This window comes from Mangrovivirga halotolerans (genome assembly GCF_026241165.1).
GTDB classification, from domain to species: Bacteria; Bacteroidota; Bacteroidia; order Cytophagales; family Cyclobacteriaceae; genus Mangrovivirga; species Mangrovivirga halotolerans.
Genome location: NZ_JAPFQN010000001.1, coordinates 230,686 through 288,356 on the forward strand (window position 1 = coordinate 230,686; position 57,671 = coordinate 288,356).

The window sequence follows — 57,671 nt, forward strand, 5'->3', positions numbered from 1 at the left end:
CACTATAAGATATGGTGATGGATCGTCTCCAGAAGCAGTTAATTCTCCACAAACACAAGTAAGACATACATATAGCATAATCCCTAATCCTATAAACATAGTTGTTGAAGGAAACAATAATACTGCAGGGGACGCAGGCAATTGCCCAACCGTTACTGAAGGAGTTAACCTGATTTCAGGAGGTTTAACACAGGCAGATTTTACCGAAGTAATCACTGAAAATTATTCCAGCTCAGATGGCAGGATAACCTTAAACTTCAACCTTCAAGACAATAACATCTACAGGTTATACCAATCAACAAGTACAAATGGTTTTTCTGAATTAGATACAATTACCGGAACTGAAACTTCAAGAACAGTAACGAGTCTTAATACAGCTGCAAATACTTATTGCTTTCGTGTTGATGCATATGATGCCTGTGACAACACCTTTGTGCAATCTGTAAATGCATGTAACCTAAGAATAACCGGACAGGCTACTAATGCACAAAATCAGATTTCATGGGTAACTAGCACCACCCCATTAAGTAATCTGGCTATTTACAGAGATGGCAATCTTTTTGATGATGTTTCCCCTGCCACAAACACTGGTTCCTGGAATGATACTGATCTTACTTGTAACCAGGATTATGTTTATTTTGCTGAAACATTCTATGCAGGAACCAATGATTTGAATGGTTTTTCGATGACATCTAACACTGTAACACTCACAGCTTTATTTAATGAGCCTCTGCCAGCTACTAGTAATCTAATAGCTGATATTAATATAGATGAAAGCATTTCTTTAACCTGGACTTCTCCAGATCCCAAATATGATTACCAGATATTAAAATCAACAAACAATAGTAAACTGGTACCTATAGACAGAGTTAATGTTGAACAATATACTGATGAAGCCACAGATCTTGATTTTATTAATTGCTACTCTGTAAGAACAGCTGATAATTGCGGGAATTTTTCTAAAAATGACCCGGTAATTTGCCCAACCATTTTGGATGGTGAATTCATTGTTTCAAGTGGCACAGCTGACCTTCAATGGACTGAATATATAAGTGAAGAATACTCTGTAGTAGATTATGAAGTACAATATCTTGATCAAGATTATAATTTACTGGAAACATTATATGCCGGGCAAGATCTAAGCATAATAGAAAAACCTGTAAATATTGTTCAAAGAGCCTATTTAAGAATCAAAATCCTTCTTTCTGACGGGTCAATAGTGTATAGCAACTTAGTTCCGGCTGATTTATCACCTGCTGTCATACATCCTACTGCTTTTACACCTAATGGAGATATGTTGAATGACGAAATCACATTTTTCGGACGTTTTATATCCAACTATAATATTTATCTTTACAATCGCTGGGGAGAATTCATCAAGGAATTAGACAATAACAACCCCACATGGAATGGAATCGTTAAAGGAGAGGAAGTGGAATCCGGAACTTATGTGTATGTAATCGAAGGAGTAACAGAAACCGGAGCCCCTTTTAATCAAAAAGGAAGTATAACTTTAATAAGGTAAGAAAATGTTTGATCTAGGGAATATGATGGGCAAAATCAAAGAAGCCCAAAAGAAAATGGAAGAGGCAAAAGCAGAACTTGCCAACATTCAGGTAAAAGGCGAGGCCGGAGCCGGAATGGTTACTGCTATTGTAAATTGTCAAAAGCAGGTAATATCAATTGAAATCAATGAATCCCTTATCAATCCTGATGATCGAGAAATGATCCAGGACCTTACAGTAGCTGCTATTAATAAAGCAATGGAACAAGCTGAGGAAGAGGCAAGAGCACATATGAAATCCAAAACAGAAGGAATGATTCCGAATATCCCCGGTCTTGACCTGGATAGCTTAATGAAGTAAGCTGAATGAAAAAAACTGCAATTGCTATTCTAAACTACAATGGCCTCCCCCATTTACAAAATTATTTACCGGGAGTAATTAAGGAAAGTTCTGATTTAGCTGATATTTATGTAATTGAAAACGCAGGTACTGATAATTCTGTAGAATGGATTAAGGAAAATCATCCAACTATAAAGATTATAGAGCTCGATAAGAATTACGGTTTTGCAGGCGGCTACAACCGAGGACTTCAAAACATTAATAATGAATACCTTTTATTATTAAATTCAGATATTAAAGTTTCAAAAAACTGGCTTAGCCCTTTAGTTGATTTTCTTGACAAAAACCCTGATGTAGCTGCAGTACAGCCAAAGATCCTTTCTCTGCGGGAACCCGAGTATTTTGAATATGCAGGAGCTGCAGGAGGATTTATTGACAAACTAGGCTACCCGTTTTGCAGGGGTAGAATTTTTAATCATCTGGAGAAAGATACAGGGAAATATGATTACCCAACTAAAGTTTTCTGGACATCAGGAGCCTGCATGCTGATCAGAAGAAGCATTTTTGAAAAATCAGGAGGATTTGCTGAAGATTTTTTTGCTCATATGGAGGAAATAGATCTATGTTGGAGAATCCAGAAATTAGACAAACAACTTTATTGTATTCCTGAAAGCACAGTATACCATCTTGGAGGTGGTACATTACAAAAGCAATCGCCATTTAAAACCTATCTTAATTTCAGAAATAATCTACGGATGATTATACGGAATTATCCTGGAAGAAAGTGGATATGGATATTCTTTCTACGTTTGCTATTAGATGCACCTGCTGCAATTAAAATCTCCTTTGACAGTGGAATTAAACACTTTTGGGCAGTAATTAGGGCTCATTTTAAAGTCTACTCAGAATTTCGTAACTTGATAAGTCAAAGGCATGATATTAAATCAGCCTCAGAAAGCACAAAAATGTCGGGTGTCCTGAATGCCTCATTGATTCTGGAACATTATCTAAAAGGTAAAAGTGCTTTTGAGGAATTGGAAACAAAAATTAATACCAAATAGTATTATTCCGTCTTCGCAAATGTTTACGAATATTTACTATCCATGCCAACACAAGATATAAGATCAAAGGAGACCCGAAAGTTAAAAAGGAGGCATAGATAAAATATAGACGTACACTTGAAGAAGCAATTCCAAGTTTATCGCCCAGTGCACTACAAACACCAAAGGCGCGCTTCTCAAAATATTCCTGTATTTTATCCACAAGCTTCAATTTCATAGTATCAAATATAATTGTTTTCATTGAATAGGAGGATATGAAGTCCATTTATTTTGTAGAAATCAAATAATTTAACATATTTGAGCTTTAAATTAAGAAAACACGATCAATCAAAATTTCTTTAAATTATGACTCAAGCGAGAAAACTAGTCTTTGCCGCTGCCATCACAGGAATGTTGGCATTGTCAGGTTGTAGTCTTAGCCAGATGACGAAGTCGGCTAAGGAGCAACAATTGACTGTAACTCCGAACCCATTAGAGGTTCATGCAGATACAGTTGAGTATGAAATGTCTGCAGTACTTCCTGTTAAGATGCTGAAAAAAGGCAAAGTGTACACCATCAAAAACTATTATGTTTATGGTGATCAAGAAGTAAGTGTAGGAGAAGTTTCATTCAAAGCTGAAGATTATCCTAATGCAAGCGAAGAGCAACCAAGAGAAAGCAAAACATTTTCTTTCCCTTACGAGCCAGCGATGAGCAAAGGTGAACTTCAGGTAATGGGCGTTGCTTCAAATCCTGAAAATGGAAAATTCAAGGAAACTGAGAGAATGACAGTTGCTCCTGGAATAATTACAACTTCTAAATTGGTTGAAGAGCCATTTTTCGCTGCTTATGCGGATCATGGATATAACAATCAGGAAGAATTAATCCCAACTGAAATTAATTTTTACTTCTTACAAGGAAGCTCAGTATTGAGAAGTTCTGAGAGAAGAAGTGACAGAGGTGAACAATTCAGAGGCTTCATCGCTGAGAAGAACGTAACAAGAACTGTGACTATCACTGGTTCTCACTCTCCAGAAGGTCCTGAAACAGTTAACACTGATCTTGCAGGAAACCGTGCTGAGGTAATCGAAAAGTATTATAAAGATCAAATGGATCGATATGATTACAAAGGAGCTGCTGACAGCATCAACTTTATTCTTAAAGAAGTTGTTCGCGACTGGACTCCATTAAAAGATTCATTAGCAAACTATGATGGAATCACTGAAGAAGAGAAACAGCAGGTTTACGATATCGTAAATGGTCCTGGTGTATTCGAAGAAAAAGAAGATCAGTTACATGACCTTCCTTTCTACAGAAAAATGTTCAGAGATGTTTATCCTCAGTTACGTTTCTCAGAGACTGAAATCTTAACAGTAAAAGAGAAGAAAACAGATGCTGAAATTTCTGTACTTGCTAAAGGTATAGCTGAAGGAAATGCTAGTTCTGATACTCTTTCTATGGAAGAGCTTCTTTACGGTGCTACTTTAACTCCTTCTCTTGATGAGAAAGAAGCTATTTACAAAGCAGCAATCGAAAAAGAAGATAATTGGGTAGCACACAACAACCTTGCAGCTGTTTATCTTGAGAAAGCAAATGAATCAGGTGATGATGCAATGGTTTCTTCAGCTATAAACGAAGCTGAAATTGCTAACAGAATGGAAGAAAATGCACCAGCTCACATTAACCTTGCAACTGCTTACGCTATGCAGGGCAACACTCAAAAGGCTTATGCTACAGCAATGGCTGCTGACGGAATGGGTGCAAGTGCAGATAACCAGGCTGGTCTAAATGGTGTGAAGGGTGCTCTTCAAATCATGATGGCTGAGTACGGACCTGCTACAACTTCTCTTTCTAACGCAAATGAAACTGCTACTAACCTATTCAACAAAGGTTTAGCACAGTTGTTAAACGGAGAAACTCAAAAAGCAATGTCTTCTTTCGAGGATGCAATTGCAGCTGATAGCGATTTTGCAAAAGCACATTATGCTGCTGCAGTAGCTGCGGCTAGAAGCAACAATGTTGATCAAGTTGTTTCTCACCTTAAAGAAGCTGTAACAGCTGATCCATCACTGAAGCAAAAAGCTCTTTCAGATCTTGAATTTGCTGCAGTAGCTGGAAACGCTGCTTTCACTGAGGCATTGAAATAAGAAATTTATAATTCTAATAAGAAGGTTGTCCATAAGGGCAACCTTTTTTTATTTACTCACAAAACGCTAAATAGATAATAGCTTTTATTATTAGCTTGTAATTGCTATTTTTGTCCAGTTTTGAAACGAAGTTAAAAATGAGAGAAATACAGTTCAGAGAAGCACTTAACGAAGCTATGTCAGAAGAAATGAGAAGAGATGAAAATGTCTTTCTCATGGGTGAAGAAGTAGCTGAGTACAATGGTGCTTATAAGGTTAGCCAGGGTATGCTGGATGAATTTGGTGCAAAAAGAGTTATTGATACACCAATTACGGAACTTGGATTTGCTGGTATTGGAGTTGGTGCAGCGATGAATGGCCTGAGACCTATCATTGAATTCATGACCTTCAACTTTTCACTTGTAGCAATCGACCAGGTAATTAACTCTGCAGCTAAAATGCTTTACATGTCTGGTGGACAGGTACCTGTTCCGATGGTATTTAGAGGACCTACGGGTAATGCAGGACAGCTTTCTGCTCAGCATTCACAAAACTTCGAAAACTGGTATGCAAATACTCCTGGTTTAAAAGTTGTAGTTCCATCAAATCCGTATGATGCTAAAGGATTATTAAAATCTTCTATCAGAGATGATGATCCGGTTATTTTCATGGAATCTGAATTGATGTACGGAGACAAAGGAGAAGTACCTGAAGATGAGTATTTACTTCCTCTTGGTGTTGCAGATATCAAACGTGAAGGCGATGATGTGACAATCGTTTCATTTGGCAAAATGATGAAAATAGCTCTTGAGGCAGCTGATGAACTAAGTAAAGATAATATCTCAGCCGAAGTAATCGACCTTAGAACTGTGAGACCTATTGATTATAAAACAGTCGTAGAGTCTGTAAAGAAAACAAATAGATTGGTAGTAGTAGAAGAAGCATGGCCTTTGGCTTCTATTTCTTCAGAAATTGCTTTCCATATCCAGCATTATGCATTTGATTATCTGGATGCTCCTGTTAAAAGAGTTACCAATGAAGATATTCCTTTGGCATATGCTCCTACTTTGATTGAAGCAACTTTACCAAATGTTAAAAGAACTATTGATGCTGTAAATGCTGTTTTATACAGATAATCTTTAAGCACTCAAATAAATATTTCAAAGGCCTTTTAAAAAGGCCTTTTTTTATGGCATAAAAAAACCCGAAGTGTTCCTTCGGGTTTTGTTTCTTTAACTTCTCCAGAATTATTTTTTAAACATGTTCATTGCAGACATTGCCCGCTTATTTCCGGACATTTTATTCATTGTTTTCATCATTTTCTTCATCTCATTAAATTGCTTTAGCAGCTTGTTCACTTCCTGAACAGTAGTCCCACTACCATTTGCAATTCTTTGTCGTCGGCTACCATTGATAACATCAGGATTTGACCTTTCTTCCGGAGTCATAGAAAAGATTATTGCTTCTATCGGTTTAAATGAGTCGTCGTCAATATCAAGATTTTTAATTGCTTTCCCCATTCCAGGTATCATAGCCATCAGGTCTTTAAGATTACCCATCTTTTTAATCTGCTGTAGCTGAGATAAGAAATCTTCAAAATCAAACTGATTTTTCCTGATCTTTTTATTAAGCCTTTGAGCTTCGTCCTGATCAAAAGTTTGCTGCGCTTTCTCTACTAAAGACACAACATCACCCATTCCAAGAATCCTTCCTGCCATACGCTCAGGGAAGAATTTATCGATGGCGTCCATTTTCTCTCCTGTTGAGATAAACTTAATTGGTTTATCTACAACAGTCCGGATTGAAAGAGCAGCACCACCTCGGGTATCACCATCTAATTTGGTAAGTACAACACCATCAAAATCCAATCGCTCGTTAAATACTTTTGCAGTATTAACAGCATCCTGACCTGTCATTGAGTCAACAACAAAGAGAGTTTCTGATGGGTCGAGTGATTTTTTCAATCCTTCGATCTCATTCATCATTTGCTCGTCAACCGCCAAACGACCGGCCGTATCGACAATTACCGTGCTCTTCCCATTGTCCTTCGCATATTTAATTGCGTTTTCTGCAATCTGTTCAGCATTTTTATTTTCAGGTTCCGAATAAACTTCAACTCCTATTTGCTCACCTAATACCTTCAGCTGATCGATCGCTGCAGGACGGTAAATATCACAGGCTACAAGTAAAACTGTACGTCCCTGCTTTTTCAGATAATTAGCAAGTTTACCACTAAAAGTAGTTTTACCTGAACCCTGAAGACCTGAGATAAGAATAGTTGCAGGTGATCCCTCAAGAGATATATCTTCCTGCTTCCCTCCCATTAGTTTAGTCAGTTCATCATTAGTGATCTTAATTAATAACTGACCTGGAGAAACTGTAGTGAGTACATCTTTGCCAAGAGCTTCTTCTTTTATCGTATCAGTAACTTCCTTCGCTACTTTATAGTTAACATCGGCATCAATTAATGCCCGACGTATTTCTTTAGCTGTGGCAGCTACGTTGATCTCGGTGATCTGACCTTTACCTTTTAACGTCTGAAAGGCCTTATCTAATTTATATGAAAGATTTTCGAACATATCCAGTTTTATTTTGTCGCAAAAATAAGCAAAATTACCTCATTTAACAGCCCATGAATTGTATAATCCAAAATCCTTGCTGATATTGCCTCAAATTTACAATTAGATTTTAAGTACACCTGCGTCAGAAAGGTATTTTTTATAAAGGATAGGCAAAGAAATAAATCATCTCAATAATGAAATTGAAAAAAATAAATTTCGCTTCGGAAGTTCTTCCTCATATTATAGCAATTATTGTTTTCTTACTTATAACTGTAGGATTCTTTTCTCCGGTTTTCTTTGATAATATGGCTATTAACCAGCACGATATTACTCAATGGAAAGGCGGAGCACAATCTGTTATTGAATATAGAGAAAACTCTGACAAAGAAACATTGTGGGCCGATGGTATGTTTAGCGGAATGCCGGCCTACCTTGTGAATGTAAACTGGAGCAATGGTCCTGTAAAAGCGTTACATCAAATATTCAGTATTGCATTACCTCACCCGGTAAAAATGATCTTTATTGCATTTCTGTCATTTTATATTTTGTTGCTCTCTTATAAAGTCAGACCATACATTGCAATAGCCGGAGCAATCTCATTTGGACTTTCAAGTTTTATAATCATTGGCCTAAGTGCTGGTCATAATGCCCGAATAGGAGCTATTGCTTATATGCCTCTCGTACTTGCAGGAATTAAACTGGTTTTCAGGGATAAACTTCTTTTGGGAGCCGCTTTAACTGCTGCTGCTTTAGCTCTACACCTCAGGTTGAATCACCTCCAAATAACTTATTACTTATTATTTATTGTTTTTGCCTTTGGTATTAATGAATTAGTATTTGCTATTAAGGAAAATCAATTCTCTTCACTATTGAAAAAAGTAGGAATTTTGGTTGTCGCTGCAATTATAGGTGTTGGAACATTCGCTGGTGAAATGGCTGCTACATACAAATACAGTAAATATTCTATTCGAGGAAAATCACCTATAGAATCGGTAGATCAAACAGGGCTTTCAAAGGATTATGCTTTCGAGTATAGTAATGGAACATTTGAATGGATGACTATATTCATCCCGAACATTTATGGAGGTTCACAAGGTGAAGAACTAAGTGAAGATAGTAATGTAGCCAATGCAATGGCTGCACAGGGCTTTCCTCAAAATCAGATTCGTTCTCAAATAAAAAGCTTACCTACTTACTGGGGTGATCAAAGACTTACAGCTCCATATTATGCTGGTGCAATTTCCTGTTTCCTGTTTATAATAGGGATCATATTTGCCGACTCAAGAAATAAATGGTGGATTGTTACAATATCAGTTATCGGTATATTTTTATCCATGGGAGATAACTTCCCAACCCTTAATTACTTCCTTTTTGATCACTTTCCTCTTTACAATAAATTCAGATCGGTTACTTTCACAATTATCATTACCATTTTTGCAATAAACCTTTTAGGTTTTATAGGCTTAAATGAATTATTAAAAAATGAATTCAACAAAGCGATACAAAAGAAGTTTTTAATTGGTGTAGGAGTAGCATCTGGCATTTGCTTATTGGTAATTTTAGTTTCCGGTGGGATTAATACTTCAGGAGCTATAGATCAACAATTAAATGCTCCTGCATGGTTCACGAAAGCTCTCAAGGAGGACAGAGTTGCTCTTATGAGGGCTGACAGCTTCAGATCGTTGATTTATGTATTGCTTGCTGCAGCAGCAATTTTCTTTACCATGAAAAAGAAAATCAGCCTGAACATTGGAATGATAGCTATCATCGTTTTAGTGCTCATTGATCATTGGAGTGTAGACAATAGATATTTTGGTGACAAAAATTTTGTTAAAGCGAGAAATGCATTAAACATAACAAAAACCCCGGCGGATCAAGCAATTTTATCCGACCCGGCAGAGCATTACCGCGTATTAAACCTGGCCAACCCATTTAACGAAGCGAGAACTTCTTATTTCCATGAATCAATTGGTGGTTATCACGGTGCAAAATTAGGTAGGTACCAGGATCTGATAGAATATAATATTAGTCCTGAAATGCAAAGTCTGGTTCAAAACCTACAGTCTGGAAATGCTTCCTTCAACTCAATTCCTGTTATCAATATGCTTAACACCAAATATATAAAGTATGGTAATAATGCAGAACAGGTAATAAAAAACCCGGAGGCAAATGGTCCGGCATGGGCAGTATCTCAAGTGAAAGAATTAAATTCGGCTAAGGCTGTTCTTGAAAATCTTTCATCGGTCAATACTGAATCTACAGCACTTGTGTATTCTGATGATGAGTACAAAGTGACTCCAGGCAGCTATAATGCAAATGCTCAGATTTCTCTGACGAAATATGAACCAAGCAACCTTGTTTATAATGCAAAAACCAGCGGAAAAGCAGTATTTGTATTTAGTGATATATTTTATCCGGAAGGTTGGACGGCTACAGTAAACGGAAAAGAAACCCCTATTAAAAGAGTAAACTATTTATTAAGAGCAATTGAAATTGATAGCAGCGGAGATTTTGAAATTATTTTAAATTTCCGTCCTGAAGTATATTATAGTCTGAATCCAATAACTGCAACAAGTTCATGGCTATTAATTATTGTTCTTATTATTGGAATAGGTTCCTCCTTCGTTAGTAAAAAAGATTAAAGAAAAAACAAATATGAAAAGAGGCAACTGGATTAAATTCAGTTGCCTCTTTTTTTGTTCATCTATCTAAAAATTCAATTCTTTCCGATCTCCTCTGTAATAACTGAGGCAAGTTTCTTTGAAAGGTTTTTTCTTGAATAGGGTGACTCCTTACGAATCTTATATCCATCTTTACTATTATCTTTATACTGATTATAGGCCAAATCAATATTCGCTTTAATTTTATTAATATCATCAGGATCGGCAACCCATCCATACTCACCATCTCTGATTAATTCCGCAGCATCACCTTCCTCGTCTATCACGCCAATGATTGGTCTTCCTGATGCGACATATTCAAATAATTTGCCTGTCAAAAACCCTTTACTGTTCGCAAACTTTGATAGCAAAAGAAGAAGAGCTGCTGATTGTCCAACCAGATCAAATACCTCATCATGTGACAGATATTCTCCAATTTTAACAACTCTATCTAATGTCGGATCAGTAAGCATATTACCAAAAAATGACTCGCTTATTATGCCGTGAATCCTAACTTCTGTTTCTTCAATACGTGCCGGATATTCATCCAGCCATTGCTTTAATGCCTTTAGAAATGGCTTGGGATCTCTCAGATCATCAATTGTACCGACGTATGAAATTAAAAATTTATTTGGTGACAGTTCATTTAATTTCTCCGGGATATCTTCGTGATCAAATCCATTACTAATTACTTTGACATTTCTTGCACCTAATCTTTGGAGATCATCACCCATTCCAGGACTTACAGTGATAACCGCTTTTGCATTTTTAAACACCTTTTTTTCATACATTCTGTGAATTTTCAATACCGGAGAAGAAACCTTCAGATGTTTTAACTGATGCCATTCAGACCACGGATCTCTAAAATCAGCAATCCATGGTATGCCAGTTTTTTTACTCAATTTCTGACCAATTAAATGCATGCTATGAGGTGGGCCAGTAGAAATAATCATGTCGATATTTCTATCTTTAAGCCATTGAGACAAAAATTTAACTGATGGTTTTACCCAAAATACTCGTGGATCAGGAACAATAAGATTACCTCTGGCCCAGACAATCATTTCCTGGAAAAGTGTTCGGTTTTTATTATCAAAAGCCTGCCCGGCTTTTTTCTCACTATCTGATTTCCCCGGCAACAATTTATAAGGCTCCCAAATAGGGAATTTTATAACTTCCAGTTCTTCATCTATATCTTTCAGAAGTGACTCATCTTTGAATGCAAACGTTGGATTTTCCGGAGTAAAGACAATAGGTTTTACACCAAACTCTGGTAAATATTTGGTAAATTTTAACCATCGTTGTACTCCTCCCCCTCCGCTGGGAGGCCAATAATAAGAAATTATTAAAATATTGTGCATTTAATTTAAGTTTTGTCAAATCTTTGCAAATATAAATTTTGAAGTTACCGCATGAATTGAAAATAAATTAATATTATGCGAATTAATTTAAAAAGGGTAAAATAGGCATGAAAAAAATTGGTGTATTTACTTCAGGTGGTGACGCGCCGGGTATGAACGCTGCATTGAGAGCGGTAGTCAGAGGGTGCATTTACTATGGTATTGAAGTATACGGCATAAGATATGGATATAAGGGAATGATTGAAGGTGATATAATACCTCTTAACTCTCATTCTGTAAGTAACATTATTCAACGAGCAGGAACAGTACTCAAATCTGCCAGATGTCAGGAGTTCAGGGAGCCTGAAGGAAGAAAAAAGGCTTATGACAATTTGAAAAAATTTGGCATTGATGCATTAATAGCAATTGGAGGTGATGGTACGTTTACCGGAGCTAAAATATTCTATGAAGAGTATAGTATTCCTGTTATTGGAATCCCTGGTACTATTGACAATGACATCTATGGCACTGACAAAACCATTGGTTTTGACACAGCAGTTAATACAGCTCTAAGCGCAGTAGATAATATCAGAGATACAGCAGATTCACATGACCGGGTATTTTTTATTGAAGTTATGGGTCGCGACTCTGGTTATATAGCAATTCAGTCCGGAATTGGTGGTGGTGCAGAAATGGTCATGGTTCCTGAAACAAAAACTACAATTAATGAAGTAATTGAAGCGCTTCAAAAAGGCTGGAGCCGTAGCAAAACTTCAAGTATCGTTGTAATTGCTGAAGGAGATGAAGAAGGTAACGCCTTTGAAATATCTGAAAAAGTTAAAGCAAAAGTTAAAGATCTTAAGGATATCCGAGTAACCATTTTAGGACACGTACAAAGAGGTGGAACTCCTACAGCTCAGGACAGGATCCTGGCTAGTAGATTAGGACTTTCAGCTGTAGAGGGATTAAGGGACGGCAAAACCGGTGTTATGGTTGGTGTGATCAATGATGAAGTTACGTTCACATCATTTGGAGATAGCATTACCAAACAAAAACCATTAAATAAAGACCTTATCCGAATGGTAGAAATATTAAGTATATAAAAAAAGGGCTGTTTTTCAGCCCTTTTTTATTTTCTCTAGTTCTTTATCAATTCTTTCTGTTATTGAATCAAAATCTTTTGGATCTATCCATTCAAAATTCTCTCTCTTAAACCAGGTCAGCTGTCTTTTAGCATATCTTCGTGAGTTTCTCTTCAGCAACCTCACTGCTTCTTCATAATCGTATTCATTATCCAGATAACTGATTACCTCCTGGTAACCCACAGTTTTTAACGGTTGCAATTCTTTAAATTCATATAAAGATTCGGCCTCTTGAAATAATCCTTTATCAATCATTTTATCCATTCTATGATTAATACGTTGATACAATCTCTCCCTATCAACCTCTACTGCCAATTTAAGAGTGTTTAGATCGCTTCTACCGGACGTACCCTTTCTAAGGACTGAGTACTTCTGGCCAGAGGCTTTAATTACCTCTAAAGCCCTTATTAGCCTTCTCGGGTTATTTAAATCAACTACCTGGTAATATTCCGGATCCGCTGATTTTAATTCCTTTTGTAAATCCTCTATCCCGGAGGTTTCATATTTCTGATTTAACTCTTCCCTTATTTCAGAAGGAACTTCCGGAAAATCATCTAAGCCATCATAGAGTGCTTTCATATATAATCCGGTACCGCCAACAACAAATATTATCTCATTATCTGATTGCTTTATTATATCCAGGGCTTCTCTTTCAAAATCCCCGGCATTCATAGGGTTTTCGATACTTCTGTCATCAACTAAAAAGTGCTTTACCTCTGATAATTCATCAGACGATGGTTTTGCGGTACCAATAGTCATTTCCTGGTACATCTGCCTGGAATCCGCACTGATCACAAAAGTTGAATATCTTTTTGCTAGCGATATCCCCAGTCCGGTTTTACCGCTTGCTGTTGGTCCTCCTATAAAAACTACAAGTGGGTTAGCCATAATAGATTTAAAAGTTTTTTAACTCCTCTATTTCTTCATTGAAAGCACCACTTAAAATCGGAAACCTGCACCAGGTTTTTGGATCAACATTAAATTCATCAAGGTGAAATGAAGGTGCAAATCTTTCTCTTTTCCATTGATTAATAGACCAGAGCTTAAAGAATTTTATAATATATTTCTTCAAAGTTTCTTTTTCACAGAGATTTTCAAAGTTCAGAGTTTCATAAACTTCAACTGGAGATTTTCTGTGAAAAATAGCTTCTCTTTCTATTTTACTAAGGATGTGATAAGGCATAAGATCCGACTCATCAGTTTGCTGCTGTTCTGAAGGTCTTAGTTCAGCTGTTGGAGATAAACTATTTACTCTATTTAATCCATAAAACCCACGTTCCTTTTCTGCCCATTTTAACCAGTTTCTAATAAATGTTTTGTCAACTCCGGCAATTGGAGATATACCTCCAGAAGTATCGCCATCCATGGTGGCATATCCTACATCACCTTCACTACGGTTAGAGGTAGCTAACAACAATCCTTTTTTCACATTGGTCAATAACCAGATCATAGGTGCCCTGGACCTTGCCTGAATATTTTGCAAGGGAATATCATGATCTTCCCATGTTAACTCTTCTCCTGTGGTATTTTCATAGATCTTTGTGTAATCCTCAACTACATCATCAATACTCCAGGAATAAAAAGTAGCCCCAACTGATTCTGCAATTTCTTTTGCAGCCAGGAAAGTCTCTTCAGATGAATTTTTGGTAGCCTGATATGCTGTATACAACATATTCCTAGTCAGGTCTTCAACATTTTCATAGCCCTGATCAGCAATACCTGATTTAGCTATGAATCCTTCGATCCCCAGGTCTTCTACTCCCCTTCTTACCATTTCAGCAACCATTATAGCACAGCATGCACTATCAGCTCCCCCACTCAATGAAAGGACAAAGCTTCTACTGTGGCTTTTTCTAAGGTAATCAAAAAGCGCTAACGCGATAGCCTTATCAAATTCAAGGTATTTATCCTGGTCATCATAGGCTAACTCCTGAGGCACCTCTTCACCGCTAAAATCAACATCAGCTGTTACCAGATTCACTGATTGAAAAGAAAGCCTGCGATTTTTTTGAATAAGCTTACCTTTTTGGGCAATAAAAACTTCACCATCAAAGATCATCCGTCCTGTTTCATTGCCGAGAAGATTTGAATATAAATAAACACAGTCAAATATCTCGCTGCTATCAACAATCAGATGCTCTCTAAACCGGCTTTTCCCAAAAGCAAAATGAGAAGCACTGGGATTAAGTATCAGGTCAACACCTTGTTCTTTTAACCGGTAACCTGGTCTTTCTTCTCCCCTCCAGGCATCCTCGCATATCTCAAACCCTATTTTTATCCCTTTATGATCTAAAGTGATATCTCCTATTGGATAATTACGTCCGTTAAACTCAATATAATGAACATACTCTGCAGGCCATGGTGAAAACCATCTAGGTTCATAATGGACCCCTTCATCAGCCAGAAATTGCTTGCAATAAAACCCCAGAATTTCACCTTGATAAATAGCAACTGCTGAATTATAGGTTTTACCTTTAAATCTAACAGGTAAACCCACTATTGTAAAACAATCTTCTACCCAGGTAGCAATATCTTCCAATTTCTTAAAAGCTTTTTCAGGGAGCCAGTCACTCAAGAAAAGATCTTCGCAGCCATATCCGGTGATACATAGTTCTGGAAGACATAAAATATCTGCATCGGAATTTTTAGCTTGTAAAATGGCTTCTTTGATATTAGCCAGATTACTTTTCCATTCTAAGGGAGTTTGATTTAGAGCGGCACCTGCCAAACGCATTTTTTTCATAAACTAAAGATATTAATCTTTCTTATCGAAGATACTATCTATAGCACGTTCTGCAGCAATTTGTTCAGCTTTTTTCTTACTATTACCAATACCTTCACTAAGTTTATTGCCATCTACGATCAATTCGGCCTTAAATTCCTTTAGATGGCCTTCGGTTTCGATTTCCTGAACAACAAAATCAATAGAGGTATTATTTTTTTGAGACCACTCAATCACTCTTGATTTGAAATTGGTATTTTGCTTAATAAGCTTTTCTAAATCGTAATGAGGAATAATCAATCGTCTGATTATAAACTTTCTACACTTGTGATATCCGTGGTCTAAATAAACTGCTCCGATAAGAGCTTCTAGAGAATTGCCAAATACGTATTTGTAATTATGTTTTTTCCCACCGGGATTGTATTCAACAAAATTACTTACTCCAACTTTCTTAGCAAGCTTATTGAGGCTTTCCCTATTGACGATTCTTGAACGGATCTCCGTCAAAAACCCTTCGTCTTTATACGGATATTTATTGAATAGATACTCACCTACTACCATTCCCAGGACGGCATCGCCCAGAAATTCAAGTCGTTCATAACTATCCCGCTTACCAGCTACATTAAATTGTGCTACAGAGGTATGTTGAGAGGCTAAGAAGTATAAGTGAATATTGACGGGTCTGAACCCGACAATATTCCTTACAGCTTCTGAAAGTTTTTTATTTTTACCTTTACGGTATTTAAATTTCGCTATGATGCGAGGAAGCAATCTCCACACTAATCAACCATTTTTTTGAATATCACTGAAGTATTATGACCTCCAAAACCAAAGGTATTCGAAAGGGCAATGTTTACTTCTCTTTCCTGTGCTTCGTTAAAGGTAAAATTCAATCGTCCGTCAATCTCCTCATCATCAGTGAAATGATTAATGGTCGGAGGAATAATCCCTTTATTTATCGCCATCAAACATGCGATAGATTCGATTGCACCAGCAGCACCTAAGAGGTGACCGGTCATCGATTTTGTAGATGAAATATTAAGATTATATGCATGATCACCAAATACTTTTTGTATGGCTTTCACTTCACTCATATCTCCCAGAGGAGTTGAAGTACCATGCACATTAATATATTGTACCTCTGAAGGATCAATCTCTGCATCTCTCAATGCATTGACCATAACATTAGTTGCTCCAAGTCCATCAGGGTGTGGGGCGGTAATATGATGAGCATCAGCAGACATACCTCCACCGATCACTTCGCCATATATTTTCGCTCCTCGTTTTTTTGCATGCTCATATTCTTCGAGAACCAGTGCACCAGCACCTTCTCCAAGAACGAAACCATCTCTATCCTTATCAAACGGTCTTGATGCAGTTTCTGGTGAATCATTGCGCTCAGAAAGCGCTTTCATTGAGTTGAAACCACCCATACCTGGTTCGGTAACAGCAGCTTCAGACCCTCCAGTCATAATGATATCAGCATGTCCTAATCTGATATAATTCATTGCATCAATAATAGCATTAGTAGACGATGCACAGGCAGAAACCGTAGCAAAGTTAGGACCTCTAAAGCCATATTTGATTGATATATAACCCGCTGAAATATCAGCGATCATTTTCGGAATAAAGAATGGATTGAATCTAGGTGTTCCATCACCATTGGCAAAAGACATTACTTCATCAGTAAAAGTCCTTAATCCACCAATTCCTGAACCCCAGATCACTCCGGCACGGTCAGAATCGAAATCTTTTAACTGACTATCGTTAAAAGCCTCTTCAGCCGTGACCATCGCGTACCATGTATATGGATCCATTTTTCTCGCCTCTTTGCGATCCAAATGGTCATTCGGGTCGAAATTTTTGACTTCGCACGCAAATTTAGTTCTAAACTTCTCTGCGTCGAAGCGGGTTATAGGAGCAGCACCACTGACTCCCTTCGCTAAACCGCCCCAGTATTCCTGGACAGTATTACCGATTGGAGTCAGCGCGCCAATTCCTGTTACAACAACTCGTCTCGTATATTTCATATAATGTGAAATGAAATACGTTTAGATTAGATAAGAATTACTTAACGTTTTCCTCGAGGTAGCTGATTGCCTGACCTACAGTCTGAATGTTTTCAGCCTGGTCATCAGGAATAGAAATATTGAACTCTTTTTCAAATTCCATGATCAGTTCAACAGTGTCAAGGGAATCTGCTCCCAAGTCATTTGTAAAGCTTGCTTCAGGTGTTACCTCTGAATCTTCTACACCAAGCTTATCAACGATAATTGCTTTTACTTTTTGTGCTATTTCAGACATCGCTAAAAGTATTTAGTTAAAATCCACTGCAAAGAAATAGATTTAATGTTATAAAATCAAACAAATTCAATAAAGTTATTAATAAAAGCAATAACTGACTTATTTGATGTTATTTCTTAACTATTTCGCAATACAGTAACTAAAATATTCAAAAATAACTAAATTATCCTTGTTTGAATGTACTTTTTCTCCAGGCTATTATTGTGAGTCAGGAAATGCTTGTTAACATTGAAAATTAAACAGGAATGAAGAAAACCAAGCTTGAAAAAAGCTTAATTATTGATTTTAAGGCAGTTGGGATATCTTGTACTCTTAAAGCTTACAAGTTAGCGTGGCTTTTAAATAAAATTTTAAATATTCAGTTGGTGAAAGAAAATGATTTTCAACTTGAAAGCGGTAATGAAAATATTGAAATTTGTAATTATCTTTATGAAACACCTGCTGGATACCTGAAGTTAATAGAAAACAAAGCTACCAATCATGAACGCGTGGGGAATTTGTTTTTAATCCCTGAATTAAAACAATTTGATTTCCTGTTTCTTATTAAGGAAAGTGATTCGTTTAATGCCGATGAAATAATTAATAAAATCAAGACCTTAAATGAAATAAACTTTATAACACCAATAAATTACACACAGATTAAGTCAAAAGAAAACCTATTATTTTAACTCATGTCAGACGAAATAAAGTTTAATAAAACTAAAATAATTGCTACTGTTGGTCCCGCCAGTAACAATAAGGATATGTTGAGAAAACTTATAAAAGCAGGAGCAGATGTGTTCAGGCTTAATTTTTCTCATGGGACTCACGATGACCATAAAAAAGTCATTCAATATGTCCGCGAACTCAATGATGAACTTGGAACTCATGTCGCCTTACTTCAGGACCTTCAAGGACCTAAGATCCGGACACAGGAAATTGAAAACGGTGAGGTAATCATCAAGGAAGGTGATAAATTAACAATAACTACCGAGGACATTGTTGGTAACGCTGAAAGAATCGGAACAACTTACAAGGACATCGTCAATGATGTAAAACCGGGTGAAATGATCCTCATAGACGATGGTAAGATCGAATTAAAAGTGATTTCCACAAATCCTACTGAAATTGTTACTGAAATCGTATATGGTGGCCCTCTAAAATCAAGAAAAGGAATCAACCTGCCTCAATCAGAAGTTTCTGCTCCTTCTTTAACTGAAAAAGATAAAAAAGATCTTGAATTCGGACTGGAACAGGATGTTGACTGGATAGCCCTTTCTTTCGTCAGAAAGGCTGATGATGTTCGGGATATTAAGGAACGAATTTCAGATGCAGGCCGATCTGCAAGGGTCATTGCGAAAATTGAAAAACCTCAGGCTGTAGCAAATATCGACGAAATTATTGAGGTTACTGATGCTATTATGGTTGCCCGTGGAGACCTTGGTGTTGAAGTGGTGATGGAAGAAGTTCCTACTATACAGAAAAGCATTGTACACAAATGTAATCTGATGGGCAAACCCGTGATCATCGCTACTCAGATGATGGAAAGCATGATTGAAAACCCAAGACCCACCAGGGCTGAAACAAATGACATTGCGAATGCCGTAATGGATGGAGCAGATACTATTATGCTTTCAGCTGAGAGTGCAGCTGGTAAATACCCGGTAGAATCTGTAACCAGTATGGCTAAGACGATTAGCATTGTTGAATCGAGAACAGAAAGCATATATTTCCACCATACCAGTTACGTAAGAGACGAGTCGCCTACTTTTGTTAGTGACAATCTTGTCCTTGTGGCATGTCGTCTTGCAAAAAGAACCGGAGCAAAAGCTATATTCGGCATCACCAACTCAGGCTATACAGGCATTAGAGCCTCTTGTCACAGACCGAAGGCAAGTATATTCATCTTTACCAGTAATAAGAAATTATTGAATGTCCTGAGCCTTGTATGGGGCGTGAGAGGTGTTTATTATGATGGGGGTCCAACTACCGATGAAACCTTCGAAGATCAGAAAAAGATCATCGAAAAGATGGGGTATGTAGAAAAAGGAGACCTTATAGTACAGATGGCCAGTATGCCTTTAGAAGAAAAGAAAAGAACCAATACCTTAAAAATAGATATGATCTGATCCGGTATTGGGAATATTAATAAAATTTTATGGAGCGGGCTCAATCATGAGTACCGCTTCTTCTTTATCTACCTTTACAGCACCTGCAGGACTCCCCTTCACCTTTCTTATATACTTTTTTGGAGTCACTATAACAGGGCATAATGTTTCGTTTTTTCTCTTGCTATATTTAGCAGCCAATGCAGCAGCATATTCTATTACTGCCCGGGGAATTTCCCGACCCGATTGGTGCTTAATTAATACATGGGAACCGGGCACATCCTTTGCATGTAACCATAAATCTTCTTTGTAGCCGTATTTTAAAGTCAGTTCATCATTTGCAGAGGCATTTTTCCCGACCCATATCTGGAACCCGTCCTTTTCATACGGTTTGTATGGCTTTATTATTTCAGTCTGCCTGCCTTTTGAATCAAGCCCCAGATTTTTTACTGTCTTTTTTAATGCTTTCAGGTCGTTTTCATTTTGAATAAACTTTTTAAGCGAATCTAATTCGTCAATTCTTTCATTACTTTCTTCAATCTTTTCGAAAAGCATTTCTATTTCTTTTTCCTGATTTTTTGCCTTTCTATAATAGTTTTCAGCATTTTTCTGAGGCGAGAGACCTTTTTTTAAAGGGATTTCAACTAATTGGTTATTATTATAAAAGTCCTGAAGTTCAACCTTTTTGATACCTGGAGAAATACTATGCATATTTGCCATTAAAATATCTCCAAATTGCCGGAACCTGGCTTCATTTTCAAGATACTCAAGCCTCTTTTCAGACTTTTTAATATATGATCTGGTTTGCTTAAGCCTTTTATCAATATATGAATTGATCTTCTTTTTAAGCTCTGAAAGGGCGAAAACACCTATGAAAGAATAAAATAATTTCGTTGATGCTTCTAATGGATCCTTGGTTACAAATTTCACATTATCATTTTCGTAATGCTCCGGATTTAACAACGAAAGAATGTAATTTGATTTTTCCTGATCGAATATCACTGAATATTGATCACTTTCTGACAATTCATCATGCAGGGATAATGCAGCTTCAGCCTGATCATTGATATCTTCAATAGCCTGAGTTTTTTCTTTAAAGACTTTTAAAATATCCTTATCCCATAAAACAATGGGAGGTTTGTTCTCTTTTAATCTTTGTATAATAGATTCGGTACTTAAATCCAGAACATTACCAAGATCATTTAAATTTAAATCCTTATCTGCCTGAAGATCATTTCGAAATAATGAAATTAGTTCCTCTTCTTTAAAAAGCAGGATATTTGATCTATTCCCGAATAATTTAAAAAGCAAACGAAATCCATCTGTAAAATCAATGGTAAAGGCCCTTTCATTTCTAATTTCAGAGACTCCTACTACTTTTTTATCCAGTAATTCCGTAAATAATTCTACAGAATTTCTATTTGCACGACTTTGATCGGAATGAAAACTTAAAAATGAGTATTTAGGATCAAAACTGGCTTTAATGTAAAATTCATTCGAAGAATTTGCAAACCCGAAAATGACTTCGTCCCGGTTTTGTGAATAACATTCAGCCAGGTAATGTGGCTCATCACCTCCCCTAAAATAATTATTCAATTCATTTGCCTGATCTGAAATAAAATAGGCTGTTAAATGCATGGTTACAATTTGATCTTAAGACCGTCGTAAGCTAGTGATATGTTTTCAGGAAGTTCTTCATCAACAACCTTGTGTCTGCCCATTCGATGACTAATATGGATCAAATAGGCTTGTTCCGGATTTACTTTTTGGATTAAGTCAACAGCTTCATCCAAGGTAAAATGAGAAATGTGTTTTTCTCGTTGAAGTGCATCAAGAACGAGTATTCGTGATCCTTTTACTTTTTCCAATTCTTCATCAGATATACTGTTTGCATCAGTAATGTAAGTGAAATCTTTAATTCTGAAACCAAGAACAGGTAATTTATAATGATAAACCTCAATAGGTATAAACTCTACACCCTGGACATTAAAAGGTTTGTTCTCAATTTGATTGATTTCAAACCTTGGAGCACCGGGATAGGTTATTTCCCCAAAAGCATAATGAAATTCATTTTCAAGCTGATTGATTACTCTTTGAGTGGCATACAAAGGCATATGCTTCTTAAGCCGGAAATTAAAGCTTCTTACATCATCTAACCCAGCTACATGATCCTTGTGTTCATGAGTGAAAATCACAGCATCAAGATCATGTATTCGCTCCCTGATCATTTGTTGCCGAAAATCAGGACCAGTATCTATTACAAAACTTTTACCATCGACTTCAACGTGGATTGAAGTTCTTAATCGCTTATCACGAAAATCAATTGATCTGCATACCTCACATTCGCATCCAATAACCGGTACGCCCTGTGATGTTCCGGTGCCTAAAAAAGTTATCCTCAAAGCTTAAGTGAAGTTTGTGTGAGTTCTAAATAAAAATTTCGATTTTTATCACACAGGTCTTTGGTGTTTAAATCTACCTGACTAAGAATTTCAATCAGGCAACTTATTTTCCCTTCAAGTGTATAGTATTTATTAACAATTACTACCTTATTATCATTAAGTATACAGTAACCCGATTTAAAATTGCCTTTTTCATACCGAAGGATATAATCAGACTCAGCAAAAACATCTTCAAGCTTATTTAAAAACGACTTAGTATACTTTACTTCCATATTATGAAGTGTATTTTTTAACTGCTTTTACTAATGTATCAAAATTGATTGGCTTTGGTATATAATCATTTATACCCACTGAAGTAAAATCATCCATAGAATAATTTTTAGCATTACCTGTAATCGCAATGATAGGTGTATTTGCTTTTTCTTTGTCGTCCATTGATCTGATCTGCCTGGCACATTCCATACCATCCATCTTTGGCATGTTAATGTCCATAAGAATCACATCAAAATCAGTATCCTTCAATGATTTGATTACTTCTTCGCCATTTTTAGCAGAAGTGATCTTATAATTCTGTATTGTTAGTATTTTTTTAGTAAGATTTTGGATTACTGAACTATCTTCCGCGATCAAAACTTTTTTTGCTGATGACATCTCTTTTAGAGGTTTAATATACTCTGATAACTATTTCTGAATTCTCCAAATATAGATTTTAAATACGAAATATCCTCAATGAGACCTTCATAATTTTGTTGTTTAATGCGTGTTTCGATGACTTCAGCGATTCCTGCAACCTTCTCAATACCAAGGGTTCCGGCATTACCCTTGATAGTGTGTAAACTTTTCTTGATTATATCATAATCTCGTTTCATCAATCCTGATTCTATCTCTCTAATCAGTTCGACTGTTTCAGTTTTAAAATCATTAAAAACCTGATCAATTAATTCCTTACCTCCGTATTTTTCAAGTTCTGCTACTGTTCTTTCGTTGACGATAAGACGAGGTCGCTGTTCTTCGTTATTTTTTATATCGTCCTGCGCCCTTTTAAGATCAACCCCCATCAAAGATTTCACCTTATTTATCAAATCTTTTGCCTTTATTGGTTTAGGCAGATAATCGTCAAACCCACTCTTTAAAAATCTTTCTCTGTCATCTTGCATGGAATAGGCGGTCATTGCAACAACAGGCGTTTCATTTAGCAGATCTCTATTTAATAATTCTTGCAAGGTTTCAACACCATCCATATCAGGCATTTGAATATCAAGAAAAACTATATCAAACTTTTCATCAGTCAGATACTCAATTGCTTTCAGGCCACTATCCCCCATGGTAACTTTACAACCCGATTTTTGAAGAATTTCTCCGGCAACCTGTCGGTTAACCAAATTATCATCTATCAATAAAATCTTAGGAGGGTGTTCAAAATAATTCTTTGATGAATATTCCTCTATTGGTCTTTCTTCTATTTCAGGAGCCTCGGTTTCATTGGCCTGAAAAGTAAACCAGAACATCGAGCCCATGCCGGGAGCTGACGACACTCCTATATCACCTCCCATCAGCTTCGATAACCTTCTTGATATAACTAAGCCAAGCCCGGTACCTCCATAATTCTTTGTGGTACTATTATCAAGTTGATTAAAAGACTTAAACAACTCATTAATTTGGTCAGGCGGTATACCTATCCCCGAATCACATACTTCAACCCTGATTAGATGTTTGCCTTCACTATTAAATTTAGATCTGATATTTAAGTCAATAGCTCCATTAGTATTTGTGAATTTAATCGCATTGCTAATAAGGTTTGACATGATCTGAAGCAGCCGGGTTTCATCGGCCATCAGGTATTCCGGCACCGACTTATGAAGATGATACTTAAATTTAATCCCCTTTTCTTCAGCTTTCTGTGAAAATAATGACTTTGATTTGTCCAGCAGATCCTCAATATTAACTGGAGACTTTTTGATCTGCATTTTCCCGGCTTCGATCTTGGACAGATCAAGAATATCATTCAAAATATTAAGTAAAGTACCAGATGATTTTTTTATAATTCCGATATACTTCTTTTGTTCCTGATCCAAATGAGTATCTGAGATAAGATCGAGCATACCAATTATACCATTCATTGGCGTCCTGATCTCATGACTCATATTGGCAAGAAACTGTTCCTTTACTTTCAATGATTTTTCAGCGATCTCTTTGGCATTCATTAAATCGATATTTGCTCTTTTTAATTGAGTAATATCTCTTGCCACACCTTCAATCTGCTCTGGTTTACCTAGATCATTGTAGATGAACCTAATATTACACAGGCATTGTAAGATTGTTCCATTCCTGCGTATAATACTAACTTCAAAATCTCTAACTCGCTGATGCTGTATTAATCTCCTTATCAGATCCTTAGTCTTGGGATTAAAAAGATAAAAATCAGATATATTCTTTCCTGCCAGATCACCAGGTGAATATCCTGTGTGTTCTTCAACAGAGGGACTTAACATTGTAAGAGTTCCATCAAGGTCACACCTGAAATAGATATCCTGGAAATATTCAAAGATTTTTCGGAATTTCTCTTCACTAAGTCTTAATGCTTCACGAGCATGGATTTGATCTTCGATATTTTCACCGATAATAGTTATCGATTCAACAATCTCCTCCTCATTATAAAATAACAGGGAGCGGAATTTAACAGGCATTATCGAACCGTTCCTGCGTTTTACCTGAAGGTGAAACCCTTGCTGCACCATCCTACCCCTAAATATCTGGTCAAATATCAACCTGAGATCATCCCGATGAGAATCTGTAACAAATATATCAAATGCATCCTTCCCAATTAAATCTCCTTTTCTATAGCCAAGCTCATTGCAGGTATTATTATTAACATGTTGTATAATACCTCCAAGACCAATGGTAATAGTCATCAGGTCAGCATTATTCAATAATCCGGTCAGCTCCTCTCTCCTTTTTTTAGTTTCTTGCTGAGCATGCAGTTTTTTATTTTCAGGAGAATTTGCTTCTTCAAGCTCCCGGATCTTTGAGATCAATTGTTGTTTTGTATAATTTTGATAATCCTCTGCCATTATTTTATCTAAAATACTGCATAAATTAACAACATAAAAATGCAATATTGTATTCTAAAAGGTAGATTACTTTTTTATAATTGAATAAACTTTTAATGCGGCTGTATATAAGTCTGATTTTATTTATTGTTTCCTTTACCTTAAAGGCACAAAAAGATACCACCAGCGTCACTCTGGATGAATCACTTAATGATAGTACAGTGACGATTGGCAAGGTCTTTATTGTTGGAAACAAAAAGACTAAAGACATTATAATACTCCGTGAAATGCAACTTCAGCCAGGTAAAACTATTGAAGTTGCCCAATTAAAAGACCTTCTTACGCGAGATAGAAATAATATTTTTAATACCAGCCTGTTTGTCACTGTCGAACTGAGAATTATTCCTGCAAGCCAGGGTGAAATAGATATTCTGGTCCAATTAAAAGAAAGGTGGTATACATTTCCAACTATTGTTTTTGAATTAGCGGATAGAAATTTCAGTGAATGGTGGATAAACCAAGGGAAATCTCTGGAACGCGTTAATTATGGAGTCAGGTTGTACCAGTACAATCTAAGAGGAATGGATGAAACTCTTAACCTGGGATTACAATTTGGTTATACGCGGGAGTTTTTAGTTAGCTACAATATTCCATACATAAACAAAGGTCTGAAAACAGGACTTGAAACAGTAGTATTTTTTAATGACAACAGAAACATCCCATTTGCTACTCAAAATAACCGACAGCAATTTTTAGACTCAGAATTCAAAATTAAAAGAGAATTCAGAATATCTGAGACCTTACGTATACGGGAATCGATTCAAAATACACATAGCTTCAGGCTGGCTTATCAAAATATAAAAATTGATGATACAGTTGCTCTTGAAAATCCGGATTACTTTCTGAATGGAGATACTGAAAAACAATTTCTCACCATGAGTTATCAGTTCACAAGAGATCTCAGGGATGTAACTGCTTATCCACTCAGAGGATTTCTTCTTGGTGGAAGTGTAACTCAATTTGGCACTGGAATTCTATCCGGAGCATTTCAAACTGCCTTGCAAGCTGAATACGCAAAATACCTGGATCTGGGGAAGGGTTACTATTTTAGTAATAGAATCAGTGGCAAAGCTTCTTTCCCTCCAAAACAGCCATATTTCGTTTTCAGGGGACTTGGATATAGCAAAGAAATTATTCGTGGATTTGAACTGAATGTGATCGATGGTCAGCACTTTATTTTAAATAAATCAACCTTTAAAAAAGAGCTGTTCACTAATCTATTTAAGTTAGGTAAATGGATGCCAATCGAGCAATTCAGAACTGTTCCTGTAGCTTTATATGTAAAATCTTATTTCGATATTGGATACGTAGATAACAGAATTGATTACGGCCCTGATAATGACCTGGTGAACCAGATCAATTTTGGTTATGGAATGGGTTTTGACCTCGTGACTTATTACGATTTTGTAATGAGATTTGAATATTCATTTAATTCAGTAGGGCAAAGCAGGTTTTTCTTTAATATTAAGACCGCATTATAACTTAATAATCATCTTTATCAAGTTTAGACTTTCTACCTCTTTTATCATAATAATACCAGTCTCCTACCCTCTTTCCATTCTCATACATCCCTTCGAACTCTAACCTCCCTTTGTCAGTATAAAAAAACCATCTTCCTTCTTCTTTACCCTTTTCATAATAACCTTTTTGAATAAGAACACCCTTTTCGTTATACACTTTCCATTGACCGTGAGGAAGCCCGTTTTTATAAAAGACAATTCGTTCGAGATTTCCATTCGGATGATAATGCTTCCATTCTTCGATGTATAACCCCTTTTCGTATTCTCCAGTTTTATCTAATTTTCCATTAGAGTGAAAATATTTTGCATTTCCTTGAAGTAATCCATTTTCCCAAATTTCTTGTGCCTTTGTTGTTCCATCAGGATAAAAGTAAGTTGCAACCCCATCAAGATCCCCCTCTTTAAAATGCTCGATTGCTGACTTATTGCCATTCTTATAATAAGTTTCTATTTTCTGACCTCCCTCCTCCAGCAAATAGGTAATACTCCTTATATGTTCAGTGTCATAATAGGTTGTATCCTGGGCATAAGAATAGTAAACGTTTAATATCAAAAATAATACCACAAGCTTTTTAATATATCCGAGTACGTTCATATATTTGAAAATCTTTCAATACTAATTCAACTATGATAATGCTAAGACTCATCCTTTTTGTCTTGGCGATGCATACCATTATTGGACAAAATTTATCTCCGGTAAGTGATCTCACCGGATTAGGACCTGCAGGTATAGCATCCAACCAGGAAACAACTTTTTTCGATAACCCGGTAGCAATGTTAAGATATAAAAAAACTACCATTGAAGCCGGATATTATATCCCTTTTAGTCAACCATTAGTTGGCTTATATACAACAGCAATAACAATACCAGGTGAAAATTATTCTATAGGTGCAGGTTTTAGCCATTTTGGTGGTGAAAATATGTACTCAAACCAGATCGTAATACAAGGAGCTATAAAAAAAGAGAATTTTTCCTTTGGTTCTTCAATTCGAATCGATCAGCTCACAATGACTGAAATCAGGTCGCATCTAACTTATTCGATTGACATAGCCGGGAAATTTCAGGTGTCAGAAAATTCACTGATCGCTGCATCAGTAAAAAACTTAACTCATAGCAACTGGAACAATGAACACAGAACACCTTATTATTACGAATACCGACTTGGTTTTGGACACAAAATATCTGAAAAACTCTTTTTATCGAGTGCCCTAAGATCTTCGCTGGAAGATGAATTAACTGGTTCAATAGCGATTTCAAATCTGATTAAAGATTCGCTAAGATTTGATTTTGGCACAAATATCAGTCCTTCAGGATTAAATGGAGGAATTCATTTGATTTTGCAAAAAGTAATTATCCATTACAGTTCACGATGGATTCCTGATTTTCCTTTAAGTCATGGCTTCAACCTAAAATATAAGTTGTAATGAAAGGGCAATTTATAGTTATCCTCTTTTTGTTTATAAATTTTATTAACTACGCGCAGGAAACGGATTTAGAATCGATAATATGGTTTTATCAGAACCAAAACCCCGATGTTCAACTTGACATTGAAGATCTTACCCAGATTCTAAAAGATTTAAGAAACAATCCTGTTGATATCAATAACGCCTCTAAAGAAGATCTTTTAAAAATCCCATTCTTAACGCTGAATGAAATTATCGCTTTAAAAGAACATATAGAAAAATTTGGTGACATTTATCTGATTGAAGAATTACATATGATAAAAGGTTTATCAAAAGAAAAAATTAAATACTTAAGACCTCTCATCTATATAAATACAATTCAACCAACTAAATCTCATTTTGAAATAACAAATCGATCAGCTTTTGATGCTAAATACAATGACCTCAAAACAAGAACAGGTATTGATTATCATAGAAAAAATTATTCAATCAATTTAAAATTTGAGAAAGATGCCGGAGAACAATTCTTTATTGAAGGTAAAAACCAAATGATATACCCAGAATATTTTGGAGGAAATATTCAATTCAACAAAAAGAAAACCACCTTGATTATCGGGGATTTTAAACCAGGGTTTGGTCAGGGAACCAGGTTTAACAACGCTTTCTTTTCCAGTTTAGGTTCATTTCCCGTCCATAATCAAATAAGAGTTCAACGCAATGTCCGACCATATGGAGGATTTGATGAATTTCATTACTTGCGAGGTATAGCAATTAACAGAGAGATTAAACCAGGATTGACAGCAACAGGCTTTCTTTCATATAAGTCTGTCGATGCAAGGATAAATAATGATACAATAATTACTCTTTATCGATCAGGCATTCACCGTTCAGAAAGTGAAAAACTAAACAGGAAGACAGCAAAATTATTTAACAGTGGGATGATTATGAAAAAGAGCCTGGGAGAGAATGGTTATATTGCCTTTATTTCGGATTTCAATCATTGGTCTGATATCTTCGATGCAAGCAATTCGATAAATGCTCCATACAGATCGCAACTTCATTTTGGTCTGGCTCATCAGTATACATATAAAAACAAAACCTTTTTTGGTGAGATAAGCTATTTACCTTTTCAACAAAACTTTTCAACAAACCAGGGTATCCTTATTGCAATAAATAAATCCTGGGATTATTTAATTCAATTACGATATACCACCCCCTATTATTTTTCCCTTTTTGGAAATGGAATTGGTGCCAGGGCAAATCCTGCAGGTGAAAAAGGCATTTATCAGGCCATAACATTTAAGGAAAGTAAAAGTCTCTCAGCGATTTTATATTTTGACATTCGTAAACTCACAACTATTTCAAGATTCCTTCCCTTACCAGCTTTAAATGAAGAATTAGGATCCAAAATACTTTTAAAACATTCTCCATTTTCATCTCTTCAATTAGTAGTTGCTTATGAAAGTCAGCAAGGGCCTGATCAAGTCAAAGATAAAAAAAGCAGATACAGGATTAGAAAAACCAATTTAAAATCAGCACTAAAAGGAAGAATGAATATCAGCGAGAATTTAAAATGGGATCTTCAATTTCAATATAGAAAAGCTACCAATTCAAATAAAAGCTATGCATATGGATATTCACAAAGACTATTGTTTAAAATAAATCAGTTATCAGGTACTTTGGGAACTTCATTAGGAATTTCAAAAAATAATCGTGGAGTCTATTTTTATGAAAATGGATTTTATAATTCATTTCCCTACGTAAATCTTGGAGCAGGTAAAACTTCAAGGCACTTTTTGACATTGAGATACAAAATTCAGCATTTCATATTCAGTGGGAAATATAGCAGCTATAGAAATTATGACCGGTTACCTCTAGATAAATCTCAGACATTCAATGAGTTTGAAATACTAATAAGTTATCAAACTAAATAATTCTTTAGATTTAGCGGTGAAAAATTTAAATTGCACGCCAAGAAACCAATAAAACCATGGCTTATAATTTACTAAAAGGAAAAAAAGGTATCATAACAGGAGCATTAGATGAAAATTCAATTGCCTGGAAAGTAGCTGAAAGAGCTAAAGAAGAAGGCGCTGAGTTCACATTAACCAATGCTCCTATAGCAATGCGAATGGGTAAAATCAATGAGTTAGCTGAAAAGACTAATTCTGAGGTAATCCCTGCAGATGCTACCAGTCTTGAAGATATTGAAAATCTTTATAAAAAGTCTGAAGAGATCTTAGGTGGTAAAGTTGATTTCATTCTTCATTCTATCGGAATGTCACCTAACGTAAGAAAAGGTAGAGATTACGGAGATCTTAACTACGACTGGATGATGAAATCACTTGATGTATCTGCGATTTCATTTCATAAAATGCTTCAGGTAGCTGAAAAAATGGACTTCATAAACGAGGGAGGTTCAGTCCTAGGTCTTTCTTATATTGCAGCCCAACGTACATTCCCTGATTATAGCGACATGGCCCAGGCAAAATCACTTCTGGAAAGTATTGCAAGAAGTTATGGAGAACGGTATGGCCGACTTAAGAAAGTAAGAGTTAATACTATTTCTCAGTCTCCAACAATGACAACTGCAGGAACAGGTGTAGGAGGTTTTGATACCTTCTTTGATTTTGCTGATAAAATCTCTCCATTAGGAAATGCAGATGCAACAAGTTGTGCCGACTACTGTATTTTAATGTTTTCGGAATTAAGTAGAATGGTTACAATGCAAAATTTGTATCACGATGGAGGATTCAGTACAAGCGGTATAACACAAAAAGTGATCGACCACTGGCAAAAATAATATAACTAAAAGCTGTCTTAAAGGCAGCTTTTTTTATTTTAGCCTTCAATTAAAATAGCAATCGATCTATGATCAGTTTTCCAAATGCAAAAATCAATCTCGGCCTTTATATAACCGAAAAAAGAAAAGATGGATTTCATAATATAGAAAGTGTTTTTTACCCAATTCCTTTTAAGGACATTCTGGAAATAAACTTTGCCTCTAAAACTTCATTTGAAACTACAGGTCTAAAAATTCCCGGCAAAAATGAAGACAACCTGATATTAAAAGCTTACAAGGCTCTTAGGAAAGATTTCAATATCGATCCTGTTCAGATAAATTTACACAAGCAAATTCCAATGGGAGCCGGACTTGGTGGCGGCTCTGCAGATGGTGCGTTTACTATCAAGCTACTTAATGATTTATTTGAACTATATCTAGAGGATGAACTATTGGAAATTTATGCTTCAGATCTTGGTAGTGATTGTCCTTTTTTCATAAAAAATGAGCCATCATTCGTAACAGGACGAGGAGATGAATTAGAAGAAATTGACTTTTCATTGAAAGGGTATTATTTGATCTTACTCAATCCGGGTATCCATATCAGCACACCGAAGGCCTATGGTATGATTTCTCCCAATAAAATTGATTTCTCATTGATTGATTTGATAAAATCTGGTCCGGAAAATTGGCAAGGAAATCTTAAAAATGATTTTGAACAGCCTATCGTTGAAGAATATCCACTTATACGACAATTAGTAAATGGTTTATATGAAACAGGAGCTGTCTATGCTTCGATGACAGGTTCCGGAAGTAGCGTTTTCGGAATTTTTAAAGATGAACCTAAAGAAACAGATGGCTTGGCAGAATACCTTGTCTGGAAAGGGAAATTATAGTCCCGCATTATGAATGCAGGACTATGAAATTTTATTCATGGAAGAATCTTTCGTGTACAATCTGGTCTCCCTCCCATTGCTGTACAGCAACCTGCTCCATTTTCACTCTTTGATCTCCTTTAAAAGTAACATCCATCCATGACTGAACCATTGTTACTTTTTTATCCTCATTAGAAGTAATATTGTCTACGCCTGCTCCATGAAACTCTTCGATGCTTCCCAGGAAATTCTTTTCGTATTCTCTGTTTGCTTCCTTACCTTTTCTAGGATCCTCGCTGTTCTCTTGCATTACAACATTTTCACTGTAATACTTTTCGAAGGCATCCATAAGCTTACCTCCATTAATCATTTCGTAAAGATTTGTGGCTTTTTCTAAATATGTCATGACTTAAAAGTTTTAGTGTTTATTTGTTTAAACAAATATTAAGCAAAAATGTTTCACTTTTAAGCCTTTATTTTTGCTATTTAGTCATTCGTCGCTTATGTAACCTCTGAAACAAAGGATAGGAAAATACTGCAGCAAGAATAATCACCGCACCAAGATAAAATTGAGGAGTCATCTTCTCTTCTTCAGGAAATAGCGCCACAGCCATTAATATACCATATATTGGTTCCATATTAATTGCCAGGTTTACACTAAATGCAGAAACCCTACGCATAATTTCAACAGAGGCAGAAAAAGCATAAACTGTGCAAACCCCTGCCAAAATTAACAAGTACAGAAAGTCCATTCCTGTAAGACCAAGTTGTAAAGGTGCTCCATTGGTAAACCATAATTGGTACAAAGGAAAAAACAAGGCAATTGAAATCGTTGCCCCAGCCATTTCATAAAAAGTTATGGCGTAAGGATCATATTTTCTTGTAAACCGGCTATTAATAATAGAAAAAGAAGATGCCAGAAAAGCAGAAAGAAGAGCCATAATAACACCTATAATATTTTCAAGCTGAAGTGAAAAAATTATAGCCAGCCCTATGATCACCACAGTCCCTAGAAGTACTTCATACCACAAAATCCTTCTTCCAAGCACAATAGGCTCCAATATAGAAGTCCATAAGCTTGCAGTTGCCATTCCAGTCAAAGCAATTGAAGCATTACTCACTTTTATTGAACCAAAAAACATGATCCAATGTGCTCCAATAATGAGGCCGGTACCCAAAAGTCTCCAAAAGTCTTTTTGTGGAACTCCTATTTTAATCCTTTTAATTCTTAATAAGAAAAATATAATTATGGCTGCAAAAAGCGTACGATAAAACACCATCTCAACGGCAGGAATAGAAATTAGTTTACCTAGAATTGCGGTAAATCCCCACGCAAAAACGATCAGGTGAAGTTTTAAAAAGTCTTTCCCAGGCATTTATTTAGGAGCTTTCAGGTAAAGATAAACACCAATGGCAGTAAAGATAATATTAGGCGTCCACATTGGAAGAAGCAGATAATCGCCATTATTCTGTGCAAATGACCGTGACATAATAAATAAAATTATGTAAACGAAAGCCAATAAGAATCCGAGTGCAATCTGAAAACTCGATCCTCCCCGGGTTTTTCTAGAAGATACTATCACCCCGATAAAGGTCAGGAGAATTACAGTGAACGGAGACATATACCGAACATATAATTCTATCAGATAAATGTTTTTATCATCAGATCCTCTTAACTCAAGTAAGGCAATATATTCTCTAAGTTGAGGGATTGTAAAGGTTTCATTTCGATCTTCATTACTCTCGAAATCTTTTGGAGTCAGGGCGAAAGTTGTATCTATTTTCTCACCTTTTTCGATTTGCACCTCACCATCAAGAATTTTTCTTAAGACATATTCATCTGTTCTCCAGAATCCATTACCCAGCGAATCTTCTGTCCACGTTAATTTATTAGAGTATAGTTTTTCCTTAAGATTACCTTCTTTATCAAATTTTTCAAGAGTAAACTTATATCCGGTCTTACTTTGAATTCGGTACGATTCAAGATAAAAATATACGTTAGGTTGAATCTGAATATGTATATTCCTGTCATTATTATATTGAGGACCATGAAAATATGCACTTTCAAAATCAATCCTGTCTCTGTTTGAATTAGGTGTAATCCATCCTACAAGTACAAAGTTGGTTATTGCAAGCACTAATGCACCATATAGATATGGCCTCATTACTCTTTGATAACTCATTCCTGAGCTAAGCATTGCCACGATTTCCGTGTTCCCTGCCAATCTAGCAGTAACAAAAACAACTGCAATAAATACGATGATAGGCATCAGGTAAGTCATTAAATAGGCGCTAAAGTCAAAATAGTATAATACTGTATCGACTACACCCACCCCGTGCTGTAAAAGGTCATCGATCCTGTCGGTCAAATTAATGATCACAATGATCGGTATCAGAACCAGTACAGTAAATGTAAAAGCACCCAGAAACTTAAAAAATATATACCTATCTAATATTTTCATGTATTAAAGTCTTTCAGACAATTTTAGTGCCATTTCGTTTTTCCAGGAATTAAAATCTCCTGCTATAATATGCTCTCTGGCTTGATTTACTAACCACAAATAAAACGTTAAATTATGAACACTTGCAATTTGGGCTCCTAAAATTTCATTCGTATGGATAAGATGCCTTAAATATGCCTTTGTATAAAAAGTACTTGCATAGCCTCCGATCTCAGGATCAATAGGAGAAAAATCTTTTTGCCACTTTTTATTTTTAATATTAATCACCCCTTCGCTTGTAAATAATATTCCGTGCCTGGCATTTCTGGTTGGCATCACACAATCAAACATATCTACTCCTCGCGCTATCCCTTCAAGAATATTAGCTGGAGTACCGACACCCATCAAATACCTTGGCTTATCTTCAGGGAGAATCTCACAAACCAATTCAGTCATATCGTACATCATTTCATGAGGCTCACCAACAGATAATCCGCCAATAGCATTTCCTTCCCTTTCGTGAGAAGCAATTTCTTCGGCGGATTGCTTTCTCAAGTCTTCATAAACACTACCTTGCACTATAGGAAAAAGAGATTGAGAATAACCATATTTACCATTGGTTTCATCTACTCTTTTGATACACCTTTTCAACCATCTGTGGGTCATATGCATAGATTTTTTTGCATAATCATAATCACACGGATATGGTGTACATTCATCAAAAGCCATAATTATATCAGCACCAATAGTTCGTTGAATGTCCATTACATTCTCTGGAGTAAAAAAATGCTTACTTCCGTCGATGTGAGATCGAAACTCAACACCTTCCTCTTTTATTTTCCTGGTATTTGATAGAGAATAGACCTGGTAGCCTCCACTATCGGTTAAAATCGGTTTCTCCCATCCATTGAATTTATGTATTCCTCCGGCATTTTCCAGTACATCAAGTCCGGGACGCAAATACAAATGATATGTATTTCCAAGAATTATTTTGGCCTGAATATCATCTTCAAGTTCTCTTTGATGAACAGCTTTTACAGTACCAGCTGTTCCAACAGGCATAAAAATCGGAGTTGGTATTTCACCATGATCTGTTTTTAAAATGCCTGCTCTTGCTGATGAATTTGAGTCTTTCCCGGTTATTTTAAATTCCATAATTCAATTCTGATCAAAGTTGCAAAAATAGCCCAAGATGACCGAAAACCCATATATTTATTTTAACGATGATCAAAAACGATAAAAATGTGGTTAAACAGATATTGAAGTTATATTTTTAGCCTTAATGAATGTGGCTGAGGTTATAATTATATTAGTTTTTTTTATTAGTTCAGTAACCTTAATATGGTTTTACCTGTATTATTTTGAAGCTGTTACGATAAAAAATCCAAACCGGTCTGATTTAAGCCTCCCGCCTTTATCAATTGTTGTTGCAGCTCATAATGAAAAAGAGAATCTCAAGAAATTAATCCCTTCAGTTTTAGGTCAGAATTACCCTGAATTTGAACTGATCATTGTAAATGACAGATCTCGTGATCAAACAAATTTAATTCTTGAAAAATACAGCAATGACAAAAGGATATGTATAGTAAATATAGACACCACTCCTTCTGGCAGAGATTCCAAAAAAAATGCTATCCTTCAAGGTATCAATAAAGCAAAATATGAACATCTGATATTCACCGATGCTGATTGCAGACCAGTTTCTGATAATTGGCTCAATAGCTATGGCGAAATATATTCATGTACACCCAAAACGCAGGTGATTCTTGGCTATTCGCCCCATTTCCCAACTTCGGGACTACTTGGTAGGTTTATTGAATTTGAAACCGCTACCACATTATTAGTATATATGGGTAAAGCTATAAAAGGAAAACCCTATATGGCTGTGGGGCGAAATATGTCTTATACAAAAAGTTTTTTTAAACAATCGGGTGGGTTTTCTTCGTTTATTAATGTAACGGGAGGTGATGATGATATTATTATCAATCGCTACGCAAAAAAGGATTTCACAAAAGTCAATACTTCTCCGGAATCAGCAGTATTTACATTTGCAAAGAAAAACCTGAAAGCATATATAAAGCAGAAAAAAAGACACCTTTCGGTTGGAAAAAGATACAATTTGGCAGACAAACTATTTTCGGCATCATATTGGATGTCTTTAATTGTCCAGTATGGGAGCTTAATTACTTTAATATGGTTTCCTGAACTGATTATACCAATTTTAAGTATGTTATTTATAAGGCTTTTAACTGGTATGATAATTTACAAACGGGCGAAAAAAAGGTTAAATTTACCTTTAACCACTGTCATGTTGTCAGTACTGGAAATTTTGTATATATTCTATGTAGTTTCACTTGGAACTGCATCATTATACTCGAAAACTACTAAATGGAATTAAAAAGACAATTTTCAAAAAAAGCACTTGAGGACTTCCGGTTGATTGATGAAGCAGTCGACAAAGGAAATCAACAGGCTTATGCTGATTTGATGAAAAGGTATAAAAATCCTGTCTATCACATGATCCTGAAAATGGTGCGAAATGTCGATGATGCAGAAGATTTAACAATTGAAGCATTTGCCAAAGCATTTAAAAACCTTCACAGATTTAAAAAAGACTATACATTCAGTACCTGGCTATTCAGGATTGCTACAAATAATGCGATTGACTTTATCCGTAAAAAGAAACTGGAAACCTACAGTCTTCAGACCGGATATACCGATGATGATGGTGAAGCTGTTCAAATCGATGTCAAGGACAAAAATCTTGACCCGATGGAAGAAGCTATTAAAAGTCAAAAGATTGAATTGGTCAGATTATTTGTCGATAAACTACCAACCAAATACAAGCGTCTAGTTAAACTTAGATACTTCAAAGAATATTCTTATGAAGAAATAGCCAAGGAACTTGATGCTCCTCTTGGAACAGTAAAAGCACAGCTTCACAGAGCCAGAGAATTAATGTATGACCTGGTAAAAAACAAAAAAGAACACATTTAATTCCCATGCCGGACCTTTCTTTAATTAAAAAATACTTTCCCGATATCACGGAAAAGCAGGAAAATCAATTTTTAAAAGCTTTAGAAACTTATCGTGAGTGGAACGAAAAAATAAACGTTGTTTCAAGAAAAGATATAGAAAATCTTGAGGAAAAACATTTTCTGCATTCATTGGCTATAGCTAAAATAATAAGTTTTAATGATGGCGCCCGAGTTATGGATGTTGGAACGGGAGGTGGTTTTCCGGGAATACCATTAGCAATTTTATTTCCTAATGTTCAATTTCATCTAGTCGATAGCATAGCAAAGAAAATCAGGGTTGTAGAAGAAGTTTCCAAAGCCTGTGGACTGAAGAATGTCACTTATCAACAAGCAAGAGCTGAAAAAGTAAAAGGCAAATTCGATTATGTAATCAGCCGGGCAGTTACGAGAATGAAACCTTTCTATTCATGGGTAAAAAATAAAATAGAACCAGGTCCACACCGGGATGTGGACCATGGAATTATATATCTTAAAGGTGGTGATATTTCTGAAGAAATGGATGAGCTGAATCGCTCTTACCAGGTTTTTGATATTAGTAAATGGTATGCAGAAGACTTCTTTGAAACAAAAAAAATAGTCCACGTACCCTTTTAATCATTGACCAATTAACCACTCTTTACCCTCTTCAATTGTATCAAAGAGTTTCATTTTTCTACCGGTAAAAGTAATAATACTATTTACCATTAACGAGGTTAGTGAACTTAACCCGCAAACTGCTGTAGCTTTAACATAAGGATTGTTCTTTTTTACTACCTCTTTAATCTTACTGATAAGATCCGTATTAAATCTGGCGTCCTTAGCGTCAACTAATGATAACGCTCCTTTTTCACCAAGAGTTGGTACTAATACTGTAGTTCTTTCAAAAGCAGGTATTGCATCTTCCGGTCTTGCCCCTGAAATATCCGTAAATACAATTTTCCTTCCTTTGTAGTCGATAATCTCACATTTTGGCTTCGTTTCCACTGTCATTGTACTTGTTTCCATTGGTTGTGTTGTGTTAATAAATATCCCAAAAACCCCTAATAAAATAATAACTTCAAATAAAGTCAAACAGCATACTACAAAATTTTAAAGCTAAATTTATATTTTTCTTACAAACAGACTTTAATTACCTGACAATTTGATGCTTATCAGTCCCTTATTTCTCTCTTTAAAAAAGGATTAAAACTCACTAAAAATTCATTTCCTTCAATGCTAAAAAAGCTTATCTTTGAAGTTAATTCTTTATCCTGACTAACCCGAATATGTATTTAATATTTGATACAGAGACTACTGGTTTACCTAAGAACTGGAATGCCCCTATTACAGATCTGGACAACTGGCCAAGACTGGTTCAGTTGGCCTGGCAACTTCATGATGCAAGTGGGAAACTAATCAACAGTGGTAATTTCATAGTCAAACCTGAGGGATTCTCCATCCCCTTCAACTCCACTAAAGTTCACGGTATTACCACCGAACGAGCCTTAGAAGAAGGAAGTGATCTCGAAGAAGTATTAAATATTTTCGGGGAAGACATTAAGAGAGCTACCCATGTTGTGGGGCATAACATTGGTTTCGATATCAATATTATGGGGGCTGAATACCTTCGTAAAGAAGTTGAAACAACCCTTCTCGAACTTCAGCCTATTGACACCAAAGATGAAGGAACTGATTTTTGTGCTATTCCTGGTGGTAAAGGGGGAAAGTATAAATGGCCTACTCTTACAGAATTACATCAAAAACTCTTTGGTGTTGCCTTTGATGACGCCCATGATGCGGCGTATGATGTAGATGCAACAGCAAAATGTTTCTTTGGCTTAATAAAAGAAAAGGTTGTCGGCACTTTGGAAGGGCTTGATCCCAATCAGGTCAATTATGAACCACCGGAACTCGAAGCTGCTAACTTTGAGCACCTTAAAAAAGAAACTGGCGGAGCTGACACTCCTGAAATCTCTAAAAAGGAAAAAGAAGAAGCACTGGAGCAACTTGAGGATGTTCCTTTTGTTCACCTTCATTGTCATTCGCAATATTCTATTCTTCAGGCGACTTCTGAAATCGGAGAAATGGTTTCTACCGCTAAAGAAAATGGTATGCCGGGCATCGCTCTTACTGATCATGGTAATATGATGGCTGCTTTTCATTTTGTTCGTGCTGCAATTAAGGCTGAAATAAAACCTATTGTTGGTTGCGAATTTTATGTATGCACCGACCGCATGGATAAATCCAGGATGGATAATGGCTACCAGACAGTCTTAATTGCAAAAAATAAAGAAGGGTACCATAACCTGGCCAAGCTTGCTTCTGCTGCATATATGGATGGGTTTTATTACGTCCCAAGAATTGATAAAAAAATTCTTAAAGAACACAAAGACCATGTCATTGCCACTACAGGTGGATTATGGGGTGAAATCCCATTCAAAATCCTTAATGAAGGTGAAGAAGCAGCTGAAGAAGCTTTTAAATGGTGGCATAATCTTTTTGGAGAAGATTTTTATGTTGAGCTTAATCGACATGGCCTTGAGGAAGAAAATGTTGTTAATGAAGTATTAATAAGGTTTGCTAATAAATATGGTGTTAAATATTTTGCTGCTAACAACTCTTATTATTCCAAAAAAGAAGATGCCAAAGCGCACGATATCTTACTTTGTGTAAAAGATGGGGAAACACAGAGCAAACCAAAAAAATATATCGGGAAAAGAGGCCGGGAATTTAGATTCGGCTTTCCAAATGATGAGTTCTATATCAAGTCTCCTGATGAAATAAAGGCTTTATTTGCAGATATTCCTGAAGCTGTAAGTAATACCTATGAGATCTATCAGAAGATCGAACAGTTTGAACTTGCCCGGGATGTCCTTCTTCCTGCCTTTGAGATTCCGGATGAATTTAAAGACCCTGCTGATGAAAAGGACCCGACTTTAAAAAATGGTGAAAACAACTTCCTTAGGCATCTCACTTATGAAGGTGCCAAAAAAAGATATGGAGTCATTACTGAAGAAATTCAGGAACGATTAGACTTCGAGCTTGAGGTAATCCGGAATACTGGATACCCTGGTTATTTCCTTATTGTACAGGATTTCACAACTGCCGCAAGGGAAATGGGAGTGTCGGTTGGCCCAGGTAGGGGTTCTGCTGCCGGTTCAGCAGTAGCTTATTGTATCGGAATTACCAATGTCGACCCGATTGAATATGATCTTCTATTTGAGCGTTTTCTTAATCCGGATCGTGTGTCAATGCCCGATATTGATATTGACTTTGATGATGAAGGACGAGGAAGAGTAATCGATTATGTAATTGAAAAATATGGTAAAAACCAGGTAGCACAGATCATCACTTATGGTACTATGGCAGCAAAATCCTCGATCAGAGATACTTCGAGGGTTTTAGAACTACCATTATCTGAAGCTGACAGAATTGCTAAACTTGTGCCGGATATCAAGCTTGGAAAGCTTTTCAGTCTGGATGATAAAGCTTTAAAAGAAAAGCTAAAGAACTCTGAAAATATGGATAAAGCCAATGAGCTAAAATCCATTGCAGATGGAAGTGATCTTCCTGCACAGATCGTAAAACAGGCTACTGTCCTTGAAGGATCAGTCCGTAATACTGGTATCCACGCCTGTGGAGTAATTATCACACCAGATGATATTACCAAATTCGTTCCTGTAGCTGTAGCGAAGGATTCAGATATGGTATGTACTCAGTTCGACAACTCTGTTGTTGAAGATGCCGGACTGCTGAAAATGGACTTCCTGGGATTAAAAACACTTACCTTAATAAAGGATACTGTAAAAATCGTTAAGGAGCGTCATGGTATAGAGATCGATCCGGATTCAATTTCTTTGGAGGATGAAGAGACTTATGCACTTTTCCAAAGAGGAGAAACTGTTGGTATATTTCAGTATGAATCCCCTGGCATGCAGAAGCACCTTCGTGATCTGAAACCTACAGCTTTTGCCGACCTGATCGCTATGAACGCCCTTTACAGACCAGGTCCGCTAGAATACATACCTAGCTTTATTAAACGTAAGCACGGACATGAAGAAATCGTCTATGATCTGGACGATATGAAGGAATACCTTGAGGAAACTTACGGTATTACAGTCTATCAGGAGCAGGTGATGCTTTTATCCCAGAAGCTTGCAGGATTCTCTAAAGGTGAAGCCGATATGCTTCGTAAGGCGATGGGTAAGAAGATCTTTGCCCTGCTTGAAAAACTCAAGCCTAAGTTTATAGAAGGAGGAGCTGAAAGAGGACATGATAAAGACAAACTTGAAAAGATCTGGAAAGACTGGGAAGCATTTGCATCTTATGCATTTAACAAATCTCACTCTACTTGTTACGCCTGGGTAGCTTATCAAACTGCTTATTTTAAAGCGCACTACCCTGCTGAATACATGGCATCGGTGCTTAGTAACAACATGAATAATATCACTGATGTGACATTCTTCATGGAGGAGTGTAAGCGAATGGGCTTACAGGTTCTGGGGCCGGATGTCAATGAATCTAAAACTAAATTTACGGTTAATGATGAAGGCCACATTCGTTTCGGACTAGGAGCAATCAAGGGAGCCGGTGAAGCAGCGGTTGAACATATCATAGCTGAGCGTGAAGAAAACGGGAAATTCAAGGATATTTTTGATTTTGCAGAAAGAATAAACCTTCGAACTGTTAACAAGAAAACGTTCGAAAGCCTTGCCATGGCCGGTGGATTCGATTGCTTTGAAAATTATCATAGAAGGCATTACCTGGAAGCACCTGAAGGAGAACAGTCTTTAATTGAAAAGACAATTAAATATGCCCAGAAAAGAATACAGGAAGAAAATTCAAACCAGCACTCGCTGTTTGGTGGCGACAGCTCTGTAGAAGTTCCCCGCCCAAAAGTTCCCGATATGGAACCCTATGGAGAACTGGAGAAACTGAATATTGAAAAAGAAGTAGTTGGCCTATACCTGTCGGGTCACCCGCTAGATCAGTTTAGATTTGAATTAGAGCATTTATGTAACACGTCTTTTAATGAACTGACAGATCTGGACAGGTTACAAATGAAAGGTGAATGCAGACTGGGAGGGATTGTCACAGATTTTGCTCACAGAACCACAAAAAATGGTAAACCTTTTGGGACACTAACTGTTGAAGATTATGGTGGTTCACATACTTTTTTCCTATTTGGTGATGACTATTTGAGGTTCAAGGAATTTTTCATGAATGGATGGTTTTTATATATTGAAGGCCGGGCTCAGGAACAAAAATGGAGAGAAGGAAAAGAATTTAAAGTTAAAAATATAACCCTGTTAAATGATATCAGGGATAAGAAAGCGAAAGAGGTACTTCTTCAGGTAGATCTGAATCAATTAACTGAAGATCTGATTGACAGGCTTGAAGAATTAGCAATTACCAGAAAAGGTTCTTGTGCTTTAAAATTAATGTTGCATTATCAGGACAAAGAACATGGTACCGTTCAGGTTCCTGTATATTCAAGAAAATACCAGGTATCTCCGGATAATGACCTGATTGAAGAATTAAAAAATCTGGAACAAGTAAGAATGAAAATCGTTACATAAAAAGGTGTCTAAATGACTGCAATAATTCGCCAGATTGTCGGTCTTAATACAAATTACTGACATAAAGGCTAGTAAAGTTTTAATATTAAATTTTTGCACTAATTTTGTGTAAACAAATGTAAGTTGACAAAATATAGAAATACATAAATCAATTATCATGGCAAAAGCAATAGAATTAACTGACGCGAATTTCGAAGAAATCATAAATGGTGACAAACCAGTATTGGTTGACTTTTGGGCTGAATGGTGCGGACCTTGTAAAATGATCGGACCAGTAGTTGAAGAGTTAGCTGGTGAATATGATGGGAAAGCAGTAATTGGAAAGGTAGATGTTGATTCAAACCCTACCCTGTCTGCAAAATATGGCATCAGAAGTATTCCTACTTTATTAGTATTTAAAGGTGGAGAAATTGTTGATAAACAAATCGGTGCAGTACCTAAAAACGTACTTGCTGACAAATTAGAAGCTCAAATGGCATAATAAAAGCCATATTAAAATATAAAAGCTGTCTCATTTGAGGCAGCTTTTTTTGTTTCATCTCTATCAAAATACAATTTTGAATAAATCATTCCTTTAATAAAACAGGTTAAATAGAAAGTGAGGAAAATCGATTTTAGATAATAATTTCATTTTCATTTTAGTATCATTAATTATATATTCTATAACTTATTATTTGAATTAATAACTTTTCAGAATCTACAAGGATAATCAATGGCAGAAAAGTACGAATATGATGCTATTATAATTGGGGCCGGACCTAATGGAATAAGTGCTGGAATCTACCTTGCTGAAAAAGGCTTGAAAGTATTAATTGTCGAAGCTTCCAATAAGCCTGGTGGTGGTACTCGTACCGATGAATTAACGCTACCAGGTTTCCATCATGATGTGTGTTCTGCTGTTCATCCCACAGGGTACTTATCTCCTTATTTCAAAAAACTAAAATTAGAAGATTACGGACTTGAATGGATTTTTCCTGAGGCATCTGTAGCACATCCACTGGATAATGAACCTGCCGTAATATTAAGTAAATCAATTCAGGAAACTGCAGATAATTTAAATGGTGATGCCAATCGGTATATAAAACTTATTACCCCTCTGGTTGAAAATGCGGAACAAATATTTGAGGATAGTTTCAACCGGCCGGGAATACCGAAAAATCTCTTAACCATGCTTAATTTTGGCACTAAGGCGATATTTCCTGCGAAAACTTTTGCGAATAAGACTTTCAAAAGCCACCGGGCCAAAGCATTGTTTGCCGGATGTGCTGCACATAGCACCCTGCCGTTTGATAAGTTTTTCACTACAGCTTTGGGATTAATATTTTTGATCAGTGGTCATAAGGCCAATTGGCCTGTAGCAAAAGGAGGCTCAAAGTCTATTGCCAATGCACTATTAAACTATTATAAGCAAAATGGTGGTGAAATTATATATGAAACGAAAGTAGAAAACCTAAAAGATCTGCCCAAGGCTAAGTCATATCTGTTTGATACTGATCCTTTACAACTTTCAAAAATTGCTGACAAGGAACTGCCTGCTTCCTATAAAAATAAACTAAACAATTTCAATTACGGCCCAGCTGTATTTAAAATTGATTATGCTCTTAAAGAATCAATCCCATGGAAAGACCCGAGATGTCTAAAGGCATCTACTGCTCATTTGGGTGGAACCCTTGATGAAATAGCATTCGCTGAAAAACAAGTCTGGAAGGGGGAACATTCTGAAAAGCCATATGTTTTATTAGCTCAACAGAGTGAATTTGACGATACCAGAAGTCCGGAAGGTCAGCACACATGCTGGGCATATTGTCATGTTCCATTCGGTTCTGATAAAGACATGTCTGAAATCATTGAAAATCAAATTGAACGATTTGCTCCGGGATTTAAAGATGTGATCCTGGCAAAAAGCCATTTTTCACCTAAAATGTACCAGGAATATAATCCTAATTACATAGGAGGTGTCATTTCAGGAGGGGCAACCGATGTAACTCAGCTTTTTACAAGGCCTGTTGCCAGATTAAACCCGTATACAACACCAAGTTCAAATATCTTTATTTGCTCTTCTTCTACCCCGCCCGGTGGAGGTGTACATGGTATGTGTGGTCATAATGCAGCTCAAACTGTTTTTGAAAAGCTTTTTAAGTAATCTATTTTCATCTTTCAACCGTCGGTTCGTGAAATGGGATATCCGGATTAAGCATTTCAGATATCAGTTTTACTATCTGATCTTCAAAATAATCCATGTCAGGAGCCAGAAATGAAAAAACTGACTTACCTCTACCCTTGCCCATTTTTATTAAAGGATCCTCATTTTTAAATAGTTCATTTACCTTAATCACCCCAGCTCTTAGCATTTCCTGATCAACATTGTTGGATCGGGAAAATAACCACCCATAAATTAAAACCTGCAGAGCTGCTCCAAACTTTCCCTCTTTATCTTTATCAAATAAAGCATCTATTGATTCAAAGTCAGGTTGATCCTTTCCTGTTTTATAATCTAAAATTCTATAGACGCCATCTTTTAGATCGATTCGGTCTATATTCCCTTTTATGCGTACATGATAAGTAGTACCCTTTACTTCGACAGGAACTGTGGTTCTGACATTTTCTTCCAGTCCGATAATTGTAAATGGGGCATAATCCTTATCATTTGTCAACAGTTTACGCAAGTGATCCCTGATGGCATTTCTGAATATCAAATGTTCCCCTTTGTAATCTTTTATCCCGGTAAATTGTTCTTCAAATGCCTGATCTAAAGTTTTCTCAATAAATTCCTGATCATTAAGTATATTATCAATTATTTCTGCTGTTACATCTTTACCTGTAAAATCTTCATATATAAGTTCCGCTACCCGATGAAATAAAAGTCCATGAATATTTGGTGCGATGTCTTCTTTTTTCAGATTTTCATCCTGTACTTTCAGGACATATCGAGTGTAAAACAATTCAGGATTAACAAGGTATTCCTTAATTGCTGATGGGGACAATGCATACTTTTCATCAGACCCGCTTTCTTCAGTAAAACGATATAACATTTCCTGAATTCCTGAGCTTTTATTCAACTCTCCTTCTCTGGATGGATAAACATCTGAAGCAAGGTCAATTTGACGAAAATCTATATTAAGATCAGTTTCGAGATCCATTTGCCTGATAAACCTGCTTATTTCTGCAGGGATACTTCCAATGGTAGATTTATTAGCATATAAATAAACCTCCTTTGCCTTTTTGAGCAATCTGTAAAAATAATATGCATAGATAGCATGAAGATGTTCGAAGGTCGGCATGTTAAATGCTCTTCTCAAATTATAAGGAATAAACGAATGAAGGTTTGGTGCAGAAGGGAAAATTTCTTCATTCATACTTGGAATAAATATAGCTTCGAAATCTAGCCCTCTAGTTTCCAGCATACCCATGATTTGCAGTCCTTCAACTGGTTCTCCTTCAAATGATGCCTTTTCACTTTTTACGAGTTTTCTTAATAACCGTGAATAAACTGTGATATTGATAGATTTCAGGCTTTTTTCAAACTCAGGCTCTAAAATTGTCAGTGCATTACGCATTCTAAATGCCATTTCTTTCTCATGATCCTCAATATTTTTATTTTGAATCCAGGCATTGGATATTTCTATAAAAAGGTCATTTAACGCTTTAGGTTCATTTTTTAATTCGAGTACTGACCTCAAATAAGGAATATTTTCGGGTATTTCATTTATCTGGTAATACAACTTTCCTTCATTGAGGATTTGTTTTGAAAATTCAGTTGCCTCTTCCGAATGCTTCCATAAAGCATGACCAATGATAGAAAGAATAGCCCTGTAAAAATATCCTTCACTACCTGGTGAATTCTCCCGGTAAAGAGAAATGACATCTTCATATAAGCCATAAATATCCGATTGATTTACCCCCACTCCCATTGTTACGTTTATCTTATCAACAGAATCAGGTAATTGGTATAGTGCAGGAAATAATAGTGATTCATCAGGTAAGATGACAGCTGTATTTTCTCTTTGATAGCCTTTTTCAAAAAGAGTATTACCAATATCAACAGACATTTGAGTTAGCTGGGAATGAGATCCTGGTAATTCGGTAACTATAATTTTTTTTGCAGGATCAAGAATTTCATTTGGCAGATCTTTTGGAAAGTCCTGCCCGAGAATCTGACTATCAAAATATTCGCGATGAAAACGTCCTCCTTCCTGCTTTTTATCATTTAAGAGAAAAGCATCGGTGTCCCAGAATAACTTGCATTTTTTGTTGCTTCTAAACCAACTAATTAACTTCTCTTCAGCAGTAGTTAAGGCGTTAAACCCAACAAAGTAAACATTGTCAAGGTCAGAAGTGAATTCTCCATTAATTACTTTCTCTCCAACTTCTCTTTGAATTAACCCGATTGTGGAAAGATCTTTATCCCGGACTTTATTTTTAAAATCCATATACACAGATGGAAGCTTTTCCCATAGTTCTCTGAACTTTTCAAGGTAAGCTTCATCGCGTCCTTCAAAAGACTTCCAGAATTTTCGAAGGATCTTTACCTGTTCTTCATCCAGGTAATTCAGGCCAGATTCTACCTCTTTTTGATATTCAACACTTTTAAATAAATCATTTACTGGCACCAGATATTTATCTATATCTTCAAAATCTTTGAGTAAAAGCTCACCCCAGTAAAAAAAGTCATCAAAGGACTCCTCTCCGATTTTATTCACCCAGGATTTGTGCAAATAAATCAATGCCTGTAAAGGACTTATTACTGATCTGTTAGTAAATGAATTAAAAAACTCTTCGATACTATATATCTGAGGAGCAATAATTGGTTTGTCATTCAATTTACCCAATGCCCGCTGAAAAAATATTCCCGCTCTTTTACCAGGAAAAACAATTGTAACATCGCGAAAATCGTTATTTGTCAAATCTATTAATTCCCTTGCCGTTGACTCTAAAAATGTAATCATTTCACTTCTTTAATTTTAACACTTTCACCTATGTAGCATAAAGCGACTTTACTAACAGTGTATCCGGCCTGATTTAAGAAACGGGCATACTCTTTAACCTGATTCTCATCTTTCTTTTTCTCCTCACCCGTTTTAAAATCGATAATTTCTACTTCATTTCTTTCGTCATCAAAAAGTAATTTATCAGGTCTTACCTGTGTTCCATCCGGAAGTAACAGAGCTCTCTCTGAAATAACTTTTTTACCTGATTCAAACCATGATCTAACCTGTATATCAGAAAGTGCATTTTCTACCATTTCCTTTATCCTCTGTTTCTGATCATTATTTACTCCAGTCTCTCTGCTAAATTCGAGTAATTGTTTATCCAAGTCATCTAAATTCTGGAGTCTGGCTAAAAAATTATGAGCAGTTATACCCAGGTTAATCTTTTCCAGCTTTTCCTCATTCTTTTCAAAAATCAAGTCTCTGCTTTGCCTGATATTAAGTTTGTTATTCCATTCAGAAACAGGTAGTGGTTTAAGAGTCGTCGATTTACTTTTTCTAAAATCTTTTTTAACTTCCGCCCATTCACCTTGTTCATAAATCATCAGTTCAGAATCGTATTTTCCCGGCAGGCTATCAGAATTATCTTCAAAAAACGCAGTAAAAAGTTGCTCAATTTTCTTGATTTGCCCATTCTTTGGATTAGAATGCTCACTAAAAATAATCATTGCATCTTCAGCTCTTGTCATCGCAACATAGATCATATTATAAGTATCTATAAAAGACAAAGTATCTTCAAGAGCATAATTTTCTGCGTATAAAGATTCCTTCATTCGCGAGGTGATTTCTAAAGGATAATATGGCAATTCTTCCGGCATCTCTGGTTTGCCTGCCAGCCATAGATAATTTTTAATGAATCCAGAACTATTATGAAACTCTCCTTTCATAAATGGCATTACTACCACTTTAAATTCCAGACCTTTAGATTTATGAACCGTTAGAATATTTGCAGCTCCAGTTGAACCTGAACTATCAATTTTGACATCACCGCCTTTATCGTCCCACCATTCACAAATAGCCTGTAATGCTCCCAGACCTGAAAGGCTATATCTTCGTTGAATAAAATTCAATAATTCATCTTCAAAAGCTGAGAGATACGCAAATTCACCAGGATAATTCTCGATCTTAAAAATCTTTTTAAAGTTCTGGTAAACAGAATAAAGATCCTTATGGTACCAGGATCCATATCCCTGGATAAATTCATCAGGAAGTTTATCAATTAGATCTTTTGTCAGATTTTCCCTTGTTACCTTTTCATAAATGAGCCCGGTTTCTTCATCATTCAATCTTTCCTTCCAGTTATAAACAGCCTTGTAAAGAGAAAAAGTATCTTTCTCATAAAGAAGCCATTTCATAAGGTAAAAGAATAGATTTAGAGAGGCGCTTTCGGCTAACTTAAAAGCTTCTGATGATGCTGCTCTGTAGGAATATTCAGCTTTAGCTTTTTCGGAATTCGCAAAACTTCTGAGGTAATCAGCAATTTTAGTTCCCTGGGACTTAGTTCTGACCAGAAATGCCATTTCAGACAGATCATATCCCTGGTCCTGGACCTTTTCTAAAAGTGAAGGAAGATTTTCAAGAACTTTTTCCTCAAATTTTAACTCATCCTCCTCAGATTTCTGATTGCCGTATGCATCCTTATCCCCTTCAAAGAACCTGAATTGAACATATCCGCCTTCCTTTTCAGATTTCTCTGACCATTTTTGAGTAACGTCCTGGTAAATACTATTTATTGATCTTACTTCATTCAGGATATCCTCAGAAGATGTGTATTCGCTAACCTGCGCATATAGATTATTAGCTAACAGGTCACTTAATGCCGGGAATAAAGCATTATTGTAGTCTATGATCTCTTTTTTACTTCTGAAGTTATTTCCCAGTGTAACTGTCTTTGCCATATCTCCGAAAACCTTGTACAGATGTGAATGCATAAGCTTCCAGTTACCACCCCGAAAGCGATAAATTGATTGCTTTACATCACCAACGAGTAGGTTTTCCCTCCCTGAAGCAATACTATCAGATATTAATGGCTCAAGATTTTGCCATTGCAAGGTGGATGTATCCTGAAATTCATCGATTAAAAAATGATCATATTGAGTACCTATCTTTTCATAAATAAACGGCGCATGGGTTTTAGTTACTATCTCATTAAGTAATTGTGAGGCATCCGAAATCATCATTACCTCCTCTTCCTCACGATAATCAGAAAGTGCTTCTTCAAGCCGGTTGATCAAACCAAAAGCATGAAGGGATTTAAGGATAAGTTTAGCCGTTACATAAATCGAGTAATTATTCCTAATATAACCAATAGCCTCATTTAATGCAGGAGAAATAATATCCCTGGCAAGAGAAACCTTAATTTCATTACTCAAATCAGTTTTCTTAAGGAGAATTTCATAGTTTTCGATTGCATCCAGTGGTCTTTTTTTAATTTCATAATCATCCGGGAAATTTACCGGTAATTGAATTTTCTTTAAAAAATAAGCTCCTCCCGCCTTACCATAACTAAAATCTACAAGTTCAAAACCGTTATTGATACATTTCACTTCCGCTGATTCACCAATCTTATGCAACTCATTTTCAAATAGCTCTACAATCGCTATAAGCTTTTCTTTTACTTCCGAAAATGTATCTTCATTAATTTTATCTGGAATATCCTGGGTAAGCAGTACATATTGTTCAGAAAACAATTCCTGCCCTAACTCCCTGAGCATACTGGTAATTCGTATGCTTTTAGAATCTGCTATTCTATCTTTAATCAAATCATTGATCCAGGAAGTAAGGAATTTATCTTTACCTGTTTTGCTTATCTGTCTTCTTACCAGTGTATCCATCACCCGGTTTACATCGAGTTCGATTCCATAGTTACCCTTATGCCCTAATTCTCTGCTAAAACTTCTGATCACTCTTTGCACAAAGGCATCGATGGTAGAAACTGAAAAATGACTGTAGTCATGAAGAATATTTGAAAGTGATCTTTTAGATCTTTTAGTAATCTCTTCATTACTCAATTGTAATTGTTCAGCCAGCATGGTTCTGAAAACAGTATCTTTTCCGCTGGCTAGCTCATGCAAGGACTTGACAATCCTACTTTTCATTTCCTGAGTAGCCTTATTAGTAAAAGTGATTGCAAGTATTCGGCGATACTGGAAGGGATCAGAACTTCTTAAAAGCAACTTGAGGTAATTAAAAGTTAGTGTAAAAGTCTTTCCTGACCCGGCAGAAGCTTTATAAATAGTTAAAAATTTATCCATATTATGACATACTAATTCTTAAAATTAGAAGAATAATTTGACAGAAAATGTCATTTCTAGCCAATTCACTTTTAAAAAGTCAAAATAATTGACATTTTCCTTACAACACAAATTACCCCAAACAGCTACGTTATCACCCCAAATCTCACTTCACTACAAAAAAGAGACTCATCTTGGATAACTTTGATATCCTTTAAAGTATAAAAAATTAAACATGAATCCATTCAAGTTTGGCTTAAACGAAAATTATTCATTTGATGAAAATCGAAGAACATATCTAGGAAACATTGTTAACCTATTTAATATTTTCATCCTTGGATTGATAAATCTATCATTAGCGATAAAATATGAATCGATAATTTTATATCCATGCATAATGATATTCATGTCTGTTGCGAGTTTAATACTTACTAGCCAATATCAGCAGCAAATTGGAAAAATTGTCACAGTTTTAGGCTCATTTATCTCTCTGTATTTATGGAATATCTCCATAAACGCCGGGCTTAACGATATTAATTATGGTCAGATATTAATATTGATGGGTTATTCTGTACTACCCTTTGGTTTATTTGATTTTAAAAATAAATTTACAGTTTCATTCGCAACTCTATCCTTAATTCTTTCTTATACAGTTCCTTTTTTCTCAGATCTAATTTCTGTTACACAAAATACCATCGAATTAGGAAATGACCCTGTTTTAACTTATTCGGGATTCTTCTTAGGAGGAGTAGTTATTTACCTGGGTATGTTTGGCACCAATCGAAGTCAATCATTAACAGAATTAAATAATAATTTGCTTAGAGAAGATATTGAAAAACATAATCAGGAACTTGAAGAATCACAGCAAAAATTAACCGAACAACTTGAAGAAGCTCAAAAAGTTCAGCAACAAGAAAAAAATCGGGCCTGGGTAATTGAAGGATTAGGAAGGATAAACAATCTTATAAGAAATCATGATGACCCTAAAAAGCTTGCTGAATCTGTAATTAGTGAGATTGTAACTTATTTAGGGGCTAACCAAGGATCGATATTTTTGTTAGAAGAAGATGATGAAACCTCCGAAAAATATCTTGAACTGCATGGAGCTTACGCTTTTGATAGAAAAAAATTCGTTGAGAAAAGAATATCAATAGGCGAAGGACTTGTAGGTCAGGCCTACTTAGAGGCAGAACCAATTATATTAAAAGATATTCCTTCAAACTATATAAATATTACTAGCGGATTAGGTGATTCAACGCCAGGATTTCTTGTCATATATCCGCTAATAAATAATGATAAAGTTGAAGCAATTATTGAGGTGGCATCCTTCTACGAATTAGAAGATTATAAGATGGACTATCTCGCAGATTTGGGTGAAAGTTTAGCTTCTTCATTTAGCCTAAGCAAGATTAACTTCCAGACAAAATATCTTCTTGAACTATCCAAGCAACAGGAAGAAGAAATGCGTAGCCAGGCAGAAGAACTGCAACAAAACATGGAAGAACTCCAGGCCACTCAAGAGGAAATGGCTAGAAAAGCAAAAGAAGTTGAAGAACAGAACGATCAGCTGCGACTACAGGAAGAAGCCATGAGGCAAAACATGGAGGAACTTCAGACAACCCAGGAAGAAATGGATCGTAAAGCAGTTGAGATTGAAGAACAAAACAACAGGCTCAGGGAACAAGAAGAGATAATGCAACAGCACCTTGAGGAACTCGAATCTCAGAAAGATGAGATGGAACGATATATGAAAAAAACTGAAGACCTAAAACAAGATCTCCAGGTCAGACAGAATGTACTCGATGTTTCCACTATTCTTTCAGAATCCGATCCTTATGGCACTATTACTTATGCAAACGATAAATTAGTTGAGGTAAGTAAATACAGCAGGGAAGAATTGATCGGAAGTCCACATAAAATATTCAGGCATCCCGATGTCCCCTCTAAATTATTTAAAAAGTTATGGGATACGATTCAAAAAGGTGAAACATTCAGGGGTATCATTAAAAACAGAGCTAAAGACGGATCTGTTTATTGGGTGGATGCCATTATTTCTCCCGAATTAGACACTAAAGGAAAACCAGTTAAATATATTGGGGCCAGATATGTGATTGAAGATCATAAGTATGCCGAACAGGCATTTGAAAGACAGATGAAAAATTTTAAATAATGAAAAATACTTAATAGATAACAAGGCGGGCTTTTAGTCCGCTTTTTTTATTTTTATAAAATCATACTATACGATTTGACATATATTGTCAAAATTTGATGTCATCTTTAAGATAAACAATTAGATCGAGATGAAGATACTTCATACAGGAGACTGGCACCTGGGAAAAAAGCTACATGAAACGGACTTTGAAGAAGACCATAAGCTGTTTTTTGAAGAGCTTTATAACATAATTGTAAATAAATCAATTGAAGTACTCATAGTTTCAGGAGATATTTTTGACTTCAGTAATCCTCCAAGAAGTGCTGAAAAACTATACTATAGCTTCTTATTAAAATTAAAAAATACCTGTTGCAAAAATATTATTATAACTGCCGGGAATCATGACGGAATTCAATCTTTAGAAGCCCCTAAAGAGATCCTTAAACTTTTAAACGTAGATATAATTGGTACTCTGTCCGAATCAGCTGACGATCAGTTGATAGAAATAAATGACCATGAAGGAAATCTAAAATTCCTTATTGCAGCGGTGCCATTTCTAAGAGATAAAGATCTTTTACAAGTAAACGAAGGAAGAAGTTATCACGACAGAACAGAAGAGGTAAGGCAAGGCATTATCACTCATTACTCTGAATTAGCCGATCATGTGACACAAAAATATGGAGATGATATTCCGGTGTTGGCAACAGGTCATTTATTCGTAGCTGGGGTAGAAGAAAAATCAGATGCGGTGAGAGATATACAAGTAGGAAATCTGGCTGGAGTTCATTCTTCTTCGTTCCCTGAGCGATTTGGATATATTGCTCTTGGCCATATTCATAGACAACAAAAACTTCAGGGACATGCTAACATGTGGTATTGTGGATCACCATTACCCCTGAGTTTTACTGAAAAAAATTATGAGCACAGTGTCTTAGTAACCTCTCTGAATAATAAAGGTGTTTTTGAACAACCAGAAAAAATCACTATATCAACCTATCGGAAATTAATTACTGTAAATAATTCTTTACACAACGTGCTCTCTGAATTAAGGTCTCTGGATAAAGAGGAAAATAATAACTATCTCATTGAGGCGATTATCACCCAGGAAAATTCAGATCTAGATATCCCTTACCAGATGAGTAAAATTTCCGAAGAGCTCAAGTTTATTAAACTCGTTAAATACAGAACGAACATAACTGGTAAAAAGGAATTAAAAAAAGAAGATATACCTGACCTTGATGATTTTACCCCTGAAATAATTTTCAATTCTTTGATCAAAAGTGAAAATGTAGAGGAAGAACAAGTATTAATAATCAAAGATCTTTTTAAAAAAGCAGAGGAATTATCAAATCAGGAAAGAGCTGAATAAAATATGAAAATATTAAAGATCAGATTACAAAACATCAATTCATTTAAAGGAGAGCATTGCGTGAATTTTGAGAATTCAGATTTATCAGCTTCTGGATTGTTTCTGATTACAGGACCAACAGGTGCAGGTAAAACAACTATTTTAGATTCAATTACGCTTGCATTGTATAATAAGGTCCCTCGAATTGATAAACAGATCACTAAAAATGTTATTCAGCAAAAAGGATTACTAATAACAAGGGGGGAACAGGAATCACTTGCCGAAGTAGAATACGAAGCTGGAGGCAAATTATACCGTTCAAGCTGGAAAATAGCTCACACTAAGACGGGTAATCTCAAAGATTATGAGATGGAACTCACAGATTTAACCGAAAACAAAATAATCGATCTTAAAAAAAGTGAAGTTCCTGCAGCAAATGAAAAATTCATTGGTCTTTCTTACGATCAATTCATCAAAGCGATCATGTTATCCCAGGGTGATTTTGCCAAACTTTTAAAAGCTAACCGGGATGAAAGATCTGTACTTCTTGAAAAAATAACAGGTCTTACCTCTTTCAGGGACATAAGTCGCAAAGTATATGAACTTTCTAAAGAAGCAGAAACCAAACTTGCTATTGAAGAAAGTAGCAAAGAAAGTATTCAATTATTATCTGATGAAGACATTAATGAACTCAAATCTGAATTAAAGGATTTAAATGCCTCTAAAACAAATCTTAAACAAAGAGAAAAGGAACTAAATAAAAAAATCTCTTCTGCAGAAAAGTATTCTCAATTAAAAAAAGAATATGTTAATACTGAGAACGAGGTTTCAAAAATTTCTGATGAAATAACTAAAAATCAAAATTCCTTTGAAAAAATTGGACGCTATAAAGAGATAATACCTCTTAAAAGTAAATATTCTGATTACAATAATTTAAAATCAAAGATTGCAGATTATACTGAAACAATATCTGACCTACAGCAAAAAGAAAAGCAGCTGAATGAAAAAAGTATTAGTTTAAAAAGTGAGCTGGAGAAAAAGAATAACGAACTTCAAAAAGTCAAAGAAGAACATCTCAACATTCAGCCTAAAATAAATAAAGCAAAAGAACTGTCAGGAGATTTAAAGATTCTAAAAACAGAGTATTCCAGGAATAATAAAAGCCTGGAATTAGCCACTAAGGAATTAAAATTAGCCGAAGATCAAACCAATGAATTTCTTGATCAGCAACTTGCTTTGAACAAAGAGCTTGCCCTGTTAGACAACAATCTTTCTCAATTAAAAGAATATCAGGCTGGAGCTGAAAATATTTCTGATATAGAAAGAAGTATTCAATTGGTCTTAGAAACAGATAAAAATATTTCGGAGGTATTCAATAAATACCCTAAAATCAAAAATGGAATTAGCGATGTTTCTGACACAAAGGAGGTGATTTTTTATCTTCAGGATACCCAGGCTAAAATGGATCATAAGATTAAGGAAATTCAAAATCATCTTAACCAAAATTCAGATCCTGAATATCAAGTAAAAATTAAAGACCTGGGTCAGAATTACAAATCCCTAATTAATGAAAAGCAAATAATTGAAAGCAAGATTAATGCTGAAGAAAATGAAACTGAATCTTTAAATCAAAAACTAATTGCAGTTAAAAATAGCTTATCAGAAGAAGAAGGTTCCATTTCACTTTTAGATTCCAAAATCAAAACAATTGAAGGACAGATAGATAATGCTAAAAAGAAAATTGGCCTGGCAGCCTATTCAACCGAATTGGTAAAAGATAAACCATGTCCTTTATGTGGAAGTAAAGACCATCCGTCCCCATTAAAAGCATCAAAAGAAGAAGAAATATTCAAAGAATTACTTAACCAGATAGATAACGACAAAAAAGAACTTGAGCATAAGAGACTTAAAAGAGAAAAATTATTGCTTTCAAAAACAGAATTTGAATCTGATATCAAATCTAAAGACGAAAATATTAATGTTAATAAAGATGAACTCAGAGATAGAAATATTAAAATTTCTCAAATAGAAGATAAATTAACAAAGCATGGTATCCACATTCCTTCTCAGGACTTAGATACCTGGATAAACTCATTAGAGTCTAATGTTGAAATGGCAAACAGGCTATCCTCTATTGAAAAAGGATATCCTGTTCTGGATCATTTACAGAGCTTATATTCTACAAAACAAAAAAACACTGAAATAATCGAAAAATATGTTCCTGTAAAGGATGACATTTCTTCTTCCATAAACAAAATTAAAGAATACAGAGCTCAATCAGAGAAATTCAAAAAAATTAAAGAGGAGCTTAATTTATTAAATGCACGTGAAGAATCACTAAGGAAAGAGCTCAAAAGAAGTGAGCAAAATAAAAGCTATTTATTAGAAGAAAAAGGTCAATTCCAGGAAAAGATTGAGGATTATAATGACCAAATAAAACAACTTCTCAATGGAGAAGATCCTGAAGAGATAGAATCAAGATTTACCCATGCAATTGAAAATCAGAAAAAAGAAATAATATCAATTGAGAAAAATATTATCGCTAATTCAAATAAGCATGATTCGATACTTGAACAATCTAAAAAGTATTTAGAAAATCGAAAATCCCTTGAGGAATCAGCTTTAAATTTAAGAGAGGATATAAACAAACAACTTCCGGCTTTCATTGATAGCTTAGAGGAATTATCAAAGTACATAATCACAGAGGAAGAATTTGACCAAATCAGTGAATTAAAGACAAAGCTATTCACTAAAAAGGAAAATAAGATTGAAAGACTAAATCAACTTAAAAAAGAAATACAGGAAAATATTGATTTTAAACTTACAGAGGAGGAGATTTCAAAATTACATAGTGAGTTAGGCGAATTAGAAGAACAAATTAATGAAAGCTCTAAAAAAGAAGGAGCTATTCAGCAAAAGCTCGAAAACGATAATGCTCAAAGGAAAAAATTAGAAAGCTCATTATCTAAAATCAAAGAACTGAGAGCAAAGGTCAATCAATGGAAGCTCCTGAATGA

General features: G+C 35.7%; 44 protein-coding genes (2 of these 44 only partly in view). 23 read left to right on the forward strand and 21 right to left on the reverse strand.

What is annotated here, in order from left to right; all coding sequences use genetic code 11:
- The 3 genes in view from OO013_RS00910 to OO013_RS00920 are tightly spaced (at most 5 nt apart) and all read left to right on the forward strand, a layout consistent with a single transcriptional unit that may run on beyond the window.
- Window positions 1–1,525 carry the 3' portion of a T9SS type B sorting domain-containing protein gene (locus tag OO013_RS00910; RefSeq protein WP_266054637.1) on the forward strand. 425 nt of this gene lie to the left of the window's left edge, so the window shows 1,525 of its 1,950 coding nt (coding positions 426–1,950); the start codon falls outside the window, past its left edge; it ends in the stop codon at window positions 1,523–1,525.
- Window positions 1,526–1,529: 4 nt separating this feature from the next.
- Window positions 1,530–1,865, forward strand: a complete 336-nt coding sequence (locus tag OO013_RS00915; RefSeq protein WP_266054638.1) for a YbaB/EbfC family nucleoid-associated protein — start codon at window positions 1,530–1,532, stop codon at window positions 1,863–1,865.
- Between the two features lie 5 nt (window positions 1,866–1,870).
- Window positions 1,871–2,905, forward strand: coding sequence for a glycosyltransferase family 2 protein (locus tag OO013_RS00920; protein WP_266054639.1), 1,035 nt, complete (start codon window positions 1,871–1,873; stop codon window positions 2,903–2,905).
- Here OO013_RS00920 and OO013_RS00925 read toward each other — a convergent pair.
- Window positions 2,892–3,146 (reverse strand): PspC domain-containing protein, encoded by a 255-nt coding sequence (locus OO013_RS00925; RefSeq protein WP_305067168.1) that lies wholly within the window; start codon window positions 3,144–3,146, stop codon window positions 2,892–2,894. The genes OO013_RS00920 and OO013_RS00925 overlap by 14 nt on opposite strands.
- A 104-nt stretch (window positions 3,147–3,250) precedes the next feature.
- Between OO013_RS00925 and OO013_RS00930 the strand changes: the two genes are divergently transcribed.
- Entirely contained in the window at window positions 3,251–5,032 is a 1,782-nt protein-coding gene (locus tag OO013_RS00930) for a tetratricopeptide repeat protein (protein ID WP_266054640.1), read from the forward strand.
- 137 nt (window positions 5,033–5,169) lie between these two features.
- Window positions 5,170–6,147: a pyruvate dehydrogenase complex E1 component subunit beta gene (locus OO013_RS00935; RefSeq protein WP_266054641.1), complete on the forward strand. Its 978-nt coding sequence runs from the start codon at window positions 5,170–5,172 to the stop codon at window positions 6,145–6,147.
- Window positions 6,148–6,258: 111 nt separating this feature from the next.
- Here OO013_RS00935 and ffh read toward each other — a convergent pair whose 3' ends face one another.
- Complete coding sequence (gene ffh, locus OO013_RS00940) at window positions 6,259–7,590, reverse strand: signal recognition particle protein (protein ID WP_266054642.1); 1,332 nt, start codon at window positions 7,588–7,590, stop codon at window positions 6,259–6,261.
- A gap of 176 nt (window positions 7,591–7,766) precedes the next feature.
- Here ffh and OO013_RS00945 point away from each other — a divergent pair, with 176 nt between their 5' ends.
- Window positions 7,767–10,214, forward strand: a complete 2,448-nt coding sequence (locus OO013_RS00945) for a YfhO family protein (RefSeq protein ID WP_266054643.1) — start codon at window positions 7,767–7,769, stop codon at window positions 10,212–10,214.
- Between the two features lie 74 nt (window positions 10,215–10,288).
- Here OO013_RS00945 and OO013_RS00950 read toward each other — a convergent pair whose 3' ends face one another.
- Window positions 10,289–11,590: a glycosyltransferase family 4 protein gene (locus OO013_RS00950; RefSeq protein WP_266054644.1), complete on the reverse strand. Its 1,302-nt coding sequence runs from the start codon at window positions 11,588–11,590 to the stop codon at window positions 10,289–10,291.
- 107 nt (window positions 11,591–11,697) lie between these two features.
- On the opposite strand from OO013_RS00950, the gene pfkA reads away from it, so the two are divergent.
- Complete coding sequence (gene pfkA / locus OO013_RS00955; protein WP_266054645.1) at window positions 11,698–12,672, forward strand: 6-phosphofructokinase; 975 nt, start codon at window positions 11,698–11,700, stop codon at window positions 12,670–12,672.
- Window positions 12,673–12,687: 15 nt separating this feature from the next.
- Here the strand turns inward: pfkA and miaA are convergent, their stop codons facing one another.
- Genes miaA through OO013_RS00980 form a run of 5 tightly spaced genes read right to left on the reverse strand, consistent with a single transcriptional unit; the run spans window position 12,688 to window position 17,737 of the window.
- Window positions 12,688–13,599, reverse strand: a complete 912-nt coding sequence (gene miaA, locus OO013_RS00960; RefSeq protein ID WP_266054646.1) for a tRNA (adenosine(37)-N6)-dimethylallyltransferase MiaA — start codon at window positions 13,597–13,599, stop codon at window positions 12,688–12,690.
- Between the two features lie 7 nt (window positions 13,600–13,606).
- Window positions 13,607–15,454 carry an NAD(+) synthase gene (nadE, locus tag OO013_RS00965; protein WP_266054647.1) on the reverse strand — a complete coding sequence of 616 codons (1,848 nt, stop codon included), beginning with the start codon at window positions 15,452–15,454 and terminating at the stop codon, window positions 13,607–13,609.
- 12 nt (window positions 15,455–15,466) lie between these two features.
- Entirely contained in the window at window positions 15,467–16,213 is a 747-nt protein-coding gene (gene rnc, locus OO013_RS00970) for a ribonuclease III (RefSeq protein WP_266054648.1), read from the reverse strand.
- Entirely contained in the window at window positions 16,213–17,463 is a 1,251-nt protein-coding gene (gene fabF, locus OO013_RS00975; protein ID WP_266054649.1) for a beta-ketoacyl-ACP synthase II, read from the reverse strand. The genes rnc and fabF overlap by 1 nt, the downstream gene beginning before the upstream one ends.
- A 37-nt stretch (window positions 17,464–17,500) precedes the next feature.
- Window positions 17,501–17,737 carry an acyl carrier protein gene (locus OO013_RS00980; protein WP_137090375.1) on the reverse strand — a complete coding sequence of 79 codons (237 nt, stop codon included), beginning with the start codon at window positions 17,735–17,737 and terminating at the stop codon, window positions 17,501–17,503.
- Between the two features lie 245 nt (window positions 17,738–17,982).
- On the opposite strand from OO013_RS00980, the gene OO013_RS00985 reads away from it, so the two are divergent.
- Together OO013_RS00985 and pyk are read left to right on the forward strand one after the other, a co-directional pair.
- Window positions 17,983–18,405 (forward strand): IPExxxVDY family protein, encoded by a 423-nt coding sequence (locus OO013_RS00985; protein ID WP_266054650.1) that lies wholly within the window; start codon window positions 17,983–17,985, stop codon window positions 18,403–18,405.
- A 3-nt stretch (window positions 18,406–18,408) separates the two neighbouring features.
- Window positions 18,409–19,845: a pyruvate kinase gene (gene pyk, locus OO013_RS00990; protein WP_266054651.1), complete on the forward strand. Its 1,437-nt coding sequence runs from the start codon at window positions 18,409–18,411 to the stop codon at window positions 19,843–19,845.
- A 27-nt stretch (window positions 19,846–19,872) separates the two neighbouring features.
- Here the strand turns inward: pyk and OO013_RS00995 are convergent, their stop codons facing one another.
- From OO013_RS00995 to OO013_RS01015, 5 genes are read right to left on the reverse strand one after another with little or no spacing between them, the layout of a single operon-like run.
- Entirely contained in the window at window positions 19,873–21,462 is a 1,590-nt protein-coding gene (locus tag OO013_RS00995) for an NFACT RNA binding domain-containing protein (RefSeq protein ID WP_266054652.1), read from the reverse strand.
- Window positions 21,463–21,464: 2 nt separating this feature from the next.
- Window positions 21,465–22,226: an MBL fold metallo-hydrolase gene (locus tag OO013_RS01000; RefSeq protein WP_266054653.1), complete on the reverse strand. Its 762-nt coding sequence runs from the start codon at window positions 22,224–22,226 to the stop codon at window positions 21,465–21,467.
- Window positions 22,223–22,498: a hypothetical protein gene (locus OO013_RS01005; protein WP_266054654.1), complete on the reverse strand. Its 276-nt coding sequence runs from the start codon at window positions 22,496–22,498 to the stop codon at window positions 22,223–22,225. The genes OO013_RS01000 and OO013_RS01005 overlap by 4 nt, the downstream gene beginning before the upstream one ends.
- Window position 22,499: 1 nt before the next feature.
- On the reverse strand, window positions 22,500–22,877 hold the full coding sequence (locus OO013_RS01010) for a response regulator (protein WP_266054655.1): 378 nt from the start codon (window positions 22,875–22,877) through the stop codon (window positions 22,500–22,502).
- 5 nt (window positions 22,878–22,882) lie between these two features.
- A complete protein-coding gene (locus OO013_RS01015) occupies window positions 22,883–25,297 on the reverse strand; it encodes a PAS domain-containing hybrid sensor histidine kinase/response regulator (RefSeq protein WP_266054656.1) in 2,415 nt (804 codons plus the stop codon).
- A gap of 95 nt (window positions 25,298–25,392) precedes the next feature.
- On the opposite strand from OO013_RS01015, the gene OO013_RS01020 reads away from it, so the two are divergent.
- The gene (locus tag OO013_RS01020; RefSeq protein ID WP_266054657.1) at window positions 25,393–26,817 is read left to right on the forward strand and encodes a BamA/TamA family outer membrane protein; all 1,425 of its coding nucleotides are present in this window, start codon (window positions 25,393–25,395) and stop codon (window positions 26,815–26,817) included.
- A 1-nt stretch (window position 26,818) separates the two neighbouring features.
- Here OO013_RS01020 and OO013_RS01025 read toward each other — a convergent pair whose 3' ends face one another.
- Window positions 26,819–27,451, reverse strand: a complete 633-nt coding sequence (locus tag OO013_RS01025; protein ID WP_266054658.1) for a toxin-antitoxin system YwqK family antitoxin — start codon at window positions 27,449–27,451, stop codon at window positions 26,819–26,821.
- A gap of 38 nt (window positions 27,452–27,489) precedes the next feature.
- Here OO013_RS01025 and OO013_RS01030 point away from each other — a divergent pair, with 38 nt between their 5' ends.
- The 4 genes from OO013_RS01030 (at window position 27,490) to ispE (ending at window position 31,938) form a co-directional block, all read left to right on the forward strand.
- Window positions 27,490–28,281: a hypothetical protein gene (locus OO013_RS01030; protein ID WP_266054659.1), complete on the forward strand. Its 792-nt coding sequence runs from the start codon at window positions 27,490–27,492 to the stop codon at window positions 28,279–28,281.
- A complete protein-coding gene (locus OO013_RS01035; protein WP_266054660.1) occupies window positions 28,281–30,194 on the forward strand; it encodes a helix-hairpin-helix domain-containing protein in 1,914 nt (637 codons plus the stop codon). Before OO013_RS01030 ends, OO013_RS01035 begins: the two co-directional genes overlap by 1 nt.
- A gap of 56 nt (window positions 30,195–30,250) precedes the next feature.
- Window positions 30,251–31,063, forward strand: coding sequence for an enoyl-ACP reductase FabI (locus tag OO013_RS01040; RefSeq protein WP_266054661.1), 813 nt, complete (start codon window positions 30,251–30,253; stop codon window positions 31,061–31,063).
- 68 nt (window positions 31,064–31,131) lie between these two features.
- The gene (ispE, locus tag OO013_RS01045) at window positions 31,132–31,938 is read left to right on the forward strand and encodes a 4-(cytidine 5'-diphospho)-2-C-methyl-D-erythritol kinase (RefSeq protein ID WP_266054662.1); all 807 of its coding nucleotides are present in this window, start codon (window positions 31,132–31,134) and stop codon (window positions 31,936–31,938) included.
- A gap of 31 nt (window positions 31,939–31,969) precedes the next feature.
- On the opposite strand, the gene OO013_RS01050 is transcribed toward ispE, so the two are convergent.
- From OO013_RS01050 to tgt, 4 genes are all read right to left on the reverse strand, one after another.
- Window positions 31,970–32,323 carry a SnoaL-like domain-containing protein gene (locus tag OO013_RS01050; protein ID WP_266054663.1) on the reverse strand — a complete coding sequence of 118 codons (354 nt, stop codon included), beginning with the start codon at window positions 32,321–32,323 and terminating at the stop codon, window positions 31,970–31,972.
- Window positions 32,324–32,399: 76 nt separating this feature from the next.
- Complete coding sequence (locus OO013_RS01055) at window positions 32,400–33,293, reverse strand: DMT family transporter (RefSeq protein WP_266054664.1); 894 nt, start codon at window positions 33,291–33,293, stop codon at window positions 32,400–32,402.
- Window positions 33,294–34,379: an LptF/LptG family permease gene (locus OO013_RS01060; protein ID WP_266054665.1), complete on the reverse strand. Its 1,086-nt coding sequence runs from the start codon at window positions 34,377–34,379 to the stop codon at window positions 33,294–33,296.
- A gap of 3 nt (window positions 34,380–34,382) precedes the next feature.
- A complete protein-coding gene (gene tgt / locus OO013_RS01065) occupies window positions 34,383–35,513 on the reverse strand; it encodes a tRNA guanosine(34) transglycosylase Tgt (protein WP_266054666.1) in 1,131 nt (376 codons plus the stop codon).
- A gap of 133 nt (window positions 35,514–35,646) precedes the next feature.
- On the opposite strand from tgt, the gene OO013_RS01070 reads away from it, so the two are divergent.
- Genes OO013_RS01070 through rsmG form a run of 3 tightly spaced genes read left to right on the forward strand, consistent with a single transcriptional unit; the run spans window position 35,647 to window position 37,990 of the window.
- Window positions 35,647–36,756 (forward strand): glycosyltransferase, encoded by a 1,110-nt coding sequence (locus OO013_RS01070; protein ID WP_266054667.1) that lies wholly within the window; start codon window positions 35,647–35,649, stop codon window positions 36,754–36,756.
- Window positions 36,747–37,355 (forward strand): RNA polymerase sigma factor, encoded by a 609-nt coding sequence (locus OO013_RS01075; RefSeq protein WP_137090356.1) that lies wholly within the window; start codon window positions 36,747–36,749, stop codon window positions 37,353–37,355. Before OO013_RS01070 ends, OO013_RS01075 begins: the two co-directional genes overlap by 10 nt.
- Before the next feature lie 5 nt (window positions 37,356–37,360).
- Complete coding sequence (gene rsmG / locus OO013_RS01080) at window positions 37,361–37,990, forward strand: 16S rRNA (guanine(527)-N(7))-methyltransferase RsmG (protein WP_266054668.1); 630 nt, start codon at window positions 37,361–37,363, stop codon at window positions 37,988–37,990.
- Here the strand turns inward: rsmG and OO013_RS01085 are convergent, their stop codons facing one another.
- Entirely contained in the window at window positions 37,991–38,380 is a 390-nt protein-coding gene (locus tag OO013_RS01085; RefSeq protein WP_266054669.1) for a hypothetical protein, read from the reverse strand.
- Between the two features lie 260 nt (window positions 38,381–38,640).
- Here OO013_RS01085 and dnaE point away from each other — a divergent pair, with 260 nt between their 5' ends.
- The 3 genes from dnaE to OO013_RS01100 all read left to right on the forward strand — a co-directional run bounded on the left by dnaE (window position 38,641) and on the right by OO013_RS01100 (window position 45,076).
- Window positions 38,641–42,933, forward strand: coding sequence for a DNA polymerase III subunit alpha (gene dnaE, locus OO013_RS01090; protein WP_266054670.1), 4,293 nt, complete (start codon window positions 38,641–38,643; stop codon window positions 42,931–42,933).
- Window positions 42,934–43,090: 157 nt separating this feature from the next.
- The gene (gene trxA, locus OO013_RS01095) at window positions 43,091–43,414 is read left to right on the forward strand and encodes a thioredoxin (protein WP_266054671.1); all 324 of its coding nucleotides are present in this window, start codon (window positions 43,091–43,093) and stop codon (window positions 43,412–43,414) included.
- Between the two features lie 231 nt (window positions 43,415–43,645).
- Entirely contained in the window at window positions 43,646–45,076 is a 1,431-nt protein-coding gene (locus OO013_RS01100; protein WP_266054672.1) for a phytoene desaturase family protein, read from the forward strand.
- A 7-nt stretch (window positions 45,077–45,083) separates the two neighbouring features.
- Here OO013_RS01100 and OO013_RS01105 read toward each other — a convergent pair whose 3' ends face one another.
- Window positions 45,084–47,879 (reverse strand): PD-(D/E)XK nuclease family protein, encoded by a 2,796-nt coding sequence (locus OO013_RS01105; RefSeq protein ID WP_266054673.1) that lies wholly within the window; start codon window positions 47,877–47,879, stop codon window positions 45,084–45,086.
- The gene (locus OO013_RS01110) at window positions 47,876–51,175 is read right to left on the reverse strand and encodes a UvrD-helicase domain-containing protein (RefSeq protein WP_266054674.1); all 3,300 of its coding nucleotides are present in this window, start codon (window positions 51,173–51,175) and stop codon (window positions 47,876–47,878) included. The genes OO013_RS01105 and OO013_RS01110 overlap by 4 nt, the downstream gene beginning before the upstream one ends.
- 214 nt (window positions 51,176–51,389) lie before the next feature.
- Here OO013_RS01110 and OO013_RS01115 point away from each other — a divergent pair, with 214 nt between their 5' ends.
- The 3 genes from OO013_RS01115 to OO013_RS01125 form a co-directional block, all read left to right on the forward strand.
- Complete coding sequence (locus tag OO013_RS01115) at window positions 51,390–53,324, forward strand: GAF and PAS domain-containing protein (RefSeq protein WP_266054675.1); 1,935 nt, start codon at window positions 51,390–51,392, stop codon at window positions 53,322–53,324.
- Between the two features lie 130 nt (window positions 53,325–53,454).
- Window positions 53,455–54,675, forward strand: a complete 1,221-nt coding sequence (sbcD, locus tag OO013_RS01120) for an exonuclease subunit SbcD (RefSeq protein WP_266054676.1) — start codon at window positions 53,455–53,457, stop codon at window positions 54,673–54,675.
- 3 nt (window positions 54,676–54,678) lie between these two features.
- Window positions 54,679–57,671: the 5' portion of an AAA family ATPase gene (locus tag OO013_RS01125; protein ID WP_266054677.1), read on the forward strand. The gene runs 487 nt beyond the window's last position; the window shows 2,993 of its 3,480 coding nt (coding positions 1–2,993); its start codon is at window positions 54,679–54,681; the stop codon falls past the right edge of the window.

Excerpts from the sequence above, each read along its gene's own strand:
- OO013_RS01040 (WP_266054661.1), top strand. The coding sequence starts at position 30,251 with ATGGCTTATAATTTACTAAAAGGAAAAAAAGGTATCATAACAGGAGCA.
- OO013_RS01115 (WP_266054675.1), top strand. The coding sequence starts at position 51,390 with ATGAATCCATTCAAGTTTGGCTTAAACGAAAATTATTCATTTGATGAA.
- OO013_RS01075 (WP_137090356.1), top strand. The coding sequence starts at position 36,747 with ATGGAATTAAAAAGACAATTTTCAAAAAAAGCACTTGAGGACTTCCGG.
- miaA (WP_266054646.1), bottom strand. The coding sequence starts at position 13,599 with ATGGCTAACCCACTTGTAGTTTTTATAGGAGGACCAACAGCAAGCGGT.
- OO013_RS00950 (WP_266054644.1), bottom strand. The coding sequence starts at position 11,590 with ATGCACAATATTTTAATAATTTCTTATTATTGGCCTCCCAGCGGAGGG.
- sbcD (WP_266054676.1), top strand. The coding sequence starts at position 53,455 with ATGAAGATACTTCATACAGGAGACTGGCACCTGGGAAAAAAGCTACAT.
- OO013_RS01005 (WP_266054654.1), bottom strand. The coding sequence starts at position 22,498 with ATGGAAGTAAAGTATACTAAGTCGTTTTTAAATAAGCTTGAAGATGTT.
- pfkA (WP_266054645.1), top strand. The coding sequence starts at position 11,698 with ATGAAAAAAATTGGTGTATTTACTTCAGGTGGTGACGCGCCGGGTATG.
- dnaE (WP_266054670.1), top strand. The coding sequence starts at position 38,641 with ATGTATTTAATATTTGATACAGAGACTACTGGTTTACCTAAGAACTGG.
- OO013_RS01105 (WP_266054673.1), bottom strand. The coding sequence starts at position 47,879 with ATGATTACATTTTTAGAGTCAACGGCAAGGGAATTAATAGATTTGACA.
- trxA (WP_266054671.1), top strand. The coding sequence starts at position 43,091 with ATGGCAAAAGCAATAGAATTAACTGACGCGAATTTCGAAGAAATCATA.
- rsmG (WP_266054668.1), top strand. The coding sequence starts at position 37,361 with ATGCCGGACCTTTCTTTAATTAAAAAATACTTTCCCGATATCACGGAA.
- nadE (WP_266054647.1), bottom strand. The coding sequence starts at position 15,454 with ATGAAAAAAATGCGTTTGGCAGGTGCCGCTCTAAATCAAACTCCCTTA.
- OO013_RS00920 (WP_266054639.1), top strand. The coding sequence starts at position 1,871 with ATGAAAAAAACTGCAATTGCTATTCTAAACTACAATGGCCTCCCCCAT.
- fabF (WP_266054649.1), bottom strand. The coding sequence starts at position 17,463 with ATGAAATATACGAGACGAGTTGTTGTAACAGGAATTGGCGCGCTGACT.
- tgt (WP_266054666.1), bottom strand. The coding sequence starts at position 35,513 with ATGGAATTTAAAATAACCGGGAAAGACTCAAATTCATCAGCAAGAGCA.
- OO013_RS01030 (WP_266054659.1), top strand. The coding sequence starts at position 27,490 with ATGCTAAGACTCATCCTTTTTGTCTTGGCGATGCATACCATTATTGGA.
- OO013_RS00980 (WP_137090375.1), bottom strand. The coding sequence starts at position 17,737 with ATGTCTGAAATAGCACAAAAAGTAAAAGCAATTATCGTTGATAAGCTT.
- OO013_RS00930 (WP_266054640.1), top strand. The coding sequence starts at position 3,251 with ATGACTCAAGCGAGAAAACTAGTCTTTGCCGCTGCCATCACAGGAATG.
- OO013_RS00935 (WP_266054641.1), top strand. The coding sequence starts at position 5,170 with ATGAGAGAAATACAGTTCAGAGAAGCACTTAACGAAGCTATGTCAGAA.
- OO013_RS01020 (WP_266054657.1), top strand. The coding sequence starts at position 25,393 with ATGCGGCTGTATATAAGTCTGATTTTATTTATTGTTTCCTTTACCTTA.
- OO013_RS00915 (WP_266054638.1), top strand. The coding sequence starts at position 1,530 with ATGTTTGATCTAGGGAATATGATGGGCAAAATCAAAGAAGCCCAAAAG.
- OO013_RS01055 (WP_266054664.1), bottom strand. The coding sequence starts at position 33,293 with ATGCCTGGGAAAGACTTTTTAAAACTTCACCTGATCGTTTTTGCGTGG.
- ffh (WP_266054642.1), bottom strand. The coding sequence starts at position 7,590 with ATGTTCGAAAATCTTTCATATAAATTAGATAAGGCCTTTCAGACGTTA.
- OO013_RS01100 (WP_266054672.1), top strand. The coding sequence starts at position 43,646 with ATGGCAGAAAAGTACGAATATGATGCTATTATAATTGGGGCCGGACCT.
- OO013_RS00925 (WP_305067168.1), bottom strand. The coding sequence starts at position 3,146 with ATGAAAACAATTATATTTGATACTATGAAATTGAAGCTTGTGGATAAA.
- OO013_RS01060 (WP_266054665.1), bottom strand. The coding sequence starts at position 34,379 with ATGAAAATATTAGATAGGTATATATTTTTTAAGTTTCTGGGTGCTTTT.
- OO013_RS01010 (WP_266054655.1), bottom strand. The coding sequence starts at position 22,877 with ATGTCATCAGCAAAAAAAGTTTTGATCGCGGAAGATAGTTCAGTAATC.
- OO013_RS00945 (WP_266054643.1), top strand. The coding sequence starts at position 7,767 with ATGAAATTGAAAAAAATAAATTTCGCTTCGGAAGTTCTTCCTCATATT.
- OO013_RS01035 (WP_266054660.1), top strand. The coding sequence starts at position 28,281 with ATGAAAGGGCAATTTATAGTTATCCTCTTTTTGTTTATAAATTTTATT.
- OO013_RS00985 (WP_266054650.1), top strand. The coding sequence starts at position 17,983 with ATGAAGAAAACCAAGCTTGAAAAAAGCTTAATTATTGATTTTAAGGCA.
- OO013_RS01110 (WP_266054674.1), bottom strand. The coding sequence starts at position 51,175 with ATGGATAAATTTTTAACTATTTATAAAGCTTCTGCCGGGTCAGGAAAG.
- ispE (WP_266054662.1), top strand. The coding sequence starts at position 31,132 with ATGATCAGTTTTCCAAATGCAAAAATCAATCTCGGCCTTTATATAACC.
- OO013_RS01050 (WP_266054663.1), bottom strand. The coding sequence starts at position 32,323 with ATGACATATTTAGAAAAAGCCACAAATCTTTACGAAATGATTAATGGA.
- pyk (WP_266054651.1), top strand. The coding sequence starts at position 18,409 with ATGTCAGACGAAATAAAGTTTAATAAAACTAAAATAATTGCTACTGTT.
- OO013_RS01025 (WP_266054658.1), bottom strand. The coding sequence starts at position 27,451 with ATGAACGTACTCGGATATATTAAAAAGCTTGTGGTATTATTTTTGATA.
- OO013_RS00995 (WP_266054652.1), bottom strand. The coding sequence starts at position 21,462 with ATGCATTTAACAGCCTATTTTATTTCAGATCAGGCAAATGAATTGAAT.
- OO013_RS01085 (WP_266054669.1), bottom strand. The coding sequence starts at position 38,380 with ATGGAAACAAGTACAATGACAGTGGAAACGAAGCCAAAATGTGAGATT.
- OO013_RS01015 (WP_266054656.1), bottom strand. The coding sequence starts at position 25,297 with ATGGCAGAGGATTATCAAAATTATACAAAACAACAATTGATCTCAAAG.